This is a genomic window from Ruminococcus bromii (assembly GCF_928721825.1).
Lineage (GTDB): Bacteria > Bacillota > Clostridia > Oscillospirales > Acutalibacteraceae > Ruminococcoides > Ruminococcoides bromii.
Genome location: NZ_CAKMVP010000003.1, coordinates 692,060 through 749,730, shown reverse-complemented (window position 1 = coordinate 749,730; position 57,671 = coordinate 692,060). Strand labels below are relative to the sequence as shown.

Annotated in this window: 51 protein-coding genes, 2 tRNA genes and 1 other RNA gene (2 of these 54 running past the window's edge); 45 read left to right on the top strand and 9 right to left on the bottom strand. The window is 41.3% G+C overall.

The genetic code is table 11. The annotated features are described in order from the left end of the window. A protein-coding gene (hisF, locus tag QDI94_RS03825; RefSeq protein ID WP_101029274.1) for an imidazole glycerol phosphate synthase subunit HisF crosses the window boundary here: on the bottom strand, nt 1-210 show its start. It extends 546 nt beyond the left edge of the window; only the first 210 of its 756 coding nucleotides appear in the window; it begins with the start codon at nt 208-210; the stop codon falls past the left edge of the window. A gap of 2 nt (nt 211-212) precedes the next feature. Further along, the gene (hisH, locus tag QDI94_RS03820) at nt 213-836 is read right to left on the bottom strand and encodes an imidazole glycerol phosphate synthase subunit HisH (protein ID WP_101029273.1); all 624 of its coding nucleotides are present in this window, start codon (nt 834-836) and stop codon (nt 213-215) included. Between the two features lie 211 nt (nt 837-1,047). Here hisH and QDI94_RS03815 point away from each other — a divergent pair, with 211 nt between their 5' ends. From QDI94_RS03815 to QDI94_RS03790, 6 genes are all read left to right on the top strand, one after another. Next, entirely contained in the window at nt 1,048-1,944 is an 897-nt protein-coding gene (locus QDI94_RS03815) for a MurR/RpiR family transcriptional regulator (protein ID WP_178586068.1), read from the top strand. Continuing rightward, on the top strand, nt 1,931-3,172 hold the full coding sequence (locus tag QDI94_RS03810; protein WP_278867270.1) for a BaiN/RdsA family NAD(P)/FAD-dependent oxidoreductase: 1,242 nt from the start codon (nt 1,931-1,933) through the stop codon (nt 3,170-3,172). The genes QDI94_RS03815 and QDI94_RS03810 overlap by 14 nt, the downstream gene beginning before the upstream one ends. A gap of 41 nt (nt 3,173-3,213) precedes the next feature. Further along, nucleotides 3,214-3,882, top strand: coding sequence for a (d)CMP kinase (cmk, locus tag QDI94_RS03805; protein ID WP_101029270.1), 669 nt, complete (start codon nt 3,214-3,216; stop codon nt 3,880-3,882). Then, entirely contained in the window at nt 3,882-4,517 is a 636-nt protein-coding gene (locus tag QDI94_RS03800; protein ID WP_101029269.1) for a lysophospholipid acyltransferase family protein, read from the top strand. Before cmk ends, QDI94_RS03800 begins: the two co-directional genes overlap by 1 nt. Further along, complete coding sequence (locus tag QDI94_RS03795; protein WP_278867267.1) at nt 4,498-6,471, top strand: bifunctional 4-hydroxy-3-methylbut-2-enyl diphosphate reductase/30S ribosomal protein S1; 1,974 nt, start codon at nt 4,498-4,500, stop codon at nt 6,469-6,471. The genes QDI94_RS03800 and QDI94_RS03795 overlap by 20 nt, the downstream gene beginning before the upstream one ends. A gap of 64 nt (nt 6,472-6,535) precedes the next feature. Continuing rightward, nucleotides 6,536-7,897: a dockerin type I repeat-containing protein gene (locus QDI94_RS03790; RefSeq protein WP_147639980.1), complete on the top strand. Its 1,362-nt coding sequence runs from the start codon at nt 6,536-6,538 to the stop codon at nt 7,895-7,897. A 59-nt stretch (nt 7,898-7,956) separates the two neighbouring features. Here QDI94_RS03790 and QDI94_RS03785 read toward each other — a convergent pair whose 3' ends face one another. Continuing rightward, nucleotides 7,957-8,691, bottom strand: coding sequence for a YebC/PmpR family DNA-binding transcriptional regulator (locus QDI94_RS03785; protein ID WP_278474657.1), 735 nt, complete (start codon nt 8,689-8,691; stop codon nt 7,957-7,959). 230 nt (nt 8,692-8,921) lie between these two features. Here QDI94_RS03785 and QDI94_RS03780 point away from each other — a divergent pair, with 230 nt between their 5' ends. From QDI94_RS03780 to QDI94_RS03675, 22 genes are all read left to right on the top strand, one after another. Further along, nucleotides 8,922-9,806, top strand: a complete 885-nt coding sequence (locus QDI94_RS03780) for a YicC/YloC family endoribonuclease (RefSeq protein ID WP_278867264.1) — start codon at nt 8,922-8,924, stop codon at nt 9,804-9,806. A gap of 9 nt (nt 9,807-9,815) precedes the next feature. Next, on the top strand, nt 9,816-10,073 hold the full coding sequence (locus QDI94_RS03775) for a DUF370 domain-containing protein (RefSeq protein WP_101029264.1): 258 nt from the start codon (nt 9,816-9,818) through the stop codon (nt 10,071-10,073). Next, a complete protein-coding gene (gene gmk / locus QDI94_RS03770) occupies nt 10,063-10,644 on the top strand; it encodes a guanylate kinase (protein WP_015523741.1) in 582 nt (193 codons plus the stop codon). The genes QDI94_RS03775 and gmk overlap by 11 nt, the downstream gene beginning before the upstream one ends. A 45-nt stretch (nt 10,645-10,689) precedes the next feature. Further along, nucleotides 10,690-10,896: a DNA-directed RNA polymerase subunit omega gene (gene rpoZ / locus QDI94_RS03765; protein ID WP_015523742.1), complete on the top strand. Its 207-nt coding sequence runs from the start codon at nt 10,690-10,692 to the stop codon at nt 10,894-10,896. Next, on the top strand, nt 10,856-13,333 hold the full coding sequence (gene priA / locus QDI94_RS03760; RefSeq protein ID WP_278867261.1) for a primosomal protein N': 2,478 nt from the start codon (nt 10,856-10,858) through the stop codon (nt 13,331-13,333). Before rpoZ ends, priA begins: the two co-directional genes overlap by 41 nt. A 17-nt stretch (nt 13,334-13,350) precedes the next feature. Beyond that, complete coding sequence (def, locus tag QDI94_RS03755) at nt 13,351-13,827, top strand: peptide deformylase (protein WP_101029262.1); 477 nt, start codon at nt 13,351-13,353, stop codon at nt 13,825-13,827. Between the two features lie 15 nt (nt 13,828-13,842). Next, on the top strand, nt 13,843-14,760 hold the full coding sequence (fmt, locus tag QDI94_RS03750) for a methionyl-tRNA formyltransferase (RefSeq protein WP_278867258.1): 918 nt from the start codon (nt 13,843-13,845) through the stop codon (nt 14,758-14,760). A gap of 42 nt (nt 14,761-14,802) precedes the next feature. Next, a complete protein-coding gene (locus QDI94_RS03745; protein WP_278867256.1) occupies nt 14,803-15,507 on the top strand; it encodes a zinc metallopeptidase in 705 nt (234 codons plus the stop codon). 18 nt (nt 15,508-15,525) lie between these two features. Next, nucleotides 15,526-16,866 (top strand): 16S rRNA (cytosine(967)-C(5))-methyltransferase RsmB, encoded by a 1,341-nt coding sequence (rsmB, locus tag QDI94_RS03740; RefSeq protein WP_278867253.1) that lies wholly within the window; start codon nt 15,526-15,528, stop codon nt 16,864-16,866. Beyond that, nucleotides 16,863-17,906, top strand: a complete 1,044-nt coding sequence (rlmN, locus tag QDI94_RS03735; protein ID WP_187128355.1) for a 23S rRNA (adenine(2503)-C(2))-methyltransferase RlmN — start codon at nt 16,863-16,865, stop codon at nt 17,904-17,906. The genes rsmB and rlmN overlap by 4 nt, the downstream gene beginning before the upstream one ends. A gap of 1 nt (nt 17,907) precedes the next feature. Then, nucleotides 17,908-18,633, top strand: a complete 726-nt coding sequence (locus QDI94_RS03730) for a Stp1/IreP family PP2C-type Ser/Thr phosphatase (RefSeq protein ID WP_169923281.1) — start codon at nt 17,908-17,910, stop codon at nt 18,631-18,633. Between the two features lie 18 nt (nt 18,634-18,651). Continuing rightward, entirely contained in the window at nt 18,652-20,757 is a 2,106-nt protein-coding gene (gene pknB, locus QDI94_RS03725) for a Stk1 family PASTA domain-containing Ser/Thr kinase (RefSeq protein WP_101029258.1), read from the top strand. A gap of 10 nt (nt 20,758-20,767) precedes the next feature. After that, nucleotides 20,768-21,655: a ribosome small subunit-dependent GTPase A gene (rsgA, locus tag QDI94_RS03720; protein ID WP_278474671.1), complete on the top strand. Its 888-nt coding sequence runs from the start codon at nt 20,768-20,770 to the stop codon at nt 21,653-21,655. Continuing rightward, the gene (locus QDI94_RS03715; protein WP_278867247.1) at nt 21,637-22,287 is read left to right on the top strand and encodes a thiamine diphosphokinase; all 651 of its coding nucleotides are present in this window, start codon (nt 21,637-21,639) and stop codon (nt 22,285-22,287) included. Before rsgA ends, QDI94_RS03715 begins: the two co-directional genes overlap by 19 nt. 65 nt (nt 22,288-22,352) lie before the next feature. Next, nucleotides 22,353-22,428: transfer RNA gene (locus tag QDI94_RS03710), tRNA-Ala, on the top strand. Between the two features lie 189 nt (nt 22,429-22,617). Continuing rightward, on the top strand, nt 22,618-24,231 hold the full coding sequence (locus tag QDI94_RS03705) for a PASTA domain-containing protein (RefSeq protein WP_278419818.1): 1,614 nt from the start codon (nt 22,618-22,620) through the stop codon (nt 24,229-24,231). Nucleotides 24,232-24,500: 269 nt separating this feature from the next. Next, a complete protein-coding gene (locus QDI94_RS03700) occupies nt 24,501-24,785 on the top strand; it encodes a co-chaperone GroES (protein ID WP_015523751.1) in 285 nt (94 codons plus the stop codon). A gap of 31 nt (nt 24,786-24,816) precedes the next feature. Then, nucleotides 24,817-26,445, top strand: a complete 1,629-nt coding sequence (gene groL / locus QDI94_RS03695) for a chaperonin GroEL (RefSeq protein ID WP_176790800.1) — start codon at nt 24,817-24,819, stop codon at nt 26,443-26,445. A 153-nt stretch (nt 26,446-26,598) separates the two neighbouring features. Further along, the gene (locus QDI94_RS03690) at nt 26,599-26,862 is read left to right on the top strand and encodes a PqqD family protein (RefSeq protein ID WP_278867243.1); all 264 of its coding nucleotides are present in this window, start codon (nt 26,599-26,601) and stop codon (nt 26,860-26,862) included. Beyond that, nucleotides 26,855-27,352, top strand: a complete 498-nt coding sequence (locus QDI94_RS03685) for a S24/S26 family peptidase (RefSeq protein ID WP_101029253.1) — start codon at nt 26,855-26,857, stop codon at nt 27,350-27,352. The genes QDI94_RS03690 and QDI94_RS03685 overlap by 8 nt, the downstream gene beginning before the upstream one ends. Continuing rightward, nucleotides 27,336-28,556, top strand: a complete 1,221-nt coding sequence (locus QDI94_RS03680; protein ID WP_278867240.1) for a nucleotidyltransferase domain-containing protein — start codon at nt 27,336-27,338, stop codon at nt 28,554-28,556. Before QDI94_RS03685 ends, QDI94_RS03680 begins: the two co-directional genes overlap by 17 nt. Nucleotides 28,557-28,662: 106 nt before the next feature. After that, nucleotides 28,663-29,508, top strand: coding sequence for a DegV family protein (locus tag QDI94_RS03675; RefSeq protein WP_278867237.1), 846 nt, complete (start codon nt 28,663-28,665; stop codon nt 29,506-29,508). 42 nt (nt 29,509-29,550) lie between these two features. On the opposite strand, the gene QDI94_RS03670 is transcribed toward QDI94_RS03675, so the two are convergent. From QDI94_RS03670 to QDI94_RS03655, 4 genes are all read right to left on the bottom strand, one after another. Next, the gene (locus QDI94_RS03670; protein WP_278867234.1) at nt 29,551-31,242 is read right to left on the bottom strand and encodes an ArnT family glycosyltransferase; all 1,692 of its coding nucleotides are present in this window, start codon (nt 31,240-31,242) and stop codon (nt 29,551-29,553) included. Nucleotides 31,243-31,259: 17 nt separating this feature from the next. Further along, a complete protein-coding gene (locus QDI94_RS03665) occupies nt 31,260-32,222 on the bottom strand; it encodes an NAD(P)H-dependent glycerol-3-phosphate dehydrogenase (protein ID WP_278867231.1) in 963 nt (320 codons plus the stop codon). Nucleotides 32,223-32,278: 56 nt separating this feature from the next. Further along, nucleotides 32,279-32,470: non-coding RNA, 6S RNA (ssrS, locus tag QDI94_RS03660), on the bottom strand. A gap of 45 nt (nt 32,471-32,515) precedes the next feature. Further along, nucleotides 32,516-32,812 (bottom strand): DUF1292 domain-containing protein, encoded by a 297-nt coding sequence (locus QDI94_RS03655; RefSeq protein ID WP_278867228.1) that lies wholly within the window; start codon nt 32,810-32,812, stop codon nt 32,516-32,518. A gap of 475 nt (nt 32,813-33,287) precedes the next feature. On the opposite strand from QDI94_RS03655, the gene QDI94_RS03650 reads away from it, so the two are divergent. The 10 genes from QDI94_RS03650 to addA all read left to right on the top strand — a co-directional run bounded on the left by QDI94_RS03650 (nt 33,288) and on the right by addA (nt 48,414). Beyond that, nucleotides 33,288-33,968, top strand: a complete 681-nt coding sequence (locus QDI94_RS03650; protein WP_278867225.1) for a sugar transferase — start codon at nt 33,288-33,290, stop codon at nt 33,966-33,968. A gap of 23 nt (nt 33,969-33,991) precedes the next feature. Further along, complete coding sequence (locus tag QDI94_RS03645; protein ID WP_101029246.1) at nt 33,992-35,494, top strand: O-antigen ligase family protein; 1,503 nt, start codon at nt 33,992-33,994, stop codon at nt 35,492-35,494. An 84-nt stretch (nt 35,495-35,578) separates the two neighbouring features. Beyond that, a complete protein-coding gene (locus QDI94_RS03640) occupies nt 35,579-37,489 on the top strand; it encodes an NAD(+) synthase (RefSeq protein WP_278867222.1) in 1,911 nt (636 codons plus the stop codon). Between the two features lie 25 nt (nt 37,490-37,514). Beyond that, nucleotides 37,515-38,015: an LURP-one-related/scramblase family protein gene (locus QDI94_RS03635; protein ID WP_015523762.1), complete on the top strand. Its 501-nt coding sequence runs from the start codon at nt 37,515-37,517 to the stop codon at nt 38,013-38,015. Between the two features lie 190 nt (nt 38,016-38,205). Then, nucleotides 38,206-38,688: an Lrp/AsnC family transcriptional regulator gene (locus QDI94_RS03630; RefSeq protein WP_015523763.1), complete on the top strand. Its 483-nt coding sequence runs from the start codon at nt 38,206-38,208 to the stop codon at nt 38,686-38,688. Next, nucleotides 38,688-39,863 carry a pyridoxal phosphate-dependent aminotransferase gene (locus QDI94_RS03625; RefSeq protein ID WP_415946823.1) on the top strand — a complete coding sequence of 392 codons (1,176 nt, stop codon included), beginning with the start codon at nt 38,688-38,690 and terminating at the stop codon, nt 39,861-39,863. Before QDI94_RS03630 ends, QDI94_RS03625 begins: the two co-directional genes overlap by 1 nt. 3 nt (nt 39,864-39,866) lie before the next feature. After that, a complete protein-coding gene (gene ispE, locus QDI94_RS03620) occupies nt 39,867-40,736 on the top strand; it encodes a 4-(cytidine 5'-diphospho)-2-C-methyl-D-erythritol kinase (RefSeq protein ID WP_270260714.1) in 870 nt (289 codons plus the stop codon). 73 nt (nt 40,737-40,809) lie between these two features. Then, nucleotides 40,810-41,412 carry a stage II sporulation protein R gene (gene spoIIR / locus QDI94_RS03615; protein WP_278867217.1) on the top strand — a complete coding sequence of 201 codons (603 nt, stop codon included), beginning with the start codon at nt 40,810-40,812 and terminating at the stop codon, nt 41,410-41,412. A gap of 103 nt (nt 41,413-41,515) precedes the next feature. Then, on the top strand, nt 41,516-44,854 hold the full coding sequence (locus QDI94_RS03610; RefSeq protein ID WP_278867214.1) for a PD-(D/E)XK nuclease family protein: 3,339 nt from the start codon (nt 41,516-41,518) through the stop codon (nt 44,852-44,854). Next, complete coding sequence (gene addA / locus QDI94_RS03605) at nt 44,854-48,414, top strand: helicase-exonuclease AddAB subunit AddA (protein ID WP_278867210.1); 3,561 nt, start codon at nt 44,854-44,856, stop codon at nt 48,412-48,414. The genes QDI94_RS03610 and addA overlap by 1 nt, the downstream gene beginning before the upstream one ends. Nucleotides 48,415-48,460: 46 nt before the next feature. Here addA and QDI94_RS03600 read toward each other — a convergent pair whose 3' ends face one another. After that, nucleotides 48,461-49,051 carry an HdeD family acid-resistance protein gene (locus tag QDI94_RS03600; protein WP_015523768.1) on the bottom strand — a complete coding sequence of 197 codons (591 nt, stop codon included), beginning with the start codon at nt 49,049-49,051 and terminating at the stop codon, nt 48,461-48,463. A 10-nt stretch (nt 49,052-49,061) separates the two neighbouring features. Continuing rightward, a complete protein-coding gene (gene pyrB / locus QDI94_RS03595; RefSeq protein WP_278867207.1) occupies nt 49,062-50,129 on the bottom strand; it encodes an aspartate carbamoyltransferase in 1,068 nt (355 codons plus the stop codon). A 223-nt stretch (nt 50,130-50,352) separates the two neighbouring features. Between pyrB and QDI94_RS03590 the strand changes: the two genes are divergently transcribed. From QDI94_RS03590 to guaA, 7 genes are all read left to right on the top strand, one after another. After that, nucleotides 50,353-50,439 (top strand) — tRNA-Leu (locus QDI94_RS03590). Nucleotides 50,440-50,499: 60 nt separating this feature from the next. Then, nucleotides 50,500-51,003: a hypothetical protein gene (locus tag QDI94_RS03585; protein WP_178587167.1), complete on the top strand. Its 504-nt coding sequence runs from the start codon at nt 50,500-50,502 to the stop codon at nt 51,001-51,003. A 232-nt stretch (nt 51,004-51,235) separates the two neighbouring features. After that, the gene (gene purC / locus QDI94_RS03580; protein ID WP_015523937.1) at nt 51,236-51,943 is read left to right on the top strand and encodes a phosphoribosylaminoimidazolesuccinocarboxamide synthase; all 708 of its coding nucleotides are present in this window, start codon (nt 51,236-51,238) and stop codon (nt 51,941-51,943) included. Nucleotides 51,944-52,023: 80 nt separating this feature from the next. Continuing rightward, on the top strand, nt 52,024-53,490 hold the full coding sequence (gene purF, locus QDI94_RS03575) for an amidophosphoribosyltransferase (protein ID WP_117950907.1): 1,467 nt from the start codon (nt 52,024-52,026) through the stop codon (nt 53,488-53,490). Between the two features lie 17 nt (nt 53,491-53,507). After that, nucleotides 53,508-54,944 (top strand): adenylosuccinate lyase, encoded by a 1,437-nt coding sequence (purB, locus tag QDI94_RS03570; RefSeq protein ID WP_278867202.1) that lies wholly within the window; start codon nt 53,508-53,510, stop codon nt 54,942-54,944. An 84-nt stretch (nt 54,945-55,028) separates the two neighbouring features. After that, nucleotides 55,029-56,306 (top strand): adenylosuccinate synthase, encoded by a 1,278-nt coding sequence (locus QDI94_RS03565; RefSeq protein ID WP_278867200.1) that lies wholly within the window; start codon nt 55,029-55,031, stop codon nt 56,304-56,306. Nucleotides 56,307-56,373: 67 nt separating this feature from the next. Continuing rightward, nucleotides 56,374-57,671, top strand: partial view of a glutamine-hydrolyzing GMP synthase gene (guaA, locus tag QDI94_RS03560; protein ID WP_278867198.1) — the 5' portion only. Its footprint extends 256 nt past the window's final position; the window shows 1,298 of its 1,554 coding nt (coding positions 1-1,298); it begins with the start codon at nt 56,374-56,376; the stop codon falls past the right edge of the window.

The window sequence follows — 57,671 nt, the reverse complement described above, 5'->3', positions numbered from 1 at the left end:
TGCAACCTTTTCAACCATGTCAATGGTGATGTTTCTTGAATCGCTTGACGCGGTAATGTCGAGAAATACAAGCTCGTCAGCACCCTGTTTGTCATACTGCATTGCAGATTCAACGGGATCGCCTGCGTCAACAAGATTTACAAAACTCATACCTTTAACAACTCTGCCGTTTTTTACATCAAGGCAGGGGATTATTCTTTTTGCGTACATAATTATTCCTCCCTGCCTTTTACAATGTCGGCAAAATTTCTGAGAATTTTAAGTCCGGTTTCACCGCTTTTTTCCGGATGAAACTGAGTTGCAAAAACATTGCCTTTTTCAACAGCGGCATCAATTGTAACACCGTATTCTGTCTGAGCCGAAACAATGCTCCTGTCGCTTGCGTTCAAAAAATATGAGTGAACAAAATAAACATATGCATTCTGTTCGATGCCTTTGAAAAGTCTGCTCTTTTCATTGATTTTAAGGCTGTTCCAACCGATGTGCGGAATCTTTAAGCCTTCGCCTGACGGAATCTTTGTGATTGTACCGTCAAAAACCGAAAGACCTTTTACATTCGGACTCTCTTCACTTTCAGGAAAGAGGAGCTGAAGTCCAAGACAAATGCCTAAAAACGGTTTCCCGCTGTTTATGTACTCAATAACAGTGTCTTTAATGCCATAGGACTTCATTGTATCCATTGTATCGCCAAACGAACCGACACCCGGCAAAACAGCACCGTCTGCATTTAAAATTTCGTTTTTATCTCTTGTAATCACGCAGTCGCAGCCGATGTGCTTTAACGCCTTGTAAACACTGCGAATGTTGCCTGCGCCGTAATCAATAACCGATATCATTTTTATCAACTCCGTCATTTGCTTTCTGTTAAACAATTTTACCATACAACCTTTATTATTGCAACATAAACCGACGCATATTTCATAATTCCGTAAAATTTACAATAATTTAATTTATATCTTATTGTAAATTGCAAGTTCTTGTGCTAAAATGAATTGGTTAAGACAGTGTATCTGTTTTCACTATTTAAAATGGGAGATATTGAGAAAAATGATTACTCATTTGCTTACAAGAATAGATTTAATGATGAATTCCCTCTCAAAGGGACAAAAACGAATTGCTCTTTTTATCGAAGAGCATTACGATAAGGCGGCATTTATGACCGCATCAAAGCTCGGCGAAACTGTCGGAGTCAGCGAAAGTACTGTTGTACGGTTTGCCACCGAGCTCGGCTATGACGGCTACCCTAAGCTTCAAAAAGCAATGCAGGAGATGATTCGCAACAAGCTCACATCTGTTCAGCGAATCGAAGTTACCTCAAACCGTATCGGCAATGACAATGTGCTTGACAGCGTTCTTAATCAGGATATCGACAAAATCCGCAGAACCATTGAAGAAACTTCCCATGAAGATTTTGCCCGTGCAGTTGACGAAATCTGCAAGGCAGAGCGTATTTACATACTCGGTGTGCGTTCAACAGCCGCAATTGCAAACTTCCTCGCATATTATTTTGAAATGATTTTTGACAATGTGCGTGTTATAACGAGCGGCAGTCAAACCGAAACCTTTGAACAGATTTTCAGAATCACCGACAAAGATGTTATGATTGGTATTTCATTTCCCCGTTACAGTTCAATGTCGGTTGAGGCAATGGACTTTGCCCGTTCAAGAGGTGCTCACGCAATTGCAATTACCGACAGTATGGTTTCTCCGCTTGTTCAAAGTGCCGATTCCGTACTTATTGCAAGAAGCGATATGGCTTCAATTGTCGATTCACTCGTAGCGCCGTTAAGTCTTATCAACGCTCTCATCGTTGCAACCGTGCTTAAAAAGAAGGATGAGGTTTCCGACACATTCCGCAGACTTGAGCTTGTGTGGAACCGTGACGGAGTTTATACCAACCGTGAAAGGGAGATAGTGGGTAATATAGAAGATGATGACAAGTAAAAAAGTTGTGGTAATCGGGGCAGGTGCGGCAGGTCTTATGGCCGGTGCAACTGCGGCACTCTACGGTGCGTCAGTTACAATAATTGAAAAGAACAAGCGTGTCGGCAGAAAAATTATGATAACGGGCAAGGGAAGATGTAACCTTGCCAACAACTGCGATGTACAGACTTTTATCAATAATGTTCCCGTAAACGGAAGATTTCTCTACTCAGCAATCAACGCATTTACTCCCGAGGATACAATCGAATTTTTTGAATCCAAAGGACTTAAAACAAAAACCGAAAGAGGAAACCGTGTGTTTCCGGCATCCGACAGATCTGTAGATGTTGTTGATACAATGCATGATTATGCCGTTGAATCGGGTTGTAAAATCGTGTGTGATACGGCAAACGCTCTTATTCTTGAGGACGGTGCAGTTATAGGCGTTAAATGCGAAGAAAACACCTACTATGCCGACAGCGTAATTATCTGCTGCGGCGGAAAAAGTTATCCGCTCACAGGCTCGACAGGTGACGGATATACCCTTGCAAAGCAGGCAGGACACACAATTGTTCCGTTAAAACCGTCCCTTGTACCGTTTACTTCCAACGATAAACAATGCAAGGATATGCAGGGGCTTGCACTTAAAAATGTTGCGCTCAGAATAGTTGATAAGAACAGTAAAAAAACTGTTTACAGCGACTTTGGCGAAATGCTGTTTACACATTTCGGAATGAGCGGTCCGATGATTTTGTCGGCAAGCTCACACCTCCGCGTTATTCACCCCGACCGCTACATTGCGGAAATTGACCTCAAGCCGGCACTTGATTTTGAACATCTCGACAGGCGTATTCAGAACGATTTCAAAGAGAATTCAAACCGTGATGTTTCAAATGCATTTTCAAAGCTTTTGCCGAGAAAAATCATAGTTCCCGTTCTTAAACGCTGGGGAGTTCCCTTTGATAAAAAGTGTAATTCAATTACAAAAGAGGAGCGGCACGCTCTTTGTGAAATTCTAAAATGCTTTACGGTTGACATCAGCGGGTTCAGACCGATTGAGGAGGCAATCATAACCTCAGGCGGTGTAAAAACTTCCGAAATCAACCCGAAAACCATGGAAAGCAAGCTTGTAAGCGGTCTGTATTTTGCAGGCGAAGTAATTGACTGCGATGCCTACACAGGCGGTTTTAACCTCCAAATTGCATGGAGTACCGGACGGCTTGCAGGAGAAAACAGTGCATATATCTGATTTGATTATACATAATAATTTTGATTGAAAGGATGTAATTTATGTCAATAGCAATCGCTTTGGACGGTCCTGCAGGCGCAGGAAAATCCTCAATTGCAAAAAGAGTTGCAAAGGCACTTGACTATATTTATGTTGATACAGGAGCGCTTTACCGTACAATCGGACTTTCGGCAACAAGAAACTCCGTTGCTCCCGAAGATGAAAATGCGGTAAAGAATTTGCTTTCAAAAATCACAGTTGACCTAACATTCAATGAAAAGGGCGAGCAGATTGTTCTGCTTGACAGCGAAGATGTGTCCGGACTCATCAGAACTCCGGAGGCATCAATGATGGCGTCAAAAATTTCTGCCGTACCGATTGTAAGAGCATATCTTCTTGATTTGCAGAGAAATATGGCAAAAACTCATAATGTGATTATGGACGGCAGAGATATCGGCACAGTTGTTCTGCCTGACGCTCAGGTTAAAATTTTCCTCACAGCTTCTCCCGAGGCAAGAGCCGAAAGAAGATATAAGGAGCTTGTTGAAAAGGGTATGGATGTAAAGTACGACGACATTTTAAACGATGTGATAACCCGTGACTACAACGATACTCACCGCAAAACTGCTCCGCTCAAGCCTGCCGAGGGCTGTGTTATGATAGACACAACAGAGCTTGATTTTGAGCAGTCGGTCGAAAAAATAATTTCCGTTATAAAGGAGAATATCTGATGGGACAGTCAAAGGCACTTTACGCAGTCGGCAAAGTTGTCTGCAAGCCTATTTTCAAACTTTTGTACAGATATATAACCGTAATTGAACAGCCGCTTCCGCTTGAGGGAGGCTTGATTATTGCAAGCAACCATATTTCAAACTCAGATCCGGTTCTTCTCGGTTTGTCGCAGAAAAAGCGCAGACTGTTTTTTATGGCAAAAATTGAACTTTTTAAAAATAAATTCTTCGGTGCGTTAATCCGTGCGCTCGGTGCATTCCCTGTTGAAAGGGGTGCAGGTGACGGCAAGGCTATCAAGACAGGCGAAGACCTTATCCGTGACGGCGAGATTATGACAATCTTTATTGAGGGCGGCCGTTCCAAAACAGGAGAGCTTATGCGTCCCCGCAGCGGATGCGCTCTTGTTGCACAGCAAATGCAGGTGCCTGTTGTTCCTGCCTGCATTACAATTGTAGGCAACAAAAAGCATACATTTGCAAAAAGGGTTATTCACTTTGGAAAGCCCCTCACACCCGAAAAGCTCGGACTTACTCCGGACAGCGGAAGAAGAGAGCTTAAGGGTGCAACAACCATGATTATGGACGAAATCAAAAGAATGAGGGAGCAGGATTTAATTGAGTATAAAAAAGGCTGATTCGGCAGGTTTTTGCTTCGGTGTCAACCGAGCAATCAATATTGTAAACGAACTGCTCAAAAAAGGAATAAAGGTTGCAACCCTCGGACCGATTATTCACAATATGGAAATGGTTCATGAGCTTGAAGAGAAGGGATGCACTCCCGTTGAGTCCGTTGACGAGCTTTCAAATGGTACAACGCTTGTAATCCGTTCGCACGGAGTCGGAAAGAGTGTGATTGATGCCCTTGAAGAAAGAGGTATTAACTATGAGGACGCAACCTGTCCCTTTGTTAAAAAAATCCACAAGATTGTATCAAGCACAAGTCCCGATAATGATGTTGTTTTGATTGCAGGAAATAAAAATCATCCTGAGGTTTGCGGCATAATCGGTCATTGTGCAAGCGACTGTTACACCTTTAACAATGAAGCAGAGCTTGATGATTTATTGCCAAATATTCTGAAAAAGAATAATAAACAGGTTAAAATTGTCGCACAGACAACATTTGACACACAAGAATGGAAAAAATGTGTAAAAAAGATAAAAAAGCTATGTACAAATGCGAAAATATTTGATACAATATGTAATGCTACGCAAGTTAGGCAAACCGAAGCTTCTCAAATTGCTGCCGAGTCCGACTTTATGGTTGTAATCGGCGACAGGCACAGCTCTAATACAGGAAAGCTTTTTGATATATGCAAAAGGCAGTGTGAGAACACAGTTCTCATTGAAACAGCTGCCGAGCTTGATTTGAACAAGGTTTCGGATGCCGAAACAATCGGCGTAACTGCGGGTGCTTCAACGCCTGCAAGGATAATAAAGGAGGTACTGGATACAATGAGTGAAGTAAAATCCGGTGAAACAAATTTGGAACCATCTTTTGAGGAGATGCTTGAGGAGTCCCTCAAAAACTTTAATACAAACGAGAGGGTAATGGGCACAGTTCTGAGCATAGCTCCCAACGAAGTTCAGGTTGATGTCGGCAGAAAGCAGACAGGCTTTATTCCTGCTTCCGAGCTTTCAAACGATCCCAACGCAAGACCCGAGGATGTAGTTAAAGTCGGCGATGTTATTGAGCTTCTTATTATGAAGACCAATGATCAGGAAGGCACTATCATGCTTTCAAAGCGCAGAGTAGATGCACAGAAGGGTTGGGAAGAGCTCAAAGAAAAGGCAGAGTCACAGGAGGTTCTCTCCGGCAAGGTTACTGAGGCTGTTAAGGGCGGCGTAATCGTTCTCTACAACGGCTCAAGAATCTTTATCCCTGCATCACAGGCAACAGCAACCCGTGAAGAGAGTCTTGAAGACCTCGTTGGTCAGAATGTTGATTTCAGACTTATCGAAGTTTCACAGAACGGCAGACGCAGAAGAGCTATCGGCTCAATTCGCAGCGTGCTTAAGGAGCAGAGAGCCGCTCAGCGTGAAGAGTTCTGGAAGACTTGCGAGGTTGGCAAGCGTTACAAGGGTGTTGTTAAGTCACTTACAAGCTACGGCGCATTTGTTGACCTTGGCGGTGCATTTGGTATGATTCACATTTCAGAGCTTTCATGGACGCACATTAAGCATCCGAGCGAGGTTGTTAATGTAGGCGATACAGTTGATGTTTACATAAAGGACATCAACGAAGAAACAAAGAAGATTTCTCTCGGCTTCAAGAATGCCGAAGACAATCCGTGGGAAATCCTCAAGAACAACTATCCCGAGGGAACAGTTGTTAAGGCTACAATCGTCGGTCTTACAACATTCGGTGCTTTTGCAAACATCATCCCGGGTATTGATGGTCTTATCCACATTTCTCAGATTGCTAACAAGAGAATTGAGAAGCCCGCTGATGTACTTAAGGTTGGCGATGTTGTTGAAGCCAAGATTACTGCAATCGACTTTGACAAGAAGCGTGTAAGCCTTTCAATGCGTGCACTTCTTCCTGAAAATGAGCAGGCTCCTGCAGAGTCTAATGAAGAAGCCGCTGAATAATCAGAGCTTTTGTGGGCACCCGAAAGGGTGCCCTTTTGTTAAAAAATAAATCGGGTATAAGCTTATGAAAAGACTGATTTCACTTTTATCGGCTGTAATTATGATTGCTTGCGTCAGCGTCAGCAAGAGCCGTGCCTATGAAGAATACAATCTGTCGGGTATTATCAGCTGTTCTGACATAAAGAGCGACAGTAACAGCAAGGGCGGATATGTGTGTGCTTTTTCAGGGAATACTGTGTTTTCGGCAAGGCTTGTACCCGATTTTTCTGCTTACAATTTTACTGTAAGCGGTCACATAAGGGGAGTGTCGCAGAGCGGCAAATATACAAATGCACTTGTGTTTGATGACGCATTTACTAATAAATATTCTGTTTATTCTCTTGATACCGACAATGGCAATGTCCGTAAAACTTCTTTTAACGATAAAAATTTCAGAACCGATTCTTTTTCTGTAAGCGATAACTGTGTGTACTACATAAAAACCGACAGCACATATGCTTATGTTGCGTGTGTTGATTTATCAACCGGCAGGAAAACAAAAATAAACTTTAGTCAGAATGCAAACGAAATATTTAATAATAACGGAAAATCTTATGTGAGGCTGTATGACGGCTCAGTTTGCAGACTTTCACAAGCATCCTCTGCCTGTGTTGCAAATACGGGTGAATTTAGAAATATTGCTAACGCAGGAATAAATAAGGTTATCAATCAAGACGGGTTTATTGTTTCTTTATCAGACAATTCAAGAGAATATGTGTCGAATGCGGAATTTGGCAAGGTTTCTGCATCTGACGGCAAAGTGTTTATTGCGGTGAATTACCGCCTCAGCCGCAAAGCTTCCGATAAAACCCAAAGCGTGTCAATTCCGAAAGCTGCAAAAGCGGTTGTAGCTTATAAAAATCGTTGCGGTATTTTGCTTGATAACGGAACTGTTTGTGTATACGAACCGTCTGATTTTCAGGAAAAGAAAATTATCAACAACAATAACAACAACAGTAACAGCAACAACAATAATAATAATGATAATAATCGCCACGATTCCTCCAAAACAGATAATCAGGCGGTAAATTCCGATTATATAATTTCAGACGGTATGATTTACGGAATTTACAGCGGAGAAACCGTTGCCGATTTCAAAAACAAAACTTCTGCTGAAAATGTATATAAGGCGGACGGTACGATTGCAAAGAGCGGAAAGCTGAAAACAGGTTTTACAACCGTTATAAACTCAAAGATTTATGTCATTGCAGTTTGCGGAGATGTGACGGGCGAGGGCAATGTAAATTCAAGGGATGTCACGCTTTTGCAAAAACACCTCTGTGATAATGCCGAATTAGATGGTGCATATCTCAAAGCCGCCGATTTTAACCTTGACGGCGAAGCAGATAACCGTGACCTTGTCTTAATTTCAAGGCAAAAGAATTGACAAAACAAAAACCGCCCCAATCGGAGCGGTTTAATTCATTTTGTCAGAAATAAACTTTATCAGTCCATTTCCCAGTTGTGCCATACATTCTGGATATCGTCGTTATCCTCGAACATATCAAGCATCTTCTGCATCTTTGTTGCAGTTTCTTCGTCCTCAAGCTTTGTGTATGTGCTTGGAACCATTTCAATTTCAGCAGAAACGAATGTGTAGCCGAGATTTTCAAGCTCATCTCTTACAGCGCCGAAATCATCTGTTTCTGTGTAAATTGTAAATACATCATCGTCAGCCTCAAAGTCTGATGCACCGCACTCAAGAGCGTCGCTCATCACGGTGTCTTCATCCTTTTCAAGGTCTTCACGCTCAATAACGAGAACACCCTTCTTCGAGAACATAAAGCTTACACAACCCTGTGTACCCATATTGCCGCCAAACTTATCAAAGTAATGTCTTACCTCGCCTGCTGTTCTGTTTCTGTTGTCTGTAAGTGCCTCAACAATTACGGCAACGCCGCTTGGACCATAGCCCTCATATGTAACAGCCTCATAGTTTGTAGCGTCGGCATCGCTTGACGCTTTCTTGATGATTCTTTCAATGTTGTCATTAGGTACATTTGCAGCCTTTGCTTTTGCAATACAATCCTTGAGCTTTGAGTTAACGGAAGGATCGGCACTGCCGCCCTCTTTGATGGCAACAATAAGCTCTCTGCCGATTTTTGTAAATACCTTAGCTCTTGCTGCATCGTTTTTGCCCTTTTTCTGCTTGATTGTACTCCATTTGTTATGTCCTGACATAAATATCATTCCTTTGTCAATAAAGTATAATTATCTTATTAAGTATATCACACACACCTTTGTGATGTAAACAAAAAAAGTTATTACAGTTTTGTAATAACTCCATTGTCAAATATCGCCTGTGGTGCTATAATCTATGTTGTAGAAAACAAAAGTCGATAAATTTGATGTAAATATAAAAAATAAAGCTTAAATGCCGAAAATATAATTTTACGAAGGGAGTTTTTGAAATGATCAGATCAATGACCGGTTTCGGAAGATGTGAAACCGTTATCAACGGTCGGGAGATTACCGTTGAAATTAAAAGTGTGAACCACCGCTATTTTGAATTTTCCTGCAGAACACCAAGAAGTTACGGATTCCTTGATGACAAACTTAAAAACTATGTAAATTCAAGGGTTTCACGAGGCAAGATTGATATGCTTGTATCAATCGGTGCTTCCGATGAAGAACCCTGTGATGTAACGGTTAATCATCAGCTTGTTTCGGGTTATATCAACGCTTTTAAGGAAATCAGCGAAAAGTACGGTATTCCAAATGATGTTTCCGCAGTTTCGCTCTCACGCTTTCCGGATGTTTTCACGGTTCACAAAGCACCTGAGGACGAGGATCAAATTACTGCCGATGTTCTTTCAGCCGCAAAGATTGCAGTTGACGCTTTTGTTGCAATGCGTGAAACTGAGGGCGAGAAGATGAAAGAGGACATTCTTTCAAGAGCCAACACAATTCTTTCTGTTGTTGGTGAAATTGAGGAGCGTTCTCCGCAGACTGTTGCCGAGTATGAACAAAGACTTATGGAACGCATCAAGCAGACGCTTGCTGAAAATGATGTCAAGGTTGACGAGCAGAGGGTTCTCACAGAGGTTGCCGTATTTGCGGATAAGGTAGCCGTTGCGGAGGAAACCGTAAGACTTCGCAGCCACTTTGACCAGCTTTCAAAGTTCCTTGAATATGACGAGCCTGTCGGCAGAAAAATTGACTTTATCATTCAGGAAATGAACCGTGAGTCAAATACAATCGGTTCAAAGGTTCAGGATGCAATTCTTGCACATAAGGTTGTTGACATCAAGAGTGAGATTGAAAAAATCCGTGAACAGGTTCAGAATATCGAATAAGGTGAACAGATGAAGCTTATTAATATCGGTTTTGGTAATCTTGTCAGCTCTGACAAGATTGTTGCAGTAGTTGCTCCGGACTCTGCTCCCGTAAAGCGAATTGTTCAGGACGCAAAACAGAACAGTCTGCTTATTGACGCAACCTGCGGACGAAAATGCAAATCGGTGATTGTTGCCGAGAATAATCATGTTATTCTCTCGGCAATTTCATGTGAGGCAATTCAGAACAGAACGGACGAAAGTGAGGAAAACAAGGATGAGCATTAACAGAAAAGGAAATCTTATTTTGTTTACCGGTTCATCGGGTGTAGGCAAGGGTACAATAATCAAGGAACTTCTTGACCGTGACAAAAATATCCGTCTTTCGGTTTCAAACACAACAAGAGAACCGAGAGAGGGAGAGATTGACGGGGTTCATTATAACTTTTTGACAAGAGAACAGTTCAACGATGTTCTGAAAAAAGACGGTTATCTTGAACACGCTGAGTTTTGCGGTAATCTCTACGGCACTCCTAAAAAGCAGGTTGAAGATATGCTCAATCAGGGTTATGATGTTCTGCTTGAGATTGAGGTCAAGGGCGGACTTCAGATTCTTGACAAATATCCCGACATTCTTAGTATTTTCATTCTTCCGCCTTCAATGGAGTCGCTTGAAAGACGGCTTCGCAGAAGAGGTACAGAGGATGAAGAAACTATTCGGAAAAGGCTTGCACAGGCTGCTGAGGAAATTAGCTACAAGGACAGATATAAGTACAATGTGGTAAACGGCGACCTTGAAACAGCAATAAATGAGGTCCTCGATATTCTTCATAAAGAGGATGAAAACCTTATTAAATAATATACAAAGAAAATTAACATAAAATATTTTAAGAGGAGAATTATTATGCATAAAGTTGATGTGGATTCATTATTACAGGGTAAGCAGAGTAAGTACGCACTTGTTGTAGGTGTTGCAAAAAGAGCAAGAGAAATTACTCAGACTTTTGAAGAGGAACAGATTGTAACAGAGGATAAGCCTGTTCTTATCGCAATCAAGGAAATCGAAGGTCATGAAATCAACATTCTTGAGCCTGACGAAGATGAACTCTGATTTAACGGTCAAAGTTGCCGTTGAAAACACAACATATGTTTTCGACAAATTATTTGACTACCTTGTACCGTCTGCCTTTACCGATTTGGTTCAGGTCGGCAAAAGGGTTCTCGTTCCGTTCGGAAGAGGCAACAAAAAGAAACAGGGAGTGATTTTTGAGCTTTCCGCCGTTAGCGATGACATTTCGGCTGAAAAGCTCAAAAGCGTTTGTTCTGTTCTTGATGACGAGCCTGTCTTGTCAGAGGAGCTTTTGAAGCTTGCCGAGTTTATGAAAGAGCATTATTTCTGTACCTATTATGATGCGGTAAAAACAATGCTTCCTGCGGGTATAAATTACAAAATCACAACGCTTTATGGTGTTCGTGAGGGTGTAGATGAAGAAGAGCTTTCCGAAGAACAGCAAAGAATTTTTGCTTACCTTCATTCAAAAAGAAAAGCCGTAAAGTCCGATAAAATTCTTGACGATTTCGGATTAGATAACACGGTTATTCTTGAAGATATGGTAAAGTCTGGCTATCTTTACAAATCCGATGAGGCTTTCAGAAAGGTTTCGGATGCGGTTATGAAAATGGCTGCGCCTACGGAACTTGCCGACAGCGACAATATCAAGCTTACCGAAAAGCAGAAAGCCGTTCTCGACCTTATCAAAATGACAGGCGGAACTTCCGTTAAAGAGGTTTGTTACTTCACGGGTGTTACAACGGGCGTTACGGACGCACTTTATAAAAAAGGTCTTATCTACTATTATGACGAAGAAGTGTTCCGCATTGAGGACAGAACAAAGGATGAAAGCCTTGCCCCTGTTGCATTGTCAGAACAACAGCAGACAGCCTGCGATAATCTCTATGCAGAATATGCCGATTCAAAACCGCATACAAGCCTTTTGTTCGGTGTTACAGGTTCGGGAAAAACAAGCGTTTTTATGAAACTGATTGAGCGTGTAATAAACGATAACAAGGGAATCATCGTTATGGTGCCTGAAATTTCGCTTACACCGCAGTTTGTTTCAACCTTTTCAAAGCGTTTCGGCGAGCAGATTGCCGTATTTCACAGCGCACTTTCACTCGGTGAAAGGCTTGACGAATATAAACGCGTTAAAAAAGGTCTTGCAAAAATCGTTATAGGAACACGAAGTGCCGTGTTTGCTCCGTTTGAAAAAGTCGGTCTTATCATAATGGACGAGGAACAGGAGTACAGCTATAAGTCGGAAAGCTCCCCCAGATATCACGCAAGAGAAATCGCAAAATTCAGATGCAGCTATGATAATGCCCTGCTTGTTCTAAGCTCGGCAACCCCGTCGGTTGAATCATATTACTACGCAGAAAACGGAAGATATTCGCTTAACACGCTCACCGAGAGGTACGGCGATGCGGTTTTGCCGAAGGTTGTTGTCGCAGACATGAATGTTGAACAGCAAAACGGCAATGTAACGGGATTTTCCGAAACCCTGCTTGAAAATCTGCACTATAATCTTGAAAATAACAAGCAGTCAATTCTGCTTTTAAACAGAAGAGGGCACAATACATTTGTAACCTGCCGAATGTGCGGCGAACCTGTTGTGTGTCCCAACTGTTCAATATCGCTCACATATCACAGCGCAAACCGCAGATTGATGTGTCACTACTGCGGATATTCCGCACCTTACACGGATGAATGTCCGTCCTGTCACAGCAAATCTTTAAGATTTGGAGGAACAGGCACTCAAAAGGCTGAAAGTGAAATTTCAGAGCTTTTTCCCGATGCAAGGATTTTGCGTATGGATACCGACGCAACATCTTCAAAATCATCCTATGAAAGGATGATAACGGCATTTGCAGACGGTAAGTACGATATTCTTGTGGGAACACAAATGGTTGCAAAGGGACTCAATTTTCCCAATGTGACGCTTGTGGGTGTTCTCAACACTGACTATATGCTGTATGCCGATGATTACAGAAGCTACGAAAGAACATTTTCTCTTTTAACTCAGGTAGTCGGCAGAAGCGGCAGAGGGGCGTCAAAGGGTATGGCTGTTATTCAATCCTACACTCCCGACAACCTCATAATCTCTATGGCGGCAAGGCAGGATTATCTTGCCTTTTACAGCACCGAAATTCAGGTCAGAAAAGCAATGCTTTATCCGCCTTTTGCAGATATTTGCGTAATCGGCTTTTCGGGGGAAAAACAGCAGCTTACAATGAAAGCCGCCAACAGCTTTTTGCAATGCTTTGTCAGTCACGCAAAAAGCGAATATCCTGCCATTCCTTTGAGAATACTCGGTCCGTCACCTGCAAGCGTTGTTAAGGTGAGCAATAAATTCAGATATAAACTTATAATAAAATGTAAGAATAACCGTGATTTCAGAACACTTCTCTCAGCGGTTATGATAGAATTTGCAAAGAACAAGGAATTTGGAAGGGTCAGCACATATGCGGATATGAACGCTCTGACCTGTTAGTGAAAGGAATATAATTTATGGCTTTAAGACAAATTGTAAAAGAGGGCGACAGCGTTCTCACCAAAAAATGCAGACCTGTCGTAAAGTTTGATGACCGCCTTGCGGAACTTATTGACGATATGATCGAAACCTTGCACAAGGCTGAGGGAGTGGGACTTGCCGCTCCTCAGGTCGGAATTTTAAGAAGAGTTGTAGTTATTGATGTCGGCGAAGGTCCGATTGAACTTGTAAATCCGAAAATTATCGCTTACAGCGGCAAGCAGGAAACTCTTGAAGGCTGTCTTTCAATCCCCGGCAAGTGGGGTTACACAGTAAGGCCCGATTATGTAAAGGTTAAGGCTCAGGACAGACACGGTGACGAATTTGTTATTGACGGCAAGGATTTGCTTGCAAAGGCTTTTTGTCACGAACTCGACCATCTTGAGGGAATTCTCTTTACTCAGGTTGCAACAAGAATGTTGACTCCTGCCGAAATTGAAGAAATGAATAGCTGATAAACAGGTGAAGATATGAAAATAATTTATATGGGTACTCCGGATTTTGCCGTACCTGCACTCAAGGCTCTTGCAAATTCGGAGCATAAGGTTTGTGCCGTGTTTACACAACCCGACAAGCCGAGGGGAAGAAAGATGATAATGACTCCTCCCGATGTCAAGGTGTGCGCAGAAAAGCTGAACATTCCCGTGTATCAGCCCGAAACCTTTAAGGACGGCAAACCTCTTGAAATTATCAATAAATATAATCCCGATGTCATTGTTGTTGCGGCTTACGGAAAAATTCTTCCCAAGTCGGTTCTTGACTCTGCAAAGTACGGCTGCATCAATCTTCACGGCTCGCTTTTGCCTAAATACAGAGGTGCATCTCCTATTCAGCAGAGCGTATTAAACGGTGACAGGGAAACCGGTGTAACTGCTATGCAAATGGATGTCGGACTTGACACGGGCGATATTCTGAAGGTCGTTAAAACGGAAATCGGTGTGAACGAAACCTCGGGAGAGCTTTATGACCGTCTTTCTCTTATGGGCGGAGAGCTTATTCTTGACACGCTTTCTGGTCTTGAAAAGGGCGAAATCACTCCGATTAAGCAGGATGAAAGCCTTGCAACGCACACTTCAAAAATTGACAAATCACTTTGTCCTATTGATTTTGCAAAACCGGCCTTTGAGGTGCATAATAAAATCAGAGGACTTAATCCGTGGCCGATTGCCACAACCGAAATTAACGGTAAAAAGATAAAGGTTCATTCTTCTTTGCTCTGTGAAAAGAGCGGAAAAGCGGGAACTGTAATCAGCACAAAACCGCTGATTGTTGCCTGCGGTGAAAAGTCGGTTGAGCTTTGTGAAATTCAGCCTGAGGGCAAAAAGAAAATGACCGCCGAGGCATTTCTTGCCGGCCACAGGCTTTCTGTCGGCGATGTAATCGGTTAAAAATTCCCGTCTGCAATATGCAGACAGAAAGGTGTTTGATTTATGGGCTTCTTTTACGGATTTGATATGACCTATCTTGTGTTTATTGTTCCTTGTATCATAATAACGCTGATTTGTCAGGTCAAAGTTAAAACAACTTTTTCCAAATATTCACAGATAAGAAATTCAAGAAATATGACAGGCGCTCAGGCGGCTGAATATGTTCTTCGTCAGCACGGTGTAACAGGCGTCAGAATTGAGCATGTTGCAGGCAGTATGACAGACCATTTTGACCCGAGAACAAATGTAATCAGACTTTCCGACACGGTTTTTAACAGCACCTCCGTTGCGGCTGTAGGCGTTGCCTGTCATGAGGCAGGTCATGCGGTTCAGCACGCAGAAAATTATCTGCCTAACAGAATCCGTTCGTTTATTCTTCCTGTTGCAAGACTCGGTTCAAGCCTCAGTTGGATTTTTATTATAGTCGGTCTTTGTTTTACACAGAGAGTAGGGTTTGTATTTCTTTATATAGGTATAATCCTGTTTGCGCTTTCCGTACTCTTTACAATCGCAACACTTCCCGTAGAGTTCAATGCGTCAAAAAGAGCACTTGAAACAATCAGAAACGGCGATCTTCTTTACGGTGAAGAATACACAGGAGCAAAGAGAGTGCTTCAGGCAGCCGCAATGACATATGTTGCAGCGGCTCTTACTGCAATTATGCAGCTTTTAAGATTGATTGTAATTGCGAACAATCGCAGAAGATAATTTATTTTGGAGATTAAAATGGCAAATACACGCAATATTGCACTGAATGTGCTGCTTAAAATTGAAAATGAGGGAGCATATTCAAATATTGCTTTGAATAATGCCATAAAGGAAAACCGTCTTTCGGGTGTTGACAGCTCTTTTGTGTCAGCACTCGTTTACGGTGTTCTGGAAAGAAGAATCACGCTTGATTATATTATCAGAGCCTATTCTAAAATTCCGTTAAGGAAAATTGAAACAAAAACGAAAAATATTCTCCGCCTTGGAATACTTCAGCTTTTGTTTATGGACAAAGTTCCCGACAGTGCGGCAGTCAACGAAAGCGTTAATCTTGCCAAAAAGCACAAGCTTCAAAAGTCTTCGGGCTTCATAAACGGAATCCTTCGCAATATCACAAGGGCAGAGGTTAAATATACATTACCCGATGAAAAGGACAGGGTTCGATATCTTTCGGTAAAATATTCCGTTCCCGAAAGTATCGTTAAATTGTGGGTTAATTCTTACGGAGAAAATAACGCCGAACAGCTTTTGGCATCTCTTAACGGCAGAGCCAAAATCTGTTGTCGTGTTAATACCCTCAGAACAGATGCAGACACATTAATTAAGAAATTATCCGATGAGGGCGTTGTTGCGGAAAAAATCCCGTTTATCGACAACGCACTCTATCTTGAAAATACAGGCTCGGTCGAAAGACTCAGAGCGTACAAGTCGGGACTTTTTCATATTCAGGATGCGTCAAGCCAGCTTTGTGTGAATTTTCTTGACGCAAAGCCTCGCAATATTATGCTTGATGTGTGTTCCGCACCCGGTGGAAAATCATTTACGGCTGCTCAGTATATGAACAATCGCGGCAGAATTTTCTCCTGTGATATGTTCGACCATAAATCGAAACTGATTTCAGCAGGTGCTAAAAGACTCGGCATCACTTGCATTTCAACGCTTCTGCGTGATGCTTTAACCAATGACACGGCACTTCCTGTGGCAGACAGGATTCTATGCGATGTTCCTTGCAGCGGTCTTGGAATTATGTCAAGAAAGCCTGAAATCAGATACAAGGACGACCTTATATCCAACGATTTGCCCGATTTGCAGTACGGGATTCTCTGTGCAAGTGCGAAAAATCTTGCAGTAGGCGGTAAGCTTATCTATTCTACCTGTACATTGAATCCTGAAGAAAACAATAAAAACACAAAGCGTTTTCTTAAGGAACATCCCGATTTTTACGGAGTACCGTTAAAACTTCCAAACGGAATTACCCGTGCATTTGATGAAGAACCATACGAAATAACACTTATGCCGCACACCTGCGGAACAGACGGATTTTACATCAGCTTATTCGGAAAGAAGGCGTCAAATTGAATAATTTAACGGATATCAAGTCAATGACGCTTGATGAGCTGACTGATTTTGTTACAGAAAACGGGTTTCCAAAGTTCAGAGCAAAGCAGATTTATGATTGGTTGTACAAAAATGTGACCGATTTTGACGATATGCGTAACATTTCCGCTGATTTAAAGACTTTTTTAAAATCAAGTTGTTACATTTCTGTTGCAAATATTGAAAAAAAACTTGTTTCAAGGTATGATAAAACAGTCAAGTACCTTTTTTCGTTTAATGACGGCGAATGCGTAGAGTCTGTTGTAATGAGTTACAAGCACGGATATTCAATTTGTATCTCAACACAGGTTGGGTGCAAAATGGGCTGCACATTTTGTGCAACAGGCAAAAGCGGTTTTTCACGAAGCCTTGCACCGTCAGAAATGCTCGGACAGATTGAAACGGCACAGCGTGATCTTAACATAAGAATTTCTAACATTGTTCTTATGGGAATGGGTGAGCCGCTTGATAATTTTGACAATGTTGTAAAATTTCTTCGACTGGTTTCGTCCGACAACGGTCTTAACATAGGAATGCGGCATATAACGCTCTCAACCTGCGGTATAGTTCCAAAAATTTATGAACTTGCAAAACTTCATCTCGGAATAACGCTTTCCGTTTCATTACACGCGCCGAACGATGAGATAAGACAGCGAACAATGCCCATTGCAAGAAAGTATTCTATTGAAGAATTATTAAAGGCTTGTTCGGATTATTTCAAAACAACGGGCCGCAGAGTTACATTTGAATACTCTATGATAAGCGGAGTTAATGACAGTGATGAAAACGCAAGAGAGCTTGCAAAACGACTTGAGGGTACACAAAGCCATGTTAATTTGATTCCCGTCAACACAGTTGAGGGAACAGGCTACTTAAAAAGCAATATTAAAAGACAGCAGGCATTCATAAAGATTCTTGCTGCCAAAAATATCGGAGCAACCGTGCGCAGAACACTCGGAAGCGACATAAACGCATCGTGCGGTCAGCTCAAAAGAAAGCATATTGAAGAAGGAGGTAAATAACTTGGAAGTATTCAGCAAAAGTGATATAGGACTTGTTCGTAATCAGAATCAGGATGACTGTCGCTTCGGAGTTATTTCTCCCAGCTGTGTCTGGGCAGTTGTGTGCGACGGAATGGGCGGTGCAAACGGCGGTAATATTGCCAGTGCAACAGCCGTTGAGTATATCAGCACCAAAATTACCGATTTGTACAAAGACGATATGACCAAAGAGCAGATTGGCGAGCTTATGGCAGAAATTGTTGTCAATGCCAATATGAAGGTTTTTGAAATGTCAATGAAAGACCCGGAGCTCACGGGTATGGGAACAACCTGCGAATTTGTCTTTGTAAAGGATACGACCGTTCATGTTGTTCATGTCGGTGACAGCCGCACATACGCAATCAGAGGCGGCAAAATCAAACAGCTTACAGAGGATCATTCCGTTGTTCAGGAAATGGTTCGCAGAGGCGAGCTTACATATGAGCAGGCACAAAATCATCCTAACAAGAACTTTATAACAAGAGCGCTCGGCATCAAGCCGTCGGTGCGTCTTGACTATATTGAAGCCAACTTTATTTACGGTGATGTCCTTCTCATTTGTACCGACGGACTTTCCAATTGCGTCACAACAGGAGATATGGTAAAAATATGTCATGAAAACCGTGGTGAGGGTCTTATCACAAAGCTTGTTGACAAGGCCAAAGACGGTGGCGGTTCTGATAACATTACAGTTACCGTGATTTACTAAGGATAGGAGTTGACTGTTTTGGACAAATATTTGGGCAAAAGACTTGACGGAAGATATGAAATCCATGAGCTTATCGGTGTCGGCGGTATGGCAAATGTTTACCGTTGTACCGATACTGTAGATGACCGTGAAGTTGCCGTAAAGATTCTTAAGGACGAATATCTTAATAACGAGGAGTTTATCCGCCGCTTTAAAAACGAATCAAAGGCCATTGCGATGCTTTCACATCCGAATATTGTAAAGGTGTATGATGTAAGCTTTGGCGATATGATTCAGTATATTGTAATGGAATACATCGACGGCATTACACTCAAGGAATATATTGATCAGCAGGGCATAATTGAGTGGAAGGATGTAATTCACCTTACAACACAGATTTTAAAGGCTTTGCAGCATGCTCATGAGTGCGGAATTGTGCACCGTGACATCAAGCCGCAGAATATTATGCTTTTGCAGGACGGTACAATCAAGGTTACTGACTTTGGCATTGCGAGATTTTCAGATAAATCAACACGCACAATGACCGAGCAGGCAATCGGTTCTGTTCATTACATTGCACCCGAACAGGCAAGAGGAAATGCAACAGACGGCAAGACGGATATTTACTCTGTCGGTGTAATGCTCTATGAGATGCTCACAGGCAAGCTTCCGTTTGATGGCGACAGTGCCGTAACAATTGCACTTATGCAGTTGCAGTCAACACCAAAGCGTCCCCGTGAGATTAACCCGGGTATTCCAATCGGTCTTGAACAGATTACAATGAAGGCCATGGAAAAGCTTCCGTCAAATCGTTACACCTCTGCCGCCGAGATGCTTTCAGATATTGAAAGATTCAGACTTAATCCCTCAATTGTGTTTGACTACGGTAATAAATCATTCGTTGATGACCAGCCTACAAAGTTTGTTCATTCATTGCGTGACAGCGGTGTAGACAAAAAGGTTGCAGGTGATGCAACAAAGGTTGTTGATATGCCGGAAGATAATGTTGTTGTTAAGGAAGATAAGTTTGCTGACGAGGATTTTGTTAAGGAACACAAGCCGTCATACTACGCAATTAAAGGTATTGTAATTGCCGCTGTAGCGGTTTGCGCAATTTTCTTTGCACTTGCAATGCTGAGAGGCTGTTCAACCTCTCAGGCAAAGGATGTTGAAGTTCCGGACTATGTCGGCAAAGCCTTTGTTTCTGTAAAAGAAAATAATCCGAATGATTTCCAGTTCGAGGTAAAAAGCGAATACGATGAATCCAAAGAAATGGGTGTTATTCTCGATCAGGAGCCAAAAGGCGGTTCCATGAAAGTAAAGTCCGGCTCGACTATCACGGTCACTGTAAACGGTAAGGATACAGAGGTTTCTGTTCCTTTCATAACAAACTACAGCGAAAGTGAAGCGACTCAGGCTCTTAAGGATAAAAACCTGATTCCGGAAATTATATATGTTGAAAACACCAAAACTCCCAAGGGCTACACGATTGAAAGCTTCCCAAAGGCAGGAGTTAAGACTACAATCGGTTCTACCGTTTATGTGTATGTAGCCGGCGGTAAGCGAACAGATAAGGTTACACTTCCTTCGGTAGACGGACTTACACTTTCAGAAGCCAAAAAGACACTTGTTGATCTTGGACTTACGGTTGAAACTGTAACCGATGATGACAGTAAAGAACCAAAGGATACAGTTCTCGGTATGACACCTCTCCAGTACGGCAAGGTTGACGCAGGCTCTGTTATAACGCTTACGGTAAGCTCAGGTCTTGGCGATATAAACACGGTGAACATCTTTGTCGATCTGCCGTCGGATGTTGAGGATTCGGTTGATATGACGGTAATTGTTGACGGTGCTGTTGATTCACAAAATTCAAAAACGCTTGTGCCAAAGTATAATAAGACCTATACTCTTGAGCTTAAGGGTTCAGGCACCTCAAGTGTGGTAATTCAGCTTGACGGTCAGGCTTACAGAGAGTATTCTGTAGATTTTGCAACTACAACGGTTACAACAACTGCGTCACATGATTATGTTGTTCCGACAACCGCTCCGCCTGAAACAGAACCGACGACACAGTATTACACAGATCCGTATGTTGAGCCTGACACAACCGTTCAGCCGGTTACGGATGATCCTGAACTTTAATCGGTGAAGTATGGATACTAAAAGTGGAATTTTAATGAAGTCAATCGGCGGGTTCTATTATGTTCGTGCCGATGACGCAGATTACGAATGTAAGGCAAGGGGGAGTTTTCGCAAAAACGGAAACTCTCCCGTGGCAGGCGATAAGGTGAAGATTTCCGTTCCGAATGACGGTTTTTGTGCGATAGAAGAAATTCTCCCACGCAAAAACAAGCTCCGCAGACCTGCCCTTGCAAACCTTGATATTCTCGTTCTTGTGTGTTCAACTGTTGAGCCGCTGCCGAATTTTACTGTTATAGACAAAATGACTGCGGCGGCAGTAAATAACAATATGGAACCTGTGATTGTCGTTACAAAAAACGACCTTGAAAACGGTGACAGGATTGCCGATATTTACAGACACGCAGGTTTTCGTGTTTTTCTTTGTTCCGATGATTCTTCTTCTCAAACGGAAGAGCTTAAAAGCTATCTTCACGGTAAGGTTTCGGCATTTATCGGCAACAGCGGTGTGGGCAAGTCTACTTTGCTCAACAGGCTGTTTCCATCGCTTTCACTCGAAACGGGACAGACAAGTAAAAAGCTTGGCCGAGGCAGACACACAACAAGAGTTGTTGAGCTGTTTGAGCTGGACGGCTGTTTTGTAGCCGATACACCCGGATTTTCAACGGTCGACCTTCAAAGATACGAAATGATTGACAAAACTCAGTTGCAGTATTGCTTTCCTGAGTTTGAAAAATACATCGGTGAGTGTATGTTTACTTCATGTTCCCACACCTGCGAAAAGGGTTGCAGAATACTTGAAGCACTTTCTGACGGTGAAATTGAAGAAACCCGTCACCGCAGTTATACCCAGATGTACAACGAGGTTAAAGATATCAAATTATGGCAGATAAAGGAGTAATTATGCGTTGTGTGATTATTTCAGGCTCGCCTGACACAAATTCGGATTTTTTGTCCGAGGTCATAAAACCTGATGATTATGTGATATGTGCCGACAGGGGCTGCGATTTTGCAAAACAGGCAGGGATTACTCCGAATCTTGTTGTGGGCGATTTTGATTCAGAGCCAAATGTCTTGTTCCCGAATACCAAAACTGTTCGTCTTATTCCCGAAAAGGATGACACCGACACTATGCATTCTGTCGGCTTGGCGCTTGAAAAGAATTTTGATACGATAGTGATTCTCGGTGCATTGGGAGGAAGATTTGACCATAGCTTTGCAAATGTGGCAGTTCTTTCTTATATTCACGAACACGGAAGTAAGGGTGTTCTTCTCTCTGAAAACGAGAAAATTGAATTTCTTTCTGTCGGTCATTATGAATATAAAAATATGAAAGGAAAAACTTTTTCATTGTTTCCTTTCGGCTGTCCAAGCGTTTGCGTCAGCTACTCCGATACAAAATATCCGCTTGATAAATACTGTATTTCAAGCAGCGTTACTTTGGGTGTTTCCAATATATTTACTTCTGATATGGCAACAATTGATATATATGACGGAAATGCAATACTTATAATCAATTTGAAAGAATGTTGATTTTGTTATTTGATATTGCATTAAAATGTATCTTGTACATACCGTGTGTAATGTCAACATTATATGGGGGTATAGCTCAGCTGGGAGAGTGTCTGACTGGCAGTCAGAAGGTCACGGGTTCGAGCCCCGTTATCTCCACCAATTTATGTCATAACAATATTTGCAAAGAATTATTATTTTTTCGGATTTGCAATAACAAAATTGTAATTATATTAACACTTTGAAGACTTGAAAAGAAATATGTTTTTATGGTATAATTCTTTTTAGACAAAATTTGAAATTGAAACTTATTTGGAGTTGAGTAATAATATGTCATTGTGTATGGGATGCATGCAGGAAATAGGTGACAATAAGATTTGCCCGTCCTGCGGATTTGATACAACAGAAAAACAGCAGGCTCCTTTTTTACCGTACGGAACTATTCTTCAAAACCGCTATATTGTCGGTGCAGGAATTGATACCAACGGTGAAAGCACGCGCTATATTAGCCACGACAAACAGACAGGTGACATCGTAATCATCTGTGAATTTCTTCCCATCGGACTTTTTTCCCGTGACGAGGGAACTGCAGAGGTTAAAATTAACTATGAAAATCGTCTGGTTTATAATAAGCTCAAAGATGATTTTCTCAACTATTATAAAATTCTTTCCGAGCTTCGTGAATTGTCTGCTCTTATGAATGTTCACAACATTTTTGAAGAGAACAACACGGTTTATGTTGTTGAGGAAAACGAGGATCTCATTCCTTTTGAAGAGTATGTTGAACGCAGTAACGGTCATCTTGAGTGGGATATTGCACGACCGCTTTTTATGCCTGTAATTTCCGCTCTTGAAGCTCTTCATAAGAGAGGCGTCGGTCACTATGCAATCGCGCCTAAAAATATGTATATAACGGCAACGGGTAAGGTTAAGATTTCCGGATTTGCATCTGAAAATGAACGCAAAAGAGGTACGCCTCTTAAATCACAGCTTTTCTCGGGAAGTGCTGCTCCCGAACAGTACGATGACAATTTTCCGCTTGACGATATTACCGATATTTACGGCTTTTGTGCAACGCTTTTCTATGCGCTTACAGGTCATATGCCAAAGAGTGCCGTTGAGCGCCGTAAGGACAGCAGACTTCTTATGAGCACAACAACCGTAAAGCGGCTCCCACCGCATGTTGTTTCGGCTCTTGCAAACGGCTTGCAGGTTGAAAGAGAAAACCGTATCACAGATTTTGACGAGCTTCGTTCTCAGCTTTCCGTTGCCCATACAGCAAAGGCAATTCAGGATGAAATCTCAAGAACCGCAAGTATGAATCTCTCAAAGAACGAGCGTAAGCGCAAAACCTCTAACGGTATGTCGCACGCGTCAATAATTATTATTGCTGCCGCTGTAACAGTCCTTGTTCTCGGTATCGCAGGCGTATTTTGGCTGATGCAGAACCCTCTTGCCGGAATGTTTGCTAACAATACCGACGCAAGCGTAAGCTCTACTCAGAGTACCGAGTGGACAGGTGCAACAATTCCGAACTATGTGGGAATGACATATGAAGATGCCGTAAAGAGTGCCGAAGGCAACAGTAATATCACAATTTACAGAACGCTTAACGACGAATACAGTGATGACTATGCAGAGGGTAAGATTATGTCGCAGTCACCTGCCGCAGGCTCAAAAATTACGCAGGAAGATTCGGTTGTAGTAAGTATCTGCGTAAGCAAGGGTTCACAGATGAGAACTCTCCCAAAGGTTGAGGGCGAAAAGCTTGATTCCGTAGCGTCGGACATTGCCGCTCAGGGACTTCTTGCAACTGCAGAGTATGAGTACAGTGACAAGGTTGCCGAGGGCAGAGTTATCCGCTATAAGGAACATGTTGAGGGTGATACTCTTGAATACGGTTCAACTGTAATTCTCATTGTCAGCAAAGGCAAAGAACAGACAAATACGCAATCATCAAACTGATTAACTAAACAACATAGCTTTTAAGACGGACTTTTTCGGTTCGTCTTATTTTTTTTGATAAAACGAGAATTATTATTAAATATCGTAATATGCCCGATAAAAATCACATTATAAAAATTTTCAGAAAACTGTCACAAAATAAAGGTCAAAAATAGTCAAATTTCTCTTGACATTTTTTGAAAATGGTATAAAATATAATTAGCACTCAGGAAACAAGAGTGCTAACCAATTGAAATGCAATTTATAAATTTTTACAGGAGGCTGTATTTATGACAATCAAACCATTACTCGACAGAGTCGTTTTAAAAGTTGAAGAAGCTGAGGAGAAAACAAAGAGCGGCATCATTCTTTCATCTGCTGCTCAGGAAAAGCCACAGTTCGCATCCGTTGTTGCTGTTGGCCCCGGCGGTGTCGTTGACGGCAAGGAAGTAAAAATGTATGTCAGCGTTGGCGATAAGGTAATCGCAAGCAAATATGCAGGCACACAGGTAAAGATTGACGGCGAAGAGTACACAATCGTGAACCAGTCAGACATACTCGCAACTCTTGAATAATTAACTGTTAAATATACGGAGGTAATTTACAATGGCTAAACAAATCGCATACGGCGAAGAGGCAAGAAAGGCTTTAATGAAAGGTATCGACCAGCTCGCAGATACCGTAAAAATCACACTCGGTCCTAAGGGCAGAAATGTTGTTCTTGACAAAAAGTTCGGTGCTCCGCTCATCACAAATGACGGTGTAACAATTGCAAAGGAAATTGAGCTTGAAGATCCTTTTGAAAATATGGGTGCTCAGCTTGTAAAGGAAGTTTCTATCAAGACTAACGATATCGCAGGCGACGGCACTACAACAGCTACACTTCTTGCTCAGGCTCTTATCAGAGAGGGTATGAAGAATGTAACTGCAGGCGCTAACCCAATGGTACTTAAAAAGGGTATTGCAGACGCTGTAAATGTTGCAGTTGAGGCTGTAAAGAAAAACAGCAAGCAGGTATCGGGTACAGACGATATCGCAAGAGTTGCCACAGTTTCATCACAGGATGAATTTATCGGTAAGCTCATTGCAGAGGCTATGGAAAAGGTTACAACAGACGGTGTTATCACAGTTGAGGAGTCAAAGACAGCCGAAACATACAGTGAGGTTGTTGAGGGTATGATGTTCGACAGAGGTTACATCGCTCCTTATATGGTTACTGATACAGATAAGATGGTTGCAGAGCTTGACAATCCGCTTATCCTCATTACAGACAAGAAGATTTCAACTACACAGGAAATTTTACCGCTTCTTGAGCAGATTGTTCAGATGGGCAAGAAGCTCCTTATCATTGCCGAAGATGTTGAGGGCGAGGCTCTTACAACTCTCGTACTTAACAAACTCAGAGGCACATTCACTTGTGTTGCAGTAAAGGCTCCGGGCTTTGGCGACAGAAGAAAAGAAATGCTTCAGGATATTGCAACTCTCACAGGCGGTACTGTAATCACGTCCGACCTCGGTCTTGAACTCAAGGATACAACAGTTGACCAGCTCGGTACTGCCCGTCAGGTTAAGATTGAAAAGGAAAACACAATCATTGTTGACGGTGCAGGCGATAAAGAAGCTATCAAGGGCAGAGTTGCTCAGATCAGACAGCAGATTGAAACAACAACATCTGACTTTGACCGTGAAAAGCTTCAGGAGCGTCTTGCAAAGCTCGCAGGCGGCGTAGCAGTTATCAAGGTTGGTGCTGCAACAGAAGTTGAAATGAAAGAAAAGAAGCTCCGTATTGAGGATGCTCTTGCCGCTACAAAGGCTGCTGTTGAAGAGGGTATCGTAGCAGGCGGCGGTATCGCTTGCATGAACGCTATTCCGGCTGTTGCTGAGTTCGTTGACACTCTCGAGGGTGACGCTAAGACAGGTGCTAAGATTGTTCTTAAAGCACTTGAAGAACCACTTCGTCAGATTGTTGCTAACGCAGGTCTTGAGGGCAGCGTAATCTGCGAGAATGTTAAGAAGGCTAACAAGGTTGGCTATGGCTTCAACGCTCTTACAGAGGAATACACAGATATGGTTTCGGCAGGTATCGTTGACCCGACAAAGGTTACTCGTTCAGCTCTCCAGAACGCAAGCTCTGTTGCAGCAATGGTTCTTACAACAGAATCACTTGTTACAGACATCAAAGAGCCTGCAGCTCCGGCAGCTCCCGCAGCACCTGATATGGGCGGAATGTACTAATCCCGTAAGCTTATAATATTATAGATAAATTTTACCGCAGACTCAAAAGGTCTGCGGTAATTTTATGCTCAAATCCTTTTTCTTGCTTTTTGTCGAAAGGTATATTATAATTTAAATATGGATAAAAAATTCACACGGAAAACAGGTGATTTTATGAAGATAAAAGAAGATTTTGTTCTGCGAAAGGTTGCAGATTCGTATGTTGTAGTTCCCGTAAATAAGCTGACGCTTGATTTTAACGGAATTATTAACCTTAACGAAACAGGTGCATTCCTTTTTGAAAAGCTCCAAAACGATTGCGAAAAGGCTGATTTACTCAGTGCAATGCTTGATGAGTATGAAGTGAGCGAACAAAAAGCGAGTGCCGATATTGATTCCTTTATCAAAAAGCTGGAAGAGGCTGATGTCCTTGAATAAAGATGTAAATCTTGATGATGTGATGCAGATTATTGCCGAAAAGCTTGACGCGGGCGGCACGGTCACATTCAATCCAAGGGGGACAAGTATGCTTCCGATGCTCCGTGACGGTGACGATACGGTAGTTTTATCAAAACCGAAGGGAAGGCTCCATCTTTTTGATTTGCCCTTATACAGGAGAAAAGACGGCTCATATGTGCTTCACAGAGTTGTAAACTTTGGCGGTGACGGCAGTTACACGATGTGCGGCGATAATCAGTTTGAGGTTGAAAAGGGCATTACCGATGAGGACATAGTAGGGGTCGTAACGGCTTTTTACAGAAAAGGCAAGCCTTATAAAGTTAATTCGCTGAAGTACAGAGCCTATCTTGAATTTATGTTCTATTCAAAGCCCATAAGACGGGTTATAGTTTCAATTGTTGTAAGAACCAAAAATACATTTGGTAAATTAAAACCGAAAAAAGGAAATAAAAATGAAGAAACATCTTAATGATAATGAAAAAATTGAATTCAAATATCTGCTTGAACTTGTTTCTTCGTCTGTAAACGGCACAGCACCTCCGATTCCTTACGAGGGGATAAAATGGCAGTCGATAAAGATGCTTGCAAAGTATTGCAGTGTGGAAGCTCTTGTTGCCAATGCGGTTTTGACGCTTGACAAAAAATATGTTTCCCCCGAAGTATATGCAAAATTCAAGCAGGAGTTATCGGCTGAAATGCTGATTGACGGAAATCTCTCATATGAAACCGAAAAGATTCTCAAGGCTTTTGATGAAAACAAAATTAAGAATATTCCCTTAAAGGGCTATTTTATGAAAAAGGAATATCCTCGTTCCGATTTCCGTTCCGTGTCTGATGTTGATATTCTGTTTGACAGAAAGCAGATTGATTCGGTCAAAAAAGTATTTTCCAAACTCGGATACACTTTTCTGAATGAAGATGACAACCAGTATCATTTTGAAAAAAAACCGATGATGAACATTGAAATGCATGCAACTCTTGTCCATGAAAACGAGGAATCCTATCCGTTGCTTGTTAATCAGCTTGACCGTTCAATAAAGCGTGACGGCTACAGCTATTCATATGAAATGAGCCATGAGGACTTTTATATTTATATGCTTGTTCATAACTCGAATCATTTCAGAATCGGCGGAATGGGAGCAAGAATGGTGCTTGACAGCTATGTTTTCTTGAAAAATCATCAATCTGAGCTTGATTATGACTATCTTAATGTGATGCTTGAAAAGATCGGTATTGCAAAGTATGAAAAGCGTGTTCGTGAGATTGCGTTCAACTGGTTTGCAAAGCCACAGGCTGAACTTAAATTTGATGATATCGAAGAATATATTCTGCTCAGCGGTACACTCGGCAGGGTAGATGTTGGCACGATGATAAATTCCCACAAGACAATTACCGAGAATAACAAATCAAAGTTCTCATATCTTGTGTCCTCTATATTTCCACCAAAATCCGAAATGCAGTATAAGTATCCATATGTAAAAAAAACACCGTTCCTTTTACCGATTTCATGGTGTCATATGTGGGGAAAAAGGCTTTTTGTAGACAGAGATATCAATTTTAAATCGGGTATCAAAAACCGTATGTCATACACGGATGAAGATGTAAAATTGTACAAGTCCCTTTTGGATGAAATGGGTTTTGACGGTATTGGGATAAATAATTTCGGAAATTGAATATGCAAATCAACCTCCCGACAGTTTTTGCTGTCGGTTTTTTTGCATAATTAAGGTAAATTTGAAAATAATATTACAAGATATTATTTTGAGGTGATACCCATATATGATCAGAATTATTACCGATTCAGCCGCTGATTTTGAACATTCCGAAAGCGAAAGACTCGGCATTTCAACGGTACCTCTGGCTGTGTTTATTGACGGAAAGGAATATAAGGATGATTTTCTTCATTCAAAGGAACGCTTTTACAGGCTTGCAAAGCTGTCGAAAACTTTGCCGAAAACCTCTCAACCGTCACCGTATGTTTACGAATGTGTCTTAAAAAAGGCGAGAGATAACGGTGACTCGGTTGTTATTATAACTGTTTCCTCTGCATTAAGCGGTTCATATCAGAGTGCAGTTCTTGCAAGAGATTTGCTCGGATATGAAAATTGTTATGTTGTTGACAGCAAATCTGCCTCAGCCGGACAAAAACTTGTTGTGAAAGAAGCTCTGCGGCTTCGTGACAATGGGTTTACGGCTGAAGAAATTGCGGATTCTCTTTTAAAATTCAGAAAAAGAATTATAGTTTATGCCTGCATAGATGATATGAAGTATCTGTATGGCGGCGGCAGACATACAAATGCCGCTGCATTACTCGGCTCAACAGGGAGAATAAAGCCTGTAATCAGTATTGCCGAGTCGGGCAGTGTAGCTTTTGAGGCGAAGACAATCGGAATGCGCCACGGTATGAATCATATGCTGATGTCATTGAAAAAATACGAAATAGACTCAAATTATCCGCTTTATATAATGCACACCAATTCAAGAAACCTTGCATTGTATTTTTCAAAGCTGATAATTTCAAAAGGAGTTGTATTTGATGAGGGCGGTATCGTCAGCGTAGGTTGTGTTGTCGGCAGTCATATAGGAGAGGGCAGCACGGGTATTGCATTTGTCAAAAAAGAGTAAAGAAAAAGCGGACATAATTAACTGTCCGCTTCAATCATTTTATCAGGCTTTTTCGTTTTCTTTCTTTTCGGGAATTTCTTTAAGCTTTCCGACAAATTCTTTGATTTTTGTATATTTGCCGTTGAGAATACACTCAAATGCGAACGACGCTGTAGGAATCATAAGAATTATGTAAGTAAGCACATATTGTGATTTGCCCTCAAACAGCAGATGATAACCGAATGCACCCAACAGAACAAGGGGAAGCAATACTGTTTCTATGTTTGTCTTTTTGTTGAGGAACAGGAAGTAAATTCCCACCGCAAATGCTATGAAAAGAATTTGCATATATAAGTTAAAATACAGTTCAAAGAACTGTCCGATACTGCCGTCGTACATTCCTTTGCCGATCCAATTAAGCTCGTTTGTATGATTTTTAACCTTGCTTACCCAGATGCTTTCGTAGGTTGTTTCGTTCCATTGGCTGGTGATTTTCTTCGAGAAGAAGTCAATCATATAATTACTGTTCTTGCCGAAATAATTCATTCTTGATTTGATATTGCTCCAAGCCTGTGCATTTCCTGCTTTGGCATCAAGCCCCGCATTTCTGTAATCGTCAAGTGCAATACCGTTGTACCAACCGGGAGCCATATAGGAGTCGTTGATACCCATATCAAGATACATAACCTGTGTAACACCGTTTGAAAGCTTAACGCCCGAACGGTTCTCATAGCTCATAATAACAAGGTTGCTTGTTCCGACAACAGCAATGCAGATTGCAAGTGCAAACGCAATGCTCTGCCACTTTTTAGCCTTAATTGTGTGAATAATCAGCATAATAACAAACGCAACAAGATAAATCAGATTGTTGTATTTTGCAAGTGTTGAAATAACGAGAAGTACAGCACACGGAATGAGGAGCAGGTACTTGTTTGTCTGAAAATACTTGATGAGGAAGTATGATGCCCAAATTGCAAAACACATTCCTATAATATTACCATAAACGAAGGTACAGAAGAGAACAGGCTGGAAGCATCCGGCAAGCAAAAGAATTGAAATAAATTCAATCGAACGCTTTTTGAAAAGCAGTTTTGTAATGTTTGCAATTCCCAGATAAGCCGCCGCCGTACACATTACATTGAACACCTGAATGGACATTGTGCTTTCTGTGCCGAAAATTCTGTAAAAAATTTCACTTATAAACACAAAGCCAAGCTGAAACGGATAAAAGTTGTAGTAGGCATATCCGCTGTAAAAGTCGCTGTTGTAAAAACCGCTGTTGTTTTGAAATGACGAATAGTTGCCCTTTGCCGCCTGCGACGCTGTTTCATAGATGTTGTAGCTGTCAGCCGCAGGGACAGAGGTTACCGAGAATATCCACACAAGTCCCACAATCATAACAAAAGCCGCAAGACAGATTTGCATATATTTCAGATTTACCTTTGTAAAAAAGTCATAGTGCTTTTTCATTTTAAATATGAAAACAGTAAACAGAACAGTGAACAGAATGTTAAGTGCAATATTATCCGTTTGATACAAAATTACTTCACTGCCGTAATTTGCCGAATCAAATACGCTTGTCTGCACAAAGCTCATAATTGCGATGTATGCAAATGCTATGAACACGAAAAGGCAAAGAATGTTCACCGCTACATATTCAATCATACTCTGCTTTTGTACGGATGTAACCGTTTTTGCAGTCTGCTTAGATTTTTTTGAATTTTTTGAATTGTTTTTAGCTTTAGTATTACTCATATTATGTACCTGCCCAATTAAAATTCTTTCTTGACAGAACGCATAAACAGAGTACCGAGCGCCTCTTTAATATCTGTACCGTCAAATAAAACATTGTATACAGACTCAACAATCGGAAGGTCAACACCATATTCCTGACCGAGCTTGTATAACGCTTTTGATGTCATAACACCCTCGGCAAGCTTTGTAAATCTGTCTCCCTTTGCAAAGCTTTCACCGTACATCCTGTTGTGACTCCATTTTGAAAACAGGGTAGCCTCATAGTCGCCGAGATGACAAAGACCGTAAGCACTCATTTCATTGCCGCCGAGCGCCTTAATGAGTCGTGCAATTTCCCGTGTGCCTCTTGCCATCAACGCACCTTTAAGAGAGGTGTAGTTAAGACCGTCAAGCATACCTGCCGCAATGCCGATAACATTCTTAGCAGCGGCGCCGATTTCACTGCCGATAAGGTCTGTTCCAAGGTAGAATCTGATAAGGTCGCTTGTAAATTCATTTACGAGCTTTTCCTTAACCTCGTGATTATTGCTGTCGATAACCATACAGTTTGGAATTCCCCTTACATAATCCTGCGGATGTCCGGGACCGACCCACACTGCAACAGGAGTTTTGCTTTCATCAACAAACTCACCGACAACCTCGCTGAGCCTTTTGCCCGTAGTTGCCTCAACACCCTTCATGCAGAGGACAATTGTCTTGCCGTCAAGATTATATTTTGAAATGTCTGCAAAATATGAACGCAGATACTGAGATGAAATCGAAATTATAATAACTTCGGCTCTTTCAATTGCATGCTCAAGGTTTGATGATACCTCTATAGATTTTGGAAATGTGAGGTAATCGTTTTTATATGTTTCTTTAAGCTGTATGAACTCGGGAGCGTCGGCAAGCCCGCAGCTCAAAACATTATGACCGATTTTGTCGAGATACCAGGCAATGCAGCTGCCCCAGCGACCGCAACCTAAAACGGAAATATTCATATTATTACTTCTCCTGTTTATATATTATTGATATTTTATATAGCTTTAATAACAATAAAAAACCCGCCCGACCGTATGATTTTTGGAATAACCTGCCTACTTGAGTGACAGGTGGGTGCCAGCCCTTGAACTTCAGGCTCCCTTCTTCCGAGAAAACGGGAGGTCTGCACACGGTTCAAAGGAGCGAAGCTCCCGATTTAAATGTTGTAGGGTTATTTTAAAATCATTCGCGTATCGGGCAGGAATTTAAACTCACTTACCTGCAATACTATTATATGCAGAAAAAGCTATTATCAGTCGTCTTCGTCATAAAATTCTTCATTATAACGCTTTTCAAAAACAGCGGCAATTCTGTCGAGCTTTTCATCATCTTCAATTTCGGCAAGCTCTTCTTCGCCGTCAATTTCACTAACTTCAAAAATATAATACTCACCGGGATCATTTACCGCGTCCTCCGGATTTTCAAAGAAAGGATAGAGCACATAAAATTTGCCCTCGTCATTTTCAATTATGTCAAGAATTTCAAACTCAATCTCTTCACCGTTATCGCCGATAAGGGTAATGAGATCCAGTGTATATTCGTTAGCCATTTTATAGCCTCCGTTTATTATAAATTTTGTTTTGCTTTCTTTCATATCCATTTTACATTTTTTTGACCGTTTAGTCAAGGCATTTAAGACTTTTGGTTGAAAATAAAAGATATTAAAAAAATAAAAAAGTTTTAAAAAAAGTGTTGACAATCACCAAAAAGCATGATATAGTATAAACAAGATAAATAATATATTGTCTTTAAATTACTAACAACTTCCTTTCTATGTGCTTGATTACTCCATAAAATTACCTAAAAACCGACGGCTGCATACCGTCGGTTTTTACGTTGTATTAAAATGCTTTTATCAAATTGTAAACTTTTTGTAAGAGAAATAGCCTTGAAAATTGATTTTAAAAGATATATAATGCTTTTGATAATGGATTAGTGCGTAAAAATGCGGTATAATCTCCGATTCTCGCATAGGTCTGTTTTCCATATGCTCAATAAACACACAGAATGGAGTTTTTTATTTAATGAAATCATTTCAAAAGCTTCCGCCGCAGTTTCAGTGTGCTGAGGTAAAAGAATACTATGACATTCTTTGCAAAAAGCAAGGCAGTTTTATTTTAAAGCGTGTTCTTGATATTTTTGCGTCTGTCATTTTGCTTGTGTTTCTGATTATACCAATAGCAGTAATTGCCGTTATTATTAAAATTGATTCAAAGGGTTCCGTGTTTTATAAGCAGCAACGAGTTACAACATATGGAAAGAAATTTAAGATTCTTAAGTTTCGTACTATGATAACAGGAGCTGACAAACTCGGCTCACTTGTCACAACTGACTGCGATTCAAGAGTCACCGATATAGGCAGGTTTCTCCGCAAGTATCGTCTTGATGAGCTTCCTCAGATTTTTAATGTTCTTTCAGGCAGTATGTCAATTGTCGGAACCCGACCTGAGGTTCAGCATTATGTTGATATGTATGAGCCGAAATATTTTGCAACTCTGCTTATGCCTGCAGGAATAACCTCTCTTGCATCAATTATGTATAAGGATGAGGAAAAGCTGTTAAAAGGGGAGATGAATGTTGACAGAGTTTATGTTGAGAAAATTCTTCCCGAAAAGATGAAGTTTAACCTTTCATATGTCAAAAATTTCAGCTTTGGATCTGACATTAAGCTGATGCTCAAAACCATTAAAGAGGTTTTCAACTGATTCGTTTTGATTGGAGTATTCAGATGACCGATTTTAAACAAAAGCTAAGAAGATTTTTTTCCGATTCATCGCTTTTCAGGAGAATCTATATTATAGATTTGTTTTTTACCAATATTGCTTTTCTCCAGATTCCTGCTTATGTGCTTCTTGTTTTTCTCTTTATATGGGGCGTCTGCCTTGTGGTGTACAACCAAAGGCGGAACAACACATTCTTTAAACTGCGTTTCGGAATATGGATAGGCGCATTCCTTGCCGTGACTGTATTTTCAATACTTCTCAACTTTTCACAGACAATTCTTTACAGCCTTGTTATGCTGCTGCATTCAGTAATGTGTTTCTTCCTTTTTTACGGAATGCACACAGAGCCTGATTTTGATTACAGAATTGAGCTGTATCACATTGCTAAATTTATCACTTACATCACAACGGTAATGAACATAATCGGCATAAGCTGCCTTATGTTCGGCATAAAATTTGAGTGGTACTGGATTAAGTTCACCGTTTACGAAAACAGATTCACGGGTTGTTATGTCAATCCGAATCTGCTCGGTTTCATAGCAGTGGTGTCGATTTTTTGCTGTCATATGCTCTCAAAGGGACATTTTATGCGCAGGATTGCCGAAAAAATTCCTGAACCCGGCATCAGTAAGATATGGATTGTAGCCTGTCTTGCAACAAATATTTTTTCACTTATTTTGTGTGACTCAAACGCATCGCTTGTGCTTGCTCTCGGATATGCAATTGTTTATATAGTTTATATGTTCTTTGCCGACAAGGCGGGACTTTCACCGTCAAAAATTATTTTGAAAATTACAGCGCTGTTTCTTGTGGGAGTTTTCCTTACAGGCTCTGCCTTAATGTTCAGAACGATTTGTCAGGAAGGCTTTTCCGTTGTTGTATCAAAGACAACCTCTGTTGTCGATTTGCTTTTAGGCAAAACCGAAAGCGAACTTGTGCAGGAAGACCTGACTCCCGAACAGAGAGAACAGCTTGAAAAGGATAAAATAACCTTTTCACACGAAAACAAAAACATTGACAGCGGAAGAAAGAAGCTTTGGCTTGAATCAATCAATCTTTTTAAGCTGTCGCCGATTGTCGGAATCTCAAACGGAAATATCGTTCTCTACAGCGCCGAATATTCAAACGGTGCTTTGGAGTATTCCTATCACAAAAGTGATTTGCACAACGGTTTCCTTACAATTTTGGTTTCAACAGGCATAATCGGTTTTGTTCTTTTCGGAATTTTCGGTTTTCGGTTTGCAAAACACTCCGCACAGCATTTATTTCTTCAGAAAAAAACATACCGTGACGATGTTTACCCCTGTCTGTTTGCTTTTCTTTTCGCATATTTGTTTTTTGCCTGCTTTGAAAAGGCATTGCTCTATGACATATCATTTATGGTGGTATGGTTCTGGCTGATTATGGGCTATATGAGTTGCTACATCACAAAGTTTGAACCGACGCTTGAAAGTCAGTGCCTTTTTCACGGAAAAAGGCTCAAACGCATTACGAGAACAATGCTCTGATGCTTGTATAATCGGAAAATTTGATGTATAATAACCGTAGGAGCGTTTTGCTTCTGCGGTTATTTTTTGGTGAGGTATAGTTTTATGAAATACGGTTTTATCAAGGTTGCATCCGCAACACCGAAAATCAGGGTTGCAGACTGTAAAACCAACACAATAAATATTATTGAACAGATTAAAGAGGCACACAAAAACGGTGCGTCACTGGTTGTGTTTCCCGAGCTTTGTGTAACAGGCTACACCTGTTCGGATTTGTTTTATCAGCGTGTTTTGCTCAATGCGGCTGAAAAATCAGTTGAGAAAATTCTTAAAGAAACAGCAGACCTTGACATAATCTCAATTGTTGGTGTTCCCGTCGCAATTGAATCGGCACTCTATAATTGTGCCGCAGTAATTTATAAGGGAGATATCCTCGGCATTGTACCTAAGGTCAACATCCCTAACTACAGCGAATTTTACGAGGTTCGTCACTACACAAGCGGTAAGAACCTCTATGATGAAATTTCATATGCAGGCGCAGAAACCGTAATTTCGGATAACCTTGTTTTCTGTTGTGACAAAATGCGTGATTTCATCTTCGGTGTTGAAGTTTGCGAGGATTTGTGGGTTGCCGCATCTCCGTCTGTTGAACACGCAAAACACGGTGCAACTATAATCTGCAACCCGTCAACATCGGATGATGTAATAGGCAAGGCACAGTATCGCCGTGACCTTGTAAAAATGCAGAGCGGTAAGCTTTGCTGTGCATACATTTACAGCGATTCGGGCTTTGGCGAAAGCACAACGGATATGGTATTTTCGGGACAGAACATAATCTCCGAAAACGCATCTCTGCTTGCAGAAAGCAAGCGTTTTACAACAGGCATTATCTATGCAGACATTGATGTTCAAAAGCTTTCGGCAGAACGCAGAAAAACAAATACTTTCACAAAAAGTGATGACAATAACTTTACCTCGGTATATTTTGATATGCCTATAAAACAGACAAAGCTTTCAAGAGAGTTCTCTCGGACTCCGTTCATTCCGTCAAACAAATCAGACCTTGACGCCCGTTGTGAGGAGATTATAACAATGCAGGCAACAGGTCTTGCAACAAGACTTGCTCACACGGGAATTCAAAATGCGGTTTTAGGACTTTCGGGCGGTCTTGACAGTACGCTTGCTCTCATCGTCTGCGTTCATGCTTTTGATATGCTCGGTATTGACAGAAAGAATATTCATACTGTAACAATGCCGTGTTTCGGTACAACAAAGCGTACAAAGTCAAATGCTCAGCTTCTGGCTGAGGCATACGGAGTGTCTTTTGAAGATATTAACATTACAAAGGCTGTTCGTCAGCATTTTGCGGATATCAACCACGATGAAAGCGTTACAAATATAACCTACGAAAACTCACAGGCGAGAGAGAGAACACAGATTCTTATGGACCTTTCAAACAAATATAACGGTCTTGTTATCGGCACAGGCGACCTATCTGAGCTTGCTCTCGGCTGGGCAACCTACAACGGTGACCATATGAGTATGTATGCCGTAAATGTGTCAATTCCGAAAACCCTTGTCCGCTATCTCACTGCCTATGAGGCACAGCACAGCGAAGGAGTTCTAAAAACCGTTCTTCTTGATGTTCTCGACACACCTGTAAGTCCCGAACTTCTTCCGCCAGATAAAAACGGCGAAATTGCACAGAAAACCGAAGATGTGGTTGGTCCTTATGAACTCCACGACTTTTTCTTATATTATTTGGTAAGATTTGGTTTCGAGCCGAATAAAATATACTACCTTGCAAAGAAATCATTTGCGGGAAAATACGATAATGCCACAATCAAAAAGTGGCTCACAACCTTTGTCAGAAGATTTTTTACTCAGCAGTTCAAGCGTTCATGTCTGCCTGACGGACCGAAGGTTGGTTCTGTAACACTTTCGCCTCGTTCAGACTGGAGAATGCCGAGTGATGCGTGTGTAAACCTTTGGCTTGAAAATCTTGAAGAAGATTAAGAAATAAAATTTTGACGGTGATTTTATGAAATTGTTTATTACACGAGATGTATCTCCGTCCGATGTTTGTTTTTTGATTCGTGATGAATTGGGCAGGGATAAATATACTGCTGTTATGAAACGCAGAAAGAGAAGTATGCGTGGTGTTGTCAACAACATTGTAAGGCTTAATATTCTTGATGAGAATAAAAACCTTGTTGCAAGACTTCGACAGTTACCCGTTGCAGGAGTAAATTCATTTACTCTAAAAACAGACAAAACAGCGGCAACCCTCGTGGTGCTTATGACCAACAATATGGTTCAATGCAGATTCTACGGCAATAATTGGAGAATTCTCGGTGATGTAATTTCAAAAAATTTCAGCATTGTTGATGTTGACAACGCACAGATATGCAACCACATCAAGCACCCTTTAGGGTGCGAACTTGAAATTGCCGATGCGCAAAACGAATTGATATGTTTAATGACCGCCTTATGCGTCAATATGATAAATACAGTTGACAAGCGAGAGGTACAGGTTGTATAATCTATGTGCAGACAGTTCCCACCGCTAAAGCTATGTGAACTGCCACAGAGCAAGCAAATAACAGTGCAAACATCGCAGATAAATATTAAAAATTGAAATTGTCAAAGCGACATCCTTTGATGTCGCTTTTTGCAAATTCAGCCTGCAACGCAAAATTTTGCGTTTAATATATTCTCAGGGAGGAATAAATATGGACAAATTATTAAAGCTTTTAAGTGAAAATTCCGGTTTTACAACAGCGGAAATAGCGGCAATGCTCGGCGAGCCTGAGGATTACATTAAGGCGCAGATTAAGGAATACGAAAATTCGGGGGTAATCAAGGGTTATCAGGCAGTTGTAAACTGGGATATGGTTGACGACAGCTATGTTGAGGCTTTAATTGAACTTCAGGTAACTCCCAAAAAAGAAACAGGCTTTGACGAAATGGCAGAACTCTGCATGGGCTTTGAAGAGGTGGAATCTCTCTATCTTATGGCAGGCACATATGACTTTGCTCTCATTGTAAGAGGCGAGTCAATGCAGGACATCGCAATGTTTGTTGCCAAAAAGCTTTCTACAATTGACGGTGTGCTTTCAACGGGTACACACTTTATTATGCGCCGCTACAAGGACAGAGGGGCATGCCTTTTCAGCGATGAAGAGAAGCGTGACGGGAGGCATTTGATTCTGTGATAGATTACAATAATTTTATTAACAAAAAGATTTCAACGGTAAAACCTTCGGGTATCCGTAAGTTTTTTGATATAGCTAACGAAATGGACGATGTCATTTCCCTGAGTATCGGCGAACCCGATTTTCAGACGCCGTGGCACATCCGTGAAGAGGGCATTAACAGCCTGAAAAAAGGTAAGACATGGTATTCTCCGAACAGAGGCTTTGCCGAGCTTCGTGAGGAAATTGCAGCTTACTACAAGAGAAGATTCGGTATTGAGTACGACGCCAAAAAGCAGACTCTTGTAACTGTCGGCGGCAGTGAAGCAATTGACCTTGTTTTCAGGACATTGCTTGATCCGGGTGATGAGGTTATCATTCCCGAACCTTCATTTGTTTGTTACGAACCGCTTACAGTGATGGCAGACGGCGTGCCTGTTATTATCAACACAAAAAACGAAGATAATTTCAGACTTAAAGCGTCAGACCTTCGTGCAGCAATTACTCCAAAGACAAAACTTCTTGTACTTCCGTTCCCGAACAATCCGACGGGTGCAATTATGGAGAGAAAAGACCTTGAAGAAATTGCAGAGGTTATCAGGGAACACAATCTGTTTGTACTTTCCGACGAAATCTATTGCGAGCTTACATACGGTAATAAGAACCATGTTTCAATCGCTGAAATTGACGGTATGTACGAGCGTACAATCGTTGTAAACGGCTTTTCAAAATCATATGCCATGACAGGCTGGAGGCTTGGTTATGCACTCGGTCCTGTTCCTGTTATTGCTCAGATGACAAAGCTCCACCAGTACGGAATTATGTCTGCTCCTACAACCGCACAGTATGCAGCAATTGAGGCTCTGCGCAACGGTGATAGGGATGTAGAAATGATGCGCGGCGAGTATGATATGAGGAGAAGGCTTGTTGTGGACAGCTTTAACGCAATGGGACTCACCTGCTTTGAACCTTTGGGTGCATTCTATGTGTTCCCGTGTATCAAAAGCACAGGTCTTACAAGTGAGGAATTCTGTACAAGACTTATTGTGGACAAGCATGTTGCCGTTGTTCCGGGTACTGCGTTCGGTGAATCGGGCGAAGGCTTTGTCCGTGTGTCATATTCATATTCTATCAAGCATCTTAAAATTGCGCTTGAAAGAATCAAAGAGTTTCTTGATGAGCTGAAAAAGGGTTAAAATATGGAAGTAAAAGTTCTTGCTCCTGCAAAAATAAATCTTTCTCTCGATGTTCTTTCAAAGAGAGCAGACGGTTATCACAATATTTCAACCGTTATGCAAGCCGTTGATTTGTATGATACAATCACAATTACAGACAATGAAAGCGGCACGGTGACAATTTCATGTAACTGTGAGGGCGTGCCGTGCGACGATTCAAATATCTGTGCAAAGGCGGCTTACAAGTTTTTTGACTATTGCAAAACGGATGTTAAGGGCGTTCATATCGACATTGACAAGAAAATTCCCACACAGGCAGGTCTTGCCGGAGGAAGCAGTGACGGTGCGGCTGTTATTTTAGGCTTGAACAATATGTTCGGAACAATGCTCAAGCCTGCCGAGATGAGAGAAATCGGTGAAAAGGTAGGCGCGGATGTACCTTTCTGCCTTGAGGGCGGAACAAAGCTTTGCACGGGAATAGGCACTGCAATCAAAAAAGTTGCCTCTTTTCGTTGCGACAGCATTGTAATCTGCAAACCCGACACAGTCAGCGTGTCTACTGCCGATGCGTACAAAAAGGTTGACGCACTCAATCCTCACGCCTGCTACACGGATGAAATGGTAAAGGCTCTGTTCAGCAGAGATATGTTTATGATTTCAACAACAATCTTCAATGACTTTGAACTTGCTCTGCAAATTCCGGAAGTTAATGAAATCAAGGGTATTATGCTCAAGTCAAAGGCAAGGGGAGCAGGTATGAGCGGTTCGGGTTCAGCCGTGTTCGGTGTTTTTACTTCATCACGAAGAGCCAAGAAATGCTATGACAAGCTTTGTGAAAGCTACAAAGAAGTTTTTCTCTGCAAGCCCGTTTCAGACGGTTGCAAGGTGCTTTGATAAAATTTAATAATTCTGATTAAAATTACAGTAACCTGTCCATACTCATTTTAAGAGAGGACGGGTTATTTTTATGAAAACAAACAAATCAATACTTTTAATCAAATCCGCTGTAATCGCATTCATACTTACAACACTCTATTCGGTAATTCCGTTTCAGGCTGTATGCACTGAAATTCCGAACGATGTTTTCCGTTTTCACATACTTGCAAATTCAGACACGGAAGAAGATCAGACTCTGAAACTCAAGGTGCGTGACAAGGTTCTTGAAAAGACGAAAATACTTTTTGATACGGCAAATTCAAAATCGGATGCCGAAGAATATGTAAAAGCAAACCTTGATGCTATAGAAGAAATCGCACAGAATGAGGTGTACAAAAACGGCTATAACTATCCTGTAAAAGCTGAAATTGTCAATATGCACTTTGATACACGCTGTTACGAAAGCTATACACTGCCCGCAGGAATGTACGACGCACTTCGCATAACAATCGGCAATGCAGAAGGGCATAATTGGTGGTGCGTTATGTATCCGTCAATCTGCATTTCAACGGTTGATGAGGGAAAAAGCAGGGCGAAGAACGCTCTTTCTGACGATGAATACAGCGTTGTAACGGATGAAAAGGTGGAATACAAATTTTTTATGGTAGAACTTTTTCAGAGGATTTTTGGTTGATATCGGCAAAGTCCTTTTAATAACCCACAGAATATGTTATTATTTGTACAGATGTTTAAAATAAAATTACTTTGTTGTAAATTAAATTTATGGAAGTGATGAAATGTTGAGATTTATTCTCGGGAAAAGCGGCAGCGGGAAAAGTACCGAGACTTTGAAGATTGCAGGCGAACTTGCCGACAGCAATCTTCCTGTAATGCTGATTGTGCCTGACCAGAGCACATTTGAATGTGAAAAAACTCTGCTCGATGTGTTCGGGGCAAAAAAAGCCGAGAAAGTTCTTGTATTCGGATTTTCAAGACTTTGCAAATATGTTTTTGAGTTGACGGGAAACTCAGCCGATAATGTTATTGACGAGGGTACAAGAGCCGTTGTAATGAGCCTTGCGCTTGAAGAACTTACCGAAAAACTCCGTCTGCTTTCTTCAAAAGGCAGCAAAAGCCTTGTTGATGTTATGCTGCAGACTGTTTCCGATTTGAAGAAAAGCTCGGTTACAAGCGATGAACTCAGAAGTGCGTCAAGGCTTGTTGACGATGAAACCTTAAAGACAAAACTTAACGAAACCGCCCTCATAAGCGATACATTCGACGCTCTTGTCAGCCAAAGCTATATTGACCCTATGGATGACCTGACAAGGCTTAATGATATTCTTTTAAAGAATAATGTCCTCAGAGATTATACGATAATCTTTGACGGATTTTCAGGCTTTACAATGCAGCAGCTCAAGGTGGTAAGAAGCCTTATGCGCGATTGTGCCGCTACATATTTTACGCTCACGCTTGATCCTCTGACAGACGGTTCGGAAGAGGTTTTTGCAACCTCACAGCAGACATATAAAATTCTCAAGGAATATGCAAAGCGTGACGGAGTTGATATTAAAGCTCCGATAAAACTGACTGATTTACATCGGTTTAAAAATAACGAATTGACTTTGCTTGAACAAAACATTTTCAGAACACACCTTGAACCGCTTGAGATTTCTCCTGAAAATATCTGCGTTTACAATGCTGTTGATATGTATGATGAATGTGAGTATGTCGCAAGAAAAATCAAGGGTCTTGTTATTGAAAAGGGTTATCTTTATTCGGATATTTCCGTTATCTGCCACGATATCGACCCGTACAAGGGTATTTTATCAGAAATTCTTGAAAAATATGAAATTCCTTATTTCAGCGATGAACACGCCGATATTGATGTAAAACCGGTAATAAGGCTTGTAAACTCAATTTTCAGATGTATTGTTTTTGATTTTGAGAGAGAAGATGTGCTTGCTCTTTTGAAGTCGGGTTTAACCGAATTTTCTGTTGAAGAAATAAGTCTTTTTGAAAACTACCTTTTTGTATGGAATGTTTCAGGTTCGGCATTCAAGAATGAATTTATTCAGAATCCAAAGGGCTATTCTGACAGGTTTTCGGATTATGACAGAGAGGTTCTTGTAAAGGTTGAAAATCTGCGTGAATCAGTTATTGAACCGTTACTTCTATTCAAAGAAAATGCAAAGGATAAAAACGGACTTGAAATTTCAAAGCTGTTCTATGCACTCCTTGAAGAACTTAAAGTCCCCGATGCATTACGAAGAATGTATGCCGATTTTGAGAGCTCCGACGATAAAGCAGTCGGTGCGGAACAGATAAGAATCTGGAATATGCTTATGTCTGTTCTCGATAAAACCGCCGCAGTAATCGGCACAAAAGCAATGACTGTAAAGCGTTATTACGAGCTTTTGAGCCTGCAAATTTCAGCAATGCAGTTGTCGGATATTCCCAGAACAGTTGACTGCGTAACGATAACAACCGCTCAAAGGGTACGAATTTCTAAGCAGAAAGCGTCATTCCTCATAGGCTGTGTTGACGGCATTTTCCCTGCAATACCGCACACCGCCGGAATATTTTCGCCTTTTGAGCTGAAAATGCTTGCAATGAACAAGGTTGAAATCGGTGACGATTTTGCCGCACTCAACAACCTTGAAACATTTATGGCATATTCCTGTATGACTTCTGCGAGCGAGTATTTGTCGGTATCCTTTTATTTGACGGATATATCGGGTGCAAGCTATCAGCCGTCCGAAATCGTACTTCAGTGCAAAAAGGTATTCAAAAACATCGTTGCATACGACAGGTTCGACTTTGACGCCAAAAAAGAGAGTATGTACGCACTTCGTCCTGCTTTTGACGCTGTTGCCGAGATGCTTGGCAGGGGCGAAAAAGTTCCCGAATCTTTGCTTGAAGTCTTTTCTAAAATTACTGAATATTCGGCAAAAATGGATTCGCTTAAAAATGCAAGGGATAAGGTTCCTTTTAAAATAAATGAGAGTCAAAATGCCGAAAGGCTTTTTGGCGGCAATCTTAGTATTTCAGCGTCACAGCTTGAAAAATTTAATCTTTGCAGGTTTTCATATTTCTGTAACTACGGCTTGAATGTTCGGGAAAGACTAAAGGCAGAGATCAACCCCATGCAGTACGGAACGATCGTTCATTATATACTTGAACGCTTTTTCAGAGAGTATTCTAAGGAACAGTATTCCGTGATGGATGAGGATGAACTTTCAAAAATTTTCAGTACATATATTTCTGAATACGCTGCTGCACATTTTGGAGAGGTGCAAACAAAACAAAATTCATTTATGTACCGTATAAAACTAATTCTCGAAAATGTGCTCCGCCTTGTGAAGCACACAATTGATGAGCTTACTCAAAGCGAATTTTTTGTTACCGATTGCGAACTTAAAATCGGCGAGGATGTTCCGTCCTACACGGTTGTACTTCCCGACGGCCACAAAATCGCAGTCTGCGGAAGTGTTGACCGAGTGGATATTATGCAGAAAAACGGCACAACTTACTTGCGTGTGATTGACTATAAAACAGGATCAAAGGAGTTTAAGCTCTCGGATGTTCTTTACGGAATCAATCTTCAGATGCTATTGTATCTTCATTCAATTGAGGTGTCGGGCAGTGACAGATACGGGGATATTATTCCTGCCGGGATTTTGTATATGCCTGCAACCGTTCCGTATATTTCGTCAGACAGTCTGAAATCAATTGACAAGCTTCCTGACGAGCTTAATAAAAAGCTCAAGATGAACGGACTTTTGCTCAAGGACACAGAAATAATTCACGGAATGGATAAGACCGACGCAGCAACATATATTCCTGTAAAAATAAAAGCCGGTGAACCGGTTTCGTCAACAAGCCTTGCAACACTTGAAGAGTTTGGAAAAATTTTCCAAAAGGTTGATATGCTTATTGCTGAAATGGGCAAAAACATCTATAACGGCAATATTGAGGCAAGACCGCTGAAGGGCGGTCACGATTCGTGTGAATACTGCCCTTACGACAGCGTATGTGCCTACAGACGAAGTAATCCGATAAACTGCTTTTCAGTTGATAACAAGACCGTTATCGAAGAAATTACAAATGAAATTAACGGAAAGGAGGAAGAGTAATGTCAAGAAATTGGACTTTGCAACAGAAAAATGCAATCTATGCGACAGACGGCTCAGTGCTTGTATCGGCTGCCGCAGGTTCAGGCAAAACTGCCGTGCTTGTAGAACGGGTAATTCAGCTTATTACACGGGAGAAAAATCCCCTTGATGTTGACCGCCTCCTTATCGTAACCTTCACAAGAGCGGCGGCTGCCGAAATGCGTGAAAGAATACAGGCGGCAGTCAACAAACTTCTTGAAGATGATCCGTATAATGCTCATTTGCTTGCGCAGCGACAGCTTTTGTACAGTGCGAACATATCTACAATAGATAGCTTTTGCGGAGATATTGTCCGTGAATATTTTCATACGCTCGATGTTGCAAGAGATTTTCGTATTGCCGATGAGGGAGAACTTGAAATTCTCCGACAGGAGGCACTCAACATTGTTTTTGAGCATTTTTATGATATTGAGGATAAAGGATTTCTTTGCTTGCTCGATGTTTTTGCGGGAAAACAGGGCGATCAAAAATTGCGTGAAACAGTCCTTAAAATTTCCGAGTTCCTCACCACTCAGCCGTTTCCCGATAAATGGCTTGATGATATGTCGGAAAAATATTCCGAAACACAAATTTCAAAATCCGTGTGGGGAAACATTATAATTGATTATGCCCGAAATGCTGTACTCCACGCAATCAATCTGACGGAAAATTCATTAAAAAGACTCAGCGAGGACGCAAAGCTTTATGAGAAGCTCTCGCCGTTGTTTGAGGGTGACAAAGCATATTTTACGCTTGTTCAGAAAAAGTTTGCCAAATCGTCATGGGACGAAATTGTTCGTGCGGTAAGTTCTTTTGAAGTCGGCAGAATGACAGCTCCAAAAGGCTACAAGGATAATCCTATCAAGGTTTTCGTTTCATCAAACAGAGATGAAGTAAAAAATACCGTGAAAAAACTTCAATCGGTATTTGCAATGAAAGAGGAAAGTATAAGAAAAGAATTATCTCAGCTTCATAAATTTATAACGGCATTGTTTGTTCTTACTCGTGAGTATGACAAAAAGCTGTCCGAACTAAAAGTAAAGAAAAATATCCTCTCATTTGCCGATATTGAATCGCTTACCGTAAAACTTCTTGCAAAGCCTGATGATGAAAACGGCTACGCAAAAACCGTTCAGGCTCAGGAAATTTCAAACAGGTTTGACGCCGTTATGGTTGATGAATTTCAGGATGTAAACGATGTTCAGGATCTTATATTTAAATCTGTCAGTAAGGATGAAAGCAATCTCTTTGTGGTCGGCGATGTAAAGCAGAGCATCTACGGGTTCCGTCAGGCAAAGCCTGAAATCTTTATTGAACGGAAAAATGAATATAGGCGATTTAATGAGAATAACACCGAATATCCCGCAACTATAATTCTCGACAGGAATTTTCGCAGCCGTTTTGAAGTATGTGATGCAGTCAACTTCATTTTTGAAAGAATAATGACTAAAGAAACCGCCAAAATGGAATACAATTCCGACGAAAGGCTTGTAAACGGCGCTGAATTTCCTGATTCGAATAATTGCAATTTTGAAATTTCATTGCTTGAAGCCGAAAATTCCGATTCCGATAAAGAAGAAATTGAGGCGAAGTACATAGCTGACAAAATCCACAAAATGATAAACTCGGGATTCAGGGTTAAAGACGGAGATGTAATGCGAGAGGCACGCTACGGCGATTTTGCGATAATTCTTCGCAGTCCGAGCGGAAAGGCCACAACTTATGTCAATACGCTCATTAACAGCGGTATTCCTGCCTACAGCGAGAAAAAATCAAATTTTTTTGAGGCTGTTGAAATCAAAATTATGCTCAATTTTTTGCGTGTAATCGACAATCCGGGAATTGATATTCCGCTTCTGTCGGTTTTGTGCAGTCCTATGTATGCGTTCACTCCCGACGAACTTGCAGAAATGCGTTGTGACAGCAGAAAAATTTCGCTGTATGCTTCTGTTTGCAAGTATGCCGATACAAACGACAAAGCGAAAAAATTTGTTGATGAACTTAAAATTCTGCGTGACTGTGCCTGCACAAATTCCGTTGACAGCCTCATCTCCAAAGCGTGTGAAATTACCGGCTTTATGTCAATTTCACTTGCCGTCAGCGGTAACGACTCGGCGCTTAGAAACCTTGAACTGCTGCGAGAATACGCAAGAAGCTTTGAGAAAAACGGCTACAAAACGCTTTCGGATTTTATTTCATATACTGACAAGCTGATTGCCAACAAGACAAATCTTGACGCTTTTTCACAAAATGACGGTGACACAACAAACGCTGTAAGAGTTCTCAGTATTCATGCTTCAAAAGGACTTGAATTTCCGGTATGCTTTTTAGCAGATATAACACACCAATTCAATAAGAACGATCTCAAAAACGATATTCTTCTTGACAGTAAGGCAGGAATAGGAATCAAGGTTCAGCGCAACGGTGTTGTTTATAATACTTTTCCGCGTCTTGCAACAGGGCTTAAAATCGAAGAAAACCTTATTGCCGAGGAAATGCGTGTGCTTTATGTTGCTCTCACACGGGCAAAGGAAAAACTGATTTGTGTCGGTGCGGTTAAGAAGTGTTACGATTACCTTGAAAGGCTGTATTCAAAGCTTGTTTTTGAAAGCATAATTGAACCCTATGCCATTACAAGCTGTCAAAGCTACTGCGACTGGATTTGCCTTTGTGCATTGGTTCATCCGTCACTTAACAATTTGCGTAACGATATTATGTCGGGAGCAAAGATTATTCCGTACAACGGAGAATCAGATTGGAAATTGCAGATTGTAAAACGGGAACAGTCTTCTGACAACGAGAATGTTTTTGAGGATGACATAACCTCTGTCGGATTGCTTCAGGCTGTCGGCGTGAGCGATGAATCTTTTGATTATGCAAAGCTTTTGAAAAAGAATCTTGATTTCAAATACAGAAACAGGGATATTCTTTCGCTTCCGCAAAAGGTCAGCGCGTCCGATATTGCACACAGTCAGAACAGCGATTACTTTGAAAAGATTCTTTCAAAACCGTTATTTATTGCCGAAAAAAATTCCGCTCCCGTTGCAAGAGGTACCGCTCATCATAAGTTTTTGCAATACTGCAATTTTGAACAGGCAAGAGCAAGTCTTGATACTGAAATTGACCGTCTTTTAAATGACGGAAAACTTACACAGGAACAGGCTGAAATGATTGACAGAAAAACGCTTACTGAATTTCTGTCAACCAAACTAATTGACCGTATAATTGCATCACAGTTTGTAATGCGTGAAAAACGCTTTACAGCAAGGCTTAAGCCCTCGGAAGTATTTGATGAATATAAAGGTGTAAAAACCGATGCAACAGTAATAATTCAGGGCGCGGTTGACCTTGCGTTTGTTGAGGACGGAAAGCTTGTTATTGTCGATTACAAAACCGACAGGGTAAAAGATATAACAAAACTTGCAGGACTTTACAAGAAGCAACTTGATTTGTACAAATCGGCGATGGAACAGTCCGAAGAACTTACCGTCAAAGAATGTATTCTTTGCAGTATTCACCTCGGCTCATATATTACCTTATAACAAAAAAGAAAACCGTCCGTAAAATCTGCGGACGGTTTAATCATATTCAGTTTATATCGGTTGCTTCTGCATCAATCATTCTTTGATTGCGGTCGTATTCTTTGTGATAACGGCTGAGCAGAATAATAAGTGAAAATCCCGAAACACCTTCATAAATAAGCGCAATTCCGAGTGCAATCATAAGCAATGCGCCGAAAATGTTTGTAAAGAAAATTGTTGTAAGACTGAACATAATCATTACAATTGCTATAATAAACGGAATCCACCATTTTCTCATACCGAGCGATCTCAGCGTGAGCGAATGTTTCATATCCATAATGCTGTCAACAATAATGATAATGCCAATCGGAATATTGATTATTGCCGCAATTGAAGTGGGTGAAAACAAAGCAAAAATACCGAACCCGGTTGAAATAACGCCTATTACAAGTTCAAAGTACATTCCGCCTTCTCTGTCAACAAAGAAAGAAATTATGTTGAACAGTCCATAAACAGTCATCGCACCGCCGAGTGCATAGCACAATACATCAAGCACCTTTTGCGGAAAGACAACCGTCACAATGCCGAGTACGATATAGGCGAGAGAGGTCATCATCATAGTAGCCGCTGGATTTTTCTTTTTCTTATGTTCACTCATTTAATACTCCTCAGTCCATTCTCTTGTCGCAGTAACCGCACATCACCATACCGAGCTTTTCGTAGCTGAGATTTGGAAGATAAGGCTCCTGCTGTGTGATACATTTCGGATTGTTGCAGTGATGGTTCGACACGACAAACGGTCTGTTTTCAACAAAAAACTCATCATCCTGCAAAAGCAGAAGAATAAGTGCCATTCTGCCGTACATACCGTACTGAGCCTGTTTGAAATACAACGCTCTCGGGTCATCGTCAATGTCAACCGTAATTTCGTTTACTCTCGGCAACGGATGAAGAATAATCATATCTTCTCTTGCTTTGTCAAGCTTTTCTTTGTCGAGAACAAAAACATTTTTCTGCGCCTGATAATCTTCTTCGCTTGCAAATCTCTCACGCTGAATCCTTGTCATATAAAGAACATCAAGGTCGGTAATTGCATCTGCAAGGCTATGTGAAATTTCATACTTACAGCCGTTCTTTTCAAGAATGTCAATAACATAAAGCGGAACGCTGAGTTCCTTTGTTGAGATAAGTACAAAACTGTTGTTCGGATATTTTGCAAGTGTCTTGATAAGCGAATGAACTGTTCTGCCGTTGAGAAGGTCACCGCATACACCTACTCTGAGGTTATCAAGTCTGCCTTTTTCACAGCTGAGAGTGATAATGTCGGCAAGCGTCTGAGTTGGATGAAGGTGACCGCCGTCACCGCAGTTGATAACGGGAACACCTGCATAGAGAGATGCCGCAGCGGCAGTACCCTCAACAGGGTGACGAATTGCAATAATATCGGCATATTCGCCCACAATTGTAATTGTATCTTTAAGGCTTTCACCCTTTGAAACAGAAGAATTCATCGGGTTGTCAAAACCGATTGTTCTTCCGCCGAGTTTGAGCATGGCTGTCTGGAATGACATCTGTGTTCTTGTACTCGGTTCATAAAATAAAGTAGCAAGAATCTTGCCGTCACAGGCATGTCGGTAGTCGGCAGGACTCTGCATAATCTTTTTAGCTTTTCTGATAATTTTGTCAATCTGCTCGGTAGACATAACCGATAAATCAATCAAATTTTTGTCAAACATAAATAACACAGCTTTCTGCAATTTTTTCTATTTTATCAAAATTTTCTGTGTTTATATATACTTAAAAGAAAAATGGGAATAAAGAATAAAACAATTTTGCCAATTCCGGTATTAGTTTTATCATCGTTAATTTCCAAAGTAACTTTAATTCTATCAGATGAAAAATTTTTAAAAATTTAACTTGATTTTTTACGATTTGTATTGTATAATACAAATTGCATTTGCCGGTGTGATGGAATTGGCAGACGTAGCGGACTCAAAATCCGCCGGTAGCGATACCGTACCGGTTCAAGTCCGGTCACCGGCACCAAAAGGACATTAACTCATAGGGTTAGTGTCCTTTTTTAGTATATTTCGGAGGGCGATAATTATGGGCGGAATAAGCGTTATGCTTTTAATAGGAATGCTTTCGGCTATGTATGTGTTCTTTATAGCAGTAATTGCCGTGCTGATTATTTATTTTGCAGTAAGCTATGTTTTTGAGAGCATTGCGGCAATGGGTATGTGCAAGAGCTTGTACTATAAGCACAGCGGTACAGCTTGGATTCCGTTTTATAATAAATATCTGCTCGGTAAAATTGCAGGGAATAAGGCTTTAGGCATAATTGAAGGTGTGCTGAACCTTTCAATCGCAACCGTTGCCGTTCTGTTTTTCTGTTTTGAACTGGAAATCGGTATCATCGGCTTGATTGCCCTGTTAGCTTGTGTCATTGCCTCATTTGTGATAGATGTAATTATTTCGGATAAAATATTCAAAAATCTTAACATCAGATATTCGGATGTTCTCACAGTAGTAAATGTCCTTACCTTCGGACTTTTTAGACCGATAATACTTTTCGTATTCAGAAATAAGCAGAATACAGTCAGGTTATAATTTCAAAGGAGCAATACACGCAGTATTGTTCCTTTTTCTTTTGCAAAAATGCCCTGTTTAAGATTATTTTTGTTTCATAATTTTTTGACACAGGCAATTTTTTTGAAAAATTCGTCAATTTTTTTATTTTTAATTCTCATACGGTTGCTTATTTTTGATTTATATATTATAATGTATCTTGTATTGTTTTTTAATTACGGCTCAAAGCCGCATCTTTATGGAGGATTTGATTATGGAAAAGAAAGAATTACTTTACGAAGGAAAAGCTAAAAAGGTATTTTCTACGGAAGATCCCGATCTCTGCATCGTTTCCTACAAGGATGACGCAACTGCATTCAACGGTGAGAAAAAAGGCACAATCGTTGGCAAGGGTGTTGTAAACAACCGTATGTCAAACTTTATGTTCAAGCTTCTCGAAAAGCACGGCATTGCAACAGACTTTGTTGAAGAGCTTAACGACAGAGATACAGTCCTCAAGAAGGTTGAAATTGTTCCTCTCGAGGTAATTTTAAGAAATAAAGCTGCCGGAAGTCTTTCAAAGCGTCTCGGTCTTCCCGAAGGCACTCCGATGAAGACTCCTGTTCTTGAATTCTGCTATAAGAACGATGAACTCGGCGATCCTATGGTAAATGAATATCACATCCTCGCAGCAGGCTTTGCTACAAAGGAAGAAATTGACACAATCACAGAAATGGCTTTCAAGATTAATGAGATTATGATTGAATTCTTCAAGCAGTGCAAGGTTGATCTTATCGACTTCAAGATTGAGTTCGGCAGATATAAGGGCAAAATTCTCCTTGCTGACGAAATCTCTCCCGATACATGCCGTTTCTGGGATATGGACACACAGGAGAAACTCGACAAGGACCGTTTCCGTCGTGATATGGGCGGTGTTGAAGAGGCTTATGCCGAAATGATGAAGCGTGTAGGTCTTGCATAATAACTACATTGTGAATTTTTGAATTAAGATATGTGAATTAAACTTTGGATAGTTATTTTGATTAATCGGATGGTGGCACCTTGGAATTTTCTTTCGATAATTTTGCAAAAGAAGGTCTGCACGAAGAGTGCGGAGTATTCGGCATATTCAGCGACGGCACAATTAACCCTGCATACGCTTGTTATAACGGCTTGCTTGCTCTCCAACACAGAGGACAGGAGAGCTGCGGCATCGCTGTATCTGACGAAGGTGTAATTGATTATCACAAAGATATGGGCCTTGTTACTGAGGTCTTTAACAACAAAATTCTTGATTCTCTCAACGGACAAATGGCGGTTTCGCATGTCCGTTACTCAACTGCAGGCGGTTCTGTGCTGGAAAATGCACAACCGCTTGTTATGCGTTATGTAAAGGGTACGCTTTCAATTGCCCATAACGGCAACCTTACCAATGCGCTTGAAATCCGCAGAAGTCTTGAGCAGCGCGGTGCAATCTTTCAGACAACAATCGACAGCGAGGTTATCTGCTATGTAATTGCCCGTGAAAGACTTAAATGTCATTCTGTTGAAGATGCCGTCGCAAGAACAATGCAGGTTATTGAGGGCGCTTATTCGCTCCTTGTTATGAGCCCGAGAAAGCTTATTGCGGTTCGTGATCCTCACGGTTTCAGACCGCTTTGTATGGGCAAGTACAACGATTCCTATGTTTTTGCAAGTGAAAGTGCGGCTCTTGATGCCTGCGGTGCAGAATTTGTCCGTGATGTTGAACCGGGTGAAATCGTAATTGTAGACCAGAACGGTGTCCGCAGTATGAAACCCGACTTTGGCGATAAGAAAAAGGCACTCTGCATTTTTGAGTATATTTACTTTGCCCGTTCAGACTCCTTTATTGACGGAGTAAGCGTTTATGAGGCAAGAAAGCAGGCAGGACGAATCCTTGCAAGAAAATACCCTGTTGAGGCTGATATGGTTGTCGGTGTTCCCGAATCGGGAATTGATGCCGCAATCGGTTACAGCGAAGAATCCGGAATTCCTTATGAAAAGGCTATTGTGAAGAACAGCTACATCGGCAGAACCTTCATAAAGCCAAGTCAGAAGGAACGAATGAAAAGCGTAAAAATTAAACTCAACCCGATTGCCGACAAAATCAAAGGCAAGAGAGTTGTTATTATTGATGACAGCATTGTGCGTGGTACAACTGTTGACCGAATTGTTACAATGCTCAAAGAGGCAGGCGCAAAAGAGGTACATATGCGTATCAGTTCACCTCCGTTTATGTGGCCGTGTTATTACGGTACTGACATTCCGTCAAGAGGAGAACTTATTGCCTGCAACCATACAATCGAAGAAATCACAAAGCTCAGCAAGGCTGATTCCCTCGGATACCTCCCTGTTGAGTCACTTCGTGAGATGATTCACAACGCTCCCGTAGGCTTTTGTGACGGTTGCTTTACGGGTAATTACCCCGCTCCTATCACAAAAGAAACCTTTAAGGGCAAGGAGCGCGGCGGAATGAACTTCGATGAAAACAATAAAAAGGACAACTAATTGAAAGGATGTAAATAATGGTAAAAGATACTTATGAATCACCCTTGTCAGCCCGTTATGCAAGCAAGGAAATGAAATACATTTTCTCGCCGGATAAAAAATTCAGAACATGGAGAAAACTCTGGATTGCTCTTGCAGAATCGGAAAAAGAACTCGGACTCCCAATTACACAGGAGCAGATTGACGAACTCAAGGCTCATGCCGAAGACATCAACTATGAAGTTGCACAGGAAAGAGAGAAAATTGTTCGTCACGATGTAATGTCACATGTATATGCTTACGGTGTTCAGTGTCCGAACGCAAAGGGCATTATTCATCTCGGAGCAACCTCCTGCTATGTCGGTGATAACACAGATATCATCATTATGACAGAAGGACTCAAGCTTATCAGAAATAAGCTTATCACCGTTATCCGCAACCTTTCAAAGTTTGCCGATGAATACAAGGCTCTTCCAACCCTTGCATTCACTCATTTTCAGCCTGCACAGCCTACAACAGTAGGTAAGAGAGCGACTCTCTGGCTTCAGGAGCTCCTTATGGATCTTGAAGATGTTGAGTATCAGCTTTCAAAGGCTAAGCTTCTCGGTTCAAAGGGTACAACAGGTACACAGGCAAGTTTCCTTGAACTCTTTGACGGAGATCACGAAAAGTGCAAAATGCTTGACCGTAAGATTGCAGAAAAAATGGGCTACAAGGCTTGTTTCCCTGTATCAGGTCAGACATATTCAAGAAAGCTTGATTCACAGTTCCTCAATGTTCTTGCGGGAATTGCTCAGTCAGCCGCTAAATTCTCAAATGATATCAGACTTCTTCAGCACCTCAAAGAGGTTGAAGAGCCGTTTGAAAAGAATCAGATCGGTTCATCGGCTATGGCCTATAAGCGTAACCCAATGAGAAGCGAGCGTATCGGTTCACTTTCAAGATATGTTATGGTTGATGTTCTCAACGGTTACTTTACAACTGCCACACAGTGGTTTGAAAGAACACTTGATGACTCCGCCAACAAGCGTCTCAGCGTTCCGGAGGCATTCCTCGCAGTTGACGGCATCCTTTCTCTCTATGCAAATGTTGCAGACGGTCTTGTTGTTTATCCAAAGGTAATTGAACAAAGACTCAGAAAAGAACTTCCGTTTATGGCAACAGAGAATATTATGATGGATGCAGTTAAAAAGCGTGGTGCTGACAGACAGCAGCTTCACGAGAGAATCCGTGAGCATTCAATGGCTGCGTCAAGAGTAGTTAAGGTTGAAGGCGGCGAAAATGATCTTCTCGAAAGAATTGCCGCAGATGAGGCATTCGGTGTTACTCTTGAAGAGCTTGAAAAAATTCTCAAGCCTGAAAACTACACAGGCAGAGCAAAAGAGCAGACAGAGGACTTCCTTAACGAGTGCATCAAGCCTGTTCTTGAAAAGTACGCAGATGTTGAGTCTGACAAGCCTGAAATCAATGTTTAATTAAACTGATTTAATCGAACCTTTGGTTCAAGTATATATTTTATTTATAGCAGACCGTGAGTCTGCAAAAAGGAGTTTTGTAAAATGGTAAAAGCAATTGTAGGTGCCAACTGGGGCGACGAGGGCAAGGGTAAAATTACCGATGTTCTCGCAAACGACAGCGACATCGTAATTCGTTTTCAAGGCGGTGCAAACGCAGGACATACAATAGTCAACGATTACGGAAAATTTGCTCTTCACCAGCTTCCTTCGGGTGTTTTTCATCAGAATATCACCAATATTATCGGCAACGGTGTTGCTTTCAGCGTTGAAAACTTCGTTAAGGAAATGGCTCACCTCAAAGATCGCGGAGTTCCCGAGCCAAACATTATTATTTCTGACAGAGCACAAATTGTTATGCCTTACCATGTGGCATTTGACTGCTATGAGGAAGAGCGTCTCGGCAAAAATTCTTTCGGTTCAACTAAGAGCGGTATCGCTCCGTTCTATTCTGATAAGTATTCAAAAATCGGTTTCCAGATCAATGAACTTTATGACGATCCCGATTCACTCAGAGAGAAAATCAGACACGCTCTTGAAATTAAGAATGCAACTCTGAAAAACCTCTACAACAAGCCCGAAATCACAGAACAGGAAATTTTTGACAAGCTGATGGAATATAAGGAACTTCTTGCTCCTTATGTCGGTGACGCATTCACTTTTGTTCATAATGCGCTCAAAGACGGAAAGAATATTCTTCTTGAGGGACAGCTCGGTTCACTCAAGGACACTGACTTCGGCATTTATCCTATGGTTACTTCATCCAACACAATCGCAGGTTACGGTGCTGTAGGCGCAGGTATTCCTCCGTATGAAATCAAAGAAATCATCACAGTTGTCAAGGCTTATTCAAGTGCAGTAGGCGCAGGTGAATTTGTTTCTGAAATCTTCGGCGATGAGGCTGACGAACTTCGCAGAAGAGGCGGTGACGGCGGAGAATTTGGTGCAACAACAGGCAGACCGAGAAGAATGGGTTGGCTTGACCTCGTTGCAACACGCTACGGTTGTATGGTTCAGGGTGCAACACAGGTTGCTTTCACGGTTCTTGATGTTCTCGGATATCTTGATGAAATCCCTGTTTGTGTAGGTTATGAGCTTGACGGCAAGGAAATTGACTACTTCCCGTCAACAACAAAGCTTAAAAGATGCAAACCTATCCTCAAAAAGCTCAAGGGCTGGAAGTGTTCAATTTCAGGTATTACAGAATATGACAAGCTTCCTAAGGAATGCCGTGAATACATTGAATTTGCCGAAAAGGCTATCGGTGTGCCGATTACAATGGTTTCAAACGGTCCTTCCAGAAACGATATTATTTACAGATAATTAAAATATTAATTGAATACCGCACAAACTCTGTGCGGTATTCTTTAAATTTGAAAGGAATTTTACTATGAGCAATGCTACAAAAGAAACTGTCATTGTTCTTGATTTCGGCGGTCAGTACAATCAGCTGATTGCAAGAAGAGTTCGTGAGTGCAATGTGTATTGCGAAATTCTTCCTTATACCGTTGATATTCAGAAAATTAAAGACATTAACCCAAAAGGTATTATCTTCACAGGCGGTCCTAACAGCGTTTATGACGAGTCATCACCGCACTATACTCCTGAAATTTTTGAACTCGGAATCCCGATTCTCGGCATTTGCTACGGTTGTCAGCTTATGGCATACACGCTCGGAGGCAATGTTGTTTCGGCTACAGACAATTCATCAAGTGAGTACGGCAAGACAGTTACAAGATATAATAACAATGATATCCTCTTTAAATCCGTAAAGAGTGAAGGAATTTCATGGATGAGTCACCGTGACTATATCAATGAAGCTCCCGAAGGATTCAGCATTACAGCTACAACGGATGCATGTCCCGTAGCCGCAATGTCATGTCCTGAAAAAAAGTTTTACGGTGTTCAGTTCCATCCTGAAGTTAACCATACAGATAACGGTAAAGATATGCTCCGTTCATTCCTTTATGATGTTTGCGAATGTAAGGGTGAGTGGAAAATGGAAAGCTTCATCGACACAACTGTTGCACAGCTTAAAGAGCAGATTGGCAACAAGGGTGTAGTTCTCGGACTTTCGGGCGGTGTAGATTCATCTGTTGCCGCAGCACTTCTCAGTAAGGCAGTCGGTAAACAGCTTACCTGCGTTTTCGTTGATCAGGGACTTATGAGAAAAGACGAGGGCGACTTTGTAGAGCAGACCTTTACAAAGCTTTTTGATATGAACTTTGTCCGCATCAATTGTCAGGAGGAGTTTCTTGCAAAGCTTAAAGGTGTTGAAGAACCCGAAGAAAAGCGCCACATTATAGGTACAGAATTTTATAAGGTGTTCTGGAACAAAATCCGTGAAAGCTACGGCGAGGGTTATTTTGCACAGGGTACAATTTATCCCGACCGTATCGAAAGCGGTAAAGGCGATGCCGCAAAAATCAAAACACATCACAATCAGGTTGGTATCCCCGAAGATATCGACTTTGCAGGTGTAATTGAGCCGCTTAAAGACCTCTTCAAGGATGAGGTAAGAGTAGTAGGTGAGAAGCTTGGACTTCCGCACGACCTCGTATGGCGTCAGCCGTTCCCGGGTCCGGGACTCGGTGTGCGTGTAATCGGTGAAGTTACAGCCGAAAAGGTTCGTATTCTTCAGGAAGCCGATGCAATTCTTCGTGATGAAATGGATAAGTGCGGTTACGC

Bases quoted from the DNA above. Each gene is read 5' to 3' on its own strand.
- purB (WP_278867202.1), top strand. From the start codon at position 53,508: ATGGTAAAAGATACTTATGAATCACCCTTGTCAGCCCGTTATGCAAGC.
- QDI94_RS03775 (WP_101029264.1), top strand. From the start codon at position 9,816: ATGAAGCTTATTAATATCGGTTTTGGTAATCTTGTCAGCTCTGACAAG.
- QDI94_RS03565 (WP_278867200.1), top strand. From the start codon at position 55,029: ATGGTAAAAGCAATTGTAGGTGCCAACTGGGGCGACGAGGGCAAGGGT.
- QDI94_RS03610 (WP_278867214.1), top strand. From the start codon at position 41,516: ATGTTGAGATTTATTCTCGGGAAAAGCGGCAGCGGGAAAAGTACCGAG.
- QDI94_RS03745 (WP_278867256.1), top strand. From the start codon at position 14,803: ATGGGCTTCTTTTACGGATTTGATATGACCTATCTTGTGTTTATTGTT.
- QDI94_RS03705 (WP_278419818.1), top strand. From the start codon at position 22,618: ATGCAGGAAATAGGTGACAATAAGATTTGCCCGTCCTGCGGATTTGAT.
- QDI94_RS03585 (WP_178587167.1), top strand. From the start codon at position 50,500: ATGGGCGGAATAAGCGTTATGCTTTTAATAGGAATGCTTTCGGCTATG.
- hisH (WP_101029273.1), bottom strand. From the start codon at position 836: ATGATATCGGTTATTGATTACGGCGCAGGCAACATTCGCAGTGTTTAC.
- QDI94_RS03645 (WP_101029246.1), top strand. From the start codon at position 33,992: ATGACCGATTTTAAACAAAAGCTAAGAAGATTTTTTTCCGATTCATCG.
- ispE (WP_270260714.1), top strand. From the start codon at position 39,867: ATGGAAGTAAAAGTTCTTGCTCCTGCAAAAATAAATCTTTCTCTCGAT.
- QDI94_RS03715 (WP_278867247.1), top strand. From the start codon at position 21,637: ATGGCAGATAAAGGAGTAATTATGCGTTGTGTGATTATTTCAGGCTCG.
- spoIIR (WP_278867217.1), top strand. From the start codon at position 40,810: ATGAAAACAAACAAATCAATACTTTTAATCAAATCCGCTGTAATCGCA.
- def (WP_101029262.1), top strand. From the start codon at position 13,351: ATGGCTTTAAGACAAATTGTAAAAGAGGGCGACAGCGTTCTCACCAAA.
- QDI94_RS03800 (WP_101029269.1), top strand. From the start codon at position 3,882: ATGGGACAGTCAAAGGCACTTTACGCAGTCGGCAAAGTTGTCTGCAAG.
- fmt (WP_278867258.1), top strand. From the start codon at position 13,843: ATGAAAATAATTTATATGGGTACTCCGGATTTTGCCGTACCTGCACTC.
- rpoZ (WP_015523742.1), top strand. From the start codon at position 10,690: ATGCATAAAGTTGATGTGGATTCATTATTACAGGGTAAGCAGAGTAAG.
- QDI94_RS03675 (WP_278867237.1), top strand. From the start codon at position 28,663: ATGATCAGAATTATTACCGATTCAGCCGCTGATTTTGAACATTCCGAA.
- cmk (WP_101029270.1), top strand. From the start codon at position 3,214: ATGTCAATAGCAATCGCTTTGGACGGTCCTGCAGGCGCAGGAAAATCC.
- addA (WP_278867210.1), top strand. From the start codon at position 44,854: ATGTCAAGAAATTGGACTTTGCAACAGAAAAATGCAATCTATGCGACA.
- QDI94_RS03665 (WP_278867231.1), bottom strand. From the start codon at position 32,222: ATGAATATTTCCGTTTTAGGTTGCGGTCGCTGGGGCAGCTGCATTGCC.
- rsgA (WP_278474671.1), top strand. From the start codon at position 20,768: ATGGATACTAAAAGTGGAATTTTAATGAAGTCAATCGGCGGGTTCTAT.
- QDI94_RS03700 (WP_015523751.1), top strand. From the start codon at position 24,501: ATGACAATCAAACCATTACTCGACAGAGTCGTTTTAAAAGTTGAAGAA.
- QDI94_RS03690 (WP_278867243.1), top strand. From the start codon at position 26,599: ATGAAGATAAAAGAAGATTTTGTTCTGCGAAAGGTTGCAGATTCGTAT.
- QDI94_RS03780 (WP_278867264.1), top strand. From the start codon at position 8,922: ATGATCAGATCAATGACCGGTTTCGGAAGATGTGAAACCGTTATCAAC.
- rsmB (WP_278867253.1), top strand. From the start codon at position 15,526: ATGGCAAATACACGCAATATTGCACTGAATGTGCTGCTTAAAATTGAA.
- QDI94_RS03650 (WP_278867225.1), top strand. From the start codon at position 33,288: ATGAAATCATTTCAAAAGCTTCCGCCGCAGTTTCAGTGTGCTGAGGTA.
- QDI94_RS03630 (WP_015523763.1), top strand. From the start codon at position 38,206: ATGGACAAATTATTAAAGCTTTTAAGTGAAAATTCCGGTTTTACAACA.
- QDI94_RS03785 (WP_278474657.1), bottom strand. From the start codon at position 8,691: ATGTCAGGACATAACAAATGGAGTACAATCAAGCAGAAAAAGGGCAAA.
- QDI94_RS03680 (WP_278867240.1), top strand. From the start codon at position 27,336: ATGAAGAAACATCTTAATGATAATGAAAAAATTGAATTCAAATATCTG.
- QDI94_RS03600 (WP_015523768.1), bottom strand. From the start codon at position 49,051: ATGAGTGAACATAAGAAAAAGAAAAATCCAGCGGCTACTATGATGATG.
- gmk (WP_015523741.1), top strand. From the start codon at position 10,063: ATGAGCATTAACAGAAAAGGAAATCTTATTTTGTTTACCGGTTCATCG.
- priA (WP_278867261.1), top strand. From the start codon at position 10,856: ATGAAATCAACATTCTTGAGCCTGACGAAGATGAACTCTGATTTAACG.
- QDI94_RS03810 (WP_278867270.1), top strand. From the start codon at position 1,931: ATGATGACAAGTAAAAAAGTTGTGGTAATCGGGGCAGGTGCGGCAGGT.
- groL (WP_176790800.1), top strand. From the start codon at position 24,817: ATGGCTAAACAAATCGCATACGGCGAAGAGGCAAGAAAGGCTTTAATG.
- pyrB (WP_278867207.1), bottom strand. From the start codon at position 50,129: ATGTTTGACAAAAATTTGATTGATTTATCGGTTATGTCTACCGAGCAG.
- purC (WP_015523937.1), top strand. From the start codon at position 51,236: ATGGAAAAGAAAGAATTACTTTACGAAGGAAAAGCTAAAAAGGTATTT.
- QDI94_RS03635 (WP_015523762.1), top strand. From the start codon at position 37,515: ATGAAATTGTTTATTACACGAGATGTATCTCCGTCCGATGTTTGTTTT.
- QDI94_RS03790 (WP_147639980.1), top strand. From the start codon at position 6,536: ATGAAAAGACTGATTTCACTTTTATCGGCTGTAATTATGATTGCTTGC.
- QDI94_RS03655 (WP_278867228.1), bottom strand. From the start codon at position 32,812: ATGGCTAACGAATATACACTGGATCTCATTACCCTTATCGGCGATAAC.
- QDI94_RS03670 (WP_278867234.1), bottom strand. From the start codon at position 31,242: ATGAGTAATACTAAAGCTAAAAACAATTCAAAAAATTCAAAAAAATCT.
- QDI94_RS03815 (WP_178586068.1), top strand. From the start codon at position 1,048: ATGATTACTCATTTGCTTACAAGAATAGATTTAATGATGAATTCCCTC.
- QDI94_RS03640 (WP_278867222.1), top strand. From the start codon at position 35,579: ATGAAATACGGTTTTATCAAGGTTGCATCCGCAACACCGAAAATCAGG.